At 54.1% G+C, this 57671-nt stretch carries 50 protein-coding genes (1 of these 50 running past the window's edge); 25 read left to right on the forward strand and 25 right to left on the reverse strand.

What is annotated here, in order from left to right; translation table 11 throughout:
- Window positions 1-46: 46 nt before the first annotated feature.
- Window positions 47-424: an inner membrane protein YbjM gene (gene ybjM, locus VI01_RS03525; RefSeq protein ID WP_369800374.1), complete on the reverse strand. Its 378-nt coding sequence runs from the start codon at window positions 422-424 to the stop codon at window positions 47-49.
- A gap of 249 nt (window positions 425-673) precedes the next feature.
- On the opposite strand from ybjM, the gene VI01_RS03530 reads away from it, so the two are divergent.
- The 3 genes from VI01_RS03530 to ybjG all read left to right on the forward strand — a co-directional run bounded on the left by VI01_RS03530 (window position 674) and on the right by ybjG (window position 3912).
- Window positions 674-2362, forward strand: a complete 1689-nt coding sequence (locus VI01_RS03530) for an aspartate:alanine antiporter (protein WP_038647892.1) — start codon at window positions 674-676, stop codon at window positions 2360-2362.
- A 202-nt stretch (window positions 2363-2564) separates the two neighbouring features.
- Window positions 2565-3326: a phosphatase PAP2 family protein gene (locus VI01_RS03535; RefSeq protein WP_075564069.1), complete on the forward strand. Its 762-nt coding sequence runs from the start codon at window positions 2565-2567 to the stop codon at window positions 3324-3326.
- On the forward strand, window positions 3307-3912 hold the full coding sequence (ybjG, locus tag VI01_RS03540; RefSeq protein WP_038647896.1) for an undecaprenyl-diphosphate phosphatase: 606 nt from the start codon (window positions 3307-3309) through the stop codon (window positions 3910-3912). The genes VI01_RS03535 and ybjG overlap by 20 nt, the downstream gene beginning before the upstream one ends.
- 37 nt (window positions 3913-3949) lie before the next feature.
- Here the strand turns inward: ybjG and VI01_RS03545 are convergent, their stop codons facing one another.
- Window positions 3950-5155, reverse strand: coding sequence for a serine hydrolase (locus VI01_RS03545; RefSeq protein ID WP_082082026.1), 1206 nt, complete (start codon window positions 5153-5155; stop codon window positions 3950-3952).
- Window positions 5156-5431: 276 nt separating this feature from the next.
- Here VI01_RS03545 and VI01_RS03550 point away from each other — a divergent pair, with 276 nt between their 5' ends.
- Window positions 5432-6088: an HAD family phosphatase gene (locus VI01_RS03550; RefSeq protein WP_045814002.1), complete on the forward strand. Its 657-nt coding sequence runs from the start codon at window positions 5432-5434 to the stop codon at window positions 6086-6088.
- A gap of 1 nt (window position 6089) precedes the next feature.
- Here VI01_RS03550 and VI01_RS03555 read toward each other — a convergent pair whose 3' ends face one another.
- From VI01_RS03555 to VI01_RS03565, 3 genes are all read right to left on the reverse strand, one after another.
- A complete protein-coding gene (locus VI01_RS03555) occupies window positions 6090-7223 on the reverse strand; it encodes a PQQ-dependent sugar dehydrogenase (protein ID WP_045814003.1) in 1134 nt (377 codons plus the stop codon).
- A 105-nt stretch (window positions 7224-7328) separates the two neighbouring features.
- On the reverse strand, window positions 7329-7985 hold the full coding sequence (locus tag VI01_RS03560; RefSeq protein WP_045814004.1) for a DUF3313 domain-containing protein: 657 nt from the start codon (window positions 7983-7985) through the stop codon (window positions 7329-7331).
- A 118-nt stretch (window positions 7986-8103) separates the two neighbouring features.
- Window positions 8104-8739: a carbonic anhydrase gene (locus VI01_RS03565; protein ID WP_045814005.1), complete on the reverse strand. Its 636-nt coding sequence runs from the start codon at window positions 8737-8739 to the stop codon at window positions 8104-8106.
- Between the two features lie 330 nt (window positions 8740-9069).
- Here VI01_RS03565 and rimO point away from each other — a divergent pair, with 330 nt between their 5' ends.
- Window positions 9070-10395, forward strand: a complete 1326-nt coding sequence (gene rimO / locus VI01_RS03570; RefSeq protein ID WP_038647904.1) for a 30S ribosomal protein S12 methylthiotransferase RimO — start codon at window positions 9070-9072, stop codon at window positions 10393-10395.
- Here rimO and VI01_RS03575 read toward each other — a convergent pair.
- Window positions 10392-10841, reverse strand: a complete 450-nt coding sequence (locus VI01_RS03575) for a DUF4385 domain-containing protein (protein ID WP_045814006.1) — start codon at window positions 10839-10841, stop codon at window positions 10392-10394. The genes rimO and VI01_RS03575 overlap by 4 nt on opposite strands.
- Before the next feature lie 114 nt (window positions 10842-10955).
- Here VI01_RS03575 and VI01_RS03580 point away from each other — a divergent pair, with 114 nt between their 5' ends.
- A complete protein-coding gene (locus tag VI01_RS03580; protein WP_045814007.1) occupies window positions 10956-12623 on the forward strand; it encodes a methyl-accepting chemotaxis protein in 1668 nt (555 codons plus the stop codon).
- Window positions 12624-12921: 298 nt separating this feature from the next.
- Here the strand turns inward: VI01_RS03580 and gsiD are convergent, their stop codons facing one another.
- The 5 genes from gsiD to VI01_RS03605 form a co-directional block, all read right to left on the reverse strand.
- Window positions 12922-13827 (reverse strand): glutathione ABC transporter permease GsiD, encoded by a 906-nt coding sequence (gene gsiD, locus VI01_RS03585; protein WP_045814008.1) that lies wholly within the window; start codon window positions 13825-13827, stop codon window positions 12922-12924.
- Window positions 13828-13837: 10 nt separating this feature from the next.
- A complete protein-coding gene (gene gsiC / locus VI01_RS03590) occupies window positions 13838-14758 on the reverse strand; it encodes a glutathione ABC transporter permease GsiC (RefSeq protein ID WP_034820789.1) in 921 nt (306 codons plus the stop codon).
- A gap of 49 nt (window positions 14759-14807) precedes the next feature.
- On the reverse strand, window positions 14808-16343 hold the full coding sequence (gsiB, locus tag VI01_RS03595; RefSeq protein WP_045814009.1) for a glutathione ABC transporter substrate-binding protein GsiB: 1536 nt from the start codon (window positions 16341-16343) through the stop codon (window positions 14808-14810).
- 64 nt (window positions 16344-16407) lie between these two features.
- Window positions 16408-18264: a glutathione ABC transporter ATP-binding protein GsiA gene (gene gsiA / locus VI01_RS03600; RefSeq protein WP_045814010.1), complete on the reverse strand. Its 1857-nt coding sequence runs from the start codon at window positions 18262-18264 to the stop codon at window positions 16408-16410.
- A 9-nt stretch (window positions 18265-18273) separates the two neighbouring features.
- On the reverse strand, window positions 18274-19239 hold the full coding sequence (locus VI01_RS03605) for an isoaspartyl peptidase/L-asparaginase family protein (protein ID WP_045814011.1): 966 nt from the start codon (window positions 19237-19239) through the stop codon (window positions 18274-18276).
- A gap of 228 nt (window positions 19240-19467) precedes the next feature.
- Here VI01_RS03605 and moeA point away from each other — a divergent pair, with 228 nt between their 5' ends.
- Window positions 19468-20703, forward strand: a complete 1236-nt coding sequence (gene moeA / locus VI01_RS03610) for a molybdopterin molybdotransferase MoeA (RefSeq protein ID WP_045814012.1) — start codon at window positions 19468-19470, stop codon at window positions 20701-20703.
- The gene (gene moeB / locus VI01_RS03615) at window positions 20703-21458 is read left to right on the forward strand and encodes a molybdopterin-synthase adenylyltransferase MoeB (RefSeq protein WP_045814013.1); all 756 of its coding nucleotides are present in this window, start codon (window positions 20703-20705) and stop codon (window positions 21456-21458) included. The genes moeA and moeB overlap by 1 nt, the downstream gene beginning before the upstream one ends.
- Before the next feature lie 32 nt (window positions 21459-21490).
- On the opposite strand, the gene VI01_RS03620 is transcribed toward moeB, so the two are convergent.
- Both VI01_RS03620 and VI01_RS03625 read right to left on the reverse strand, forming a co-directional pair.
- Window positions 21491-22942 carry an FAD-binding oxidoreductase gene (locus VI01_RS03620; protein WP_045814014.1) on the reverse strand — a complete coding sequence of 484 codons (1452 nt, stop codon included), beginning with the start codon at window positions 22940-22942 and terminating at the stop codon, window positions 21491-21493.
- A 30-nt stretch (window positions 22943-22972) separates the two neighbouring features.
- Entirely contained in the window at window positions 22973-23758 is a 786-nt protein-coding gene (locus VI01_RS03625) for an SDR family oxidoreductase (protein WP_156149329.1), read from the reverse strand.
- 391 nt (window positions 23759-24149) lie between these two features.
- Here VI01_RS03625 and VI01_RS03630 point away from each other — a divergent pair, with 391 nt between their 5' ends.
- Entirely contained in the window at window positions 24150-25427 is a 1278-nt protein-coding gene (locus VI01_RS03630) for a nitrate/nitrite transporter (protein WP_045814016.1), read from the forward strand.
- A gap of 1 nt (window position 25428) precedes the next feature.
- Window positions 25429-26874, forward strand: coding sequence for an FGGY-family carbohydrate kinase (locus tag VI01_RS03635; protein WP_045814017.1), 1446 nt, complete (start codon window positions 25429-25431; stop codon window positions 26872-26874).
- On the opposite strand, the gene VI01_RS03640 is transcribed toward VI01_RS03635, so the two are convergent.
- Together VI01_RS03640 and VI01_RS03645 are read right to left on the reverse strand one after the other, a co-directional pair.
- On the reverse strand, window positions 26871-27443 hold the full coding sequence (locus VI01_RS03640; protein WP_045814037.1) for a glycerol-3-phosphate responsive antiterminator: 573 nt from the start codon (window positions 27441-27443) through the stop codon (window positions 26871-26873). The genes VI01_RS03635 and VI01_RS03640 overlap by 4 nt on opposite strands.
- 18 nt (window positions 27444-27461) lie before the next feature.
- Entirely contained in the window at window positions 27462-28379 is a 918-nt protein-coding gene (locus VI01_RS03645; protein ID WP_045814018.1) for a LysR substrate-binding domain-containing protein, read from the reverse strand.
- Between the two features lie 221 nt (window positions 28380-28600).
- Here VI01_RS03645 and VI01_RS03650 point away from each other — a divergent pair, with 221 nt between their 5' ends.
- The 4 genes from VI01_RS03650 to VI01_RS03665 are packed head-to-tail and all read left to right on the forward strand — an operon-like array spanning window position 28601 to window position 32977.
- Window positions 28601-29965: an MFS transporter gene (locus VI01_RS03650; protein ID WP_045814019.1), complete on the forward strand. Its 1365-nt coding sequence runs from the start codon at window positions 28601-28603 to the stop codon at window positions 29963-29965.
- A gap of 12 nt (window positions 29966-29977) precedes the next feature.
- Window positions 29978-30478 (forward strand): formaldehyde-activating enzyme, encoded by a 501-nt coding sequence (gene fae, locus VI01_RS03655; RefSeq protein ID WP_045814020.1) that lies wholly within the window; start codon window positions 29978-29980, stop codon window positions 30476-30478.
- Between the two features lie 13 nt (window positions 30479-30491).
- Window positions 30492-31541 (forward strand): aldo/keto reductase, encoded by a 1050-nt coding sequence (locus tag VI01_RS03660; RefSeq protein WP_045814021.1) that lies wholly within the window; start codon window positions 30492-30494, stop codon window positions 31539-31541.
- Entirely contained in the window at window positions 31538-32977 is a 1440-nt protein-coding gene (locus VI01_RS03665; RefSeq protein ID WP_045814022.1) for an NAD-dependent succinate-semialdehyde dehydrogenase, read from the forward strand. The genes VI01_RS03660 and VI01_RS03665 overlap by 4 nt, the downstream gene beginning before the upstream one ends.
- Before the next feature lie 531 nt (window positions 32978-33508).
- Here VI01_RS03665 and VI01_RS03670 read toward each other — a convergent pair.
- The 8 genes from VI01_RS03670 to mntR all read right to left on the reverse strand — a co-directional run bounded on the left by VI01_RS03670 (window position 33509) and on the right by mntR (window position 43860).
- A complete protein-coding gene (locus VI01_RS03670; RefSeq protein ID WP_045814023.1) occupies window positions 33509-35101 on the reverse strand; it encodes an ABC-F family ATPase in 1593 nt (530 codons plus the stop codon).
- A 185-nt stretch (window positions 35102-35286) separates the two neighbouring features.
- On the reverse strand, window positions 35287-35688 hold the full coding sequence (locus tag VI01_RS03675; protein ID WP_034820857.1) for an H-NS family nucleoid-associated regulatory protein: 402 nt from the start codon (window positions 35686-35688) through the stop codon (window positions 35287-35289).
- A gap of 431 nt (window positions 35689-36119) precedes the next feature.
- Window positions 36120-37601 (reverse strand): sugar porter family MFS transporter, encoded by a 1482-nt coding sequence (locus VI01_RS03680; protein ID WP_045814024.1) that lies wholly within the window; start codon window positions 37599-37601, stop codon window positions 36120-36122.
- A 267-nt stretch (window positions 37602-37868) separates the two neighbouring features.
- Window positions 37869-39386 carry an efflux transporter outer membrane subunit gene (locus VI01_RS03685; RefSeq protein ID WP_369801857.1) on the reverse strand — a complete coding sequence of 506 codons (1518 nt, stop codon included), beginning with the start codon at window positions 39384-39386 and terminating at the stop codon, window positions 37869-37871.
- Between the two features lies 1 nt (window position 39387).
- The gene (locus VI01_RS03690; protein ID WP_045814025.1) at window positions 39388-40956 is read right to left on the reverse strand and encodes a DHA2 family efflux MFS transporter permease subunit; all 1569 of its coding nucleotides are present in this window, start codon (window positions 40954-40956) and stop codon (window positions 39388-39390) included.
- Window positions 40953-42083, reverse strand: a complete 1131-nt coding sequence (locus VI01_RS03695) for an HlyD family secretion protein (protein WP_045814026.1) — start codon at window positions 42081-42083, stop codon at window positions 40953-40955. Before VI01_RS03695 ends, VI01_RS03690 begins: the two co-directional genes overlap by 4 nt.
- A gap of 187 nt (window positions 42084-42270) precedes the next feature.
- Window positions 42271-43380 (reverse strand): SLC13 family permease, encoded by a 1110-nt coding sequence (locus VI01_RS03700; protein WP_045814027.1) that lies wholly within the window; start codon window positions 43378-43380, stop codon window positions 42271-42273.
- 21 nt (window positions 43381-43401) lie between these two features.
- Window positions 43402-43860 (reverse strand): manganese-binding transcriptional regulator MntR, encoded by a 459-nt coding sequence (mntR, locus tag VI01_RS03705; protein ID WP_045814028.1) that lies wholly within the window; start codon window positions 43858-43860, stop codon window positions 43402-43404.
- A gap of 265 nt (window positions 43861-44125) precedes the next feature.
- Between mntR and VI01_RS03710 the strand changes: the two genes are divergently transcribed.
- From VI01_RS03710 to VI01_RS03725, 4 genes are all read left to right on the forward strand, one after another.
- Complete coding sequence (locus tag VI01_RS03710; RefSeq protein WP_045814029.1) at window positions 44126-44320, forward strand: hypothetical protein; 195 nt, start codon at window positions 44126-44128, stop codon at window positions 44318-44320.
- A gap of 306 nt (window positions 44321-44626) precedes the next feature.
- A complete protein-coding gene (locus VI01_RS03715; RefSeq protein ID WP_045814030.1) occupies window positions 44627-45355 on the forward strand; it encodes a gluconate 2-dehydrogenase subunit 3 family protein in 729 nt (242 codons plus the stop codon).
- Entirely contained in the window at window positions 45355-47133 is a 1779-nt protein-coding gene (locus VI01_RS03720) for a GMC family oxidoreductase (RefSeq protein ID WP_045814031.1), read from the forward strand. The genes VI01_RS03715 and VI01_RS03720 overlap by 1 nt, the downstream gene beginning before the upstream one ends.
- Window positions 47134-47144: 11 nt before the next feature.
- Entirely contained in the window at window positions 47145-48413 is a 1269-nt protein-coding gene (locus VI01_RS03725; RefSeq protein ID WP_052696962.1) for a cytochrome c, read from the forward strand.
- A 59-nt stretch (window positions 48414-48472) separates the two neighbouring features.
- On the opposite strand, the gene ompX is transcribed toward VI01_RS03725, so the two are convergent.
- Window positions 48473-48985, reverse strand: a complete 513-nt coding sequence (gene ompX / locus VI01_RS03730) for an outer membrane protein OmpX (RefSeq protein WP_034820897.1) — start codon at window positions 48983-48985, stop codon at window positions 48473-48475.
- A 379-nt stretch (window positions 48986-49364) separates the two neighbouring features.
- Between ompX and rhtA the strand changes: the two genes are divergently transcribed.
- The 6 genes from rhtA (at window position 49365) to ybiO (ending at window position 56001) form a co-directional block, all read left to right on the forward strand.
- The gene (gene rhtA / locus VI01_RS03735; protein WP_045814032.1) at window positions 49365-50273 is read left to right on the forward strand and encodes a threonine/homoserine exporter RhtA; all 909 of its coding nucleotides are present in this window, start codon (window positions 49365-49367) and stop codon (window positions 50271-50273) included.
- Between the two features lie 295 nt (window positions 50274-50568).
- Window positions 50569-51072: a DNA starvation/stationary phase protection protein Dps gene (gene dps / locus VI01_RS03740; RefSeq protein ID WP_038647945.1), complete on the forward strand. Its 504-nt coding sequence runs from the start codon at window positions 50569-50571 to the stop codon at window positions 51070-51072.
- 320 nt (window positions 51073-51392) lie between these two features.
- On the forward strand, window positions 51393-52139 hold the full coding sequence (glnH, locus tag VI01_RS03745) for a glutamine ABC transporter substrate-binding protein GlnH (RefSeq protein ID WP_034820906.1): 747 nt from the start codon (window positions 51393-51395) through the stop codon (window positions 52137-52139).
- 86 nt (window positions 52140-52225) lie between these two features.
- Window positions 52226-52885, forward strand: a complete 660-nt coding sequence (gene glnP / locus VI01_RS03750; RefSeq protein ID WP_038647949.1) for a glutamine ABC transporter permease GlnP — start codon at window positions 52226-52228, stop codon at window positions 52883-52885.
- Window positions 52882-53604: a glutamine ABC transporter ATP-binding protein GlnQ gene (gene glnQ, locus VI01_RS03755; protein WP_038647952.1), complete on the forward strand. Its 723-nt coding sequence runs from the start codon at window positions 52882-52884 to the stop codon at window positions 53602-53604. Before glnP ends, glnQ begins: the two co-directional genes overlap by 4 nt.
- A 162-nt stretch (window positions 53605-53766) precedes the next feature.
- Window positions 53767-56001 carry a mechanosensitive channel protein gene (ybiO, locus tag VI01_RS03760; protein WP_231638457.1) on the forward strand — a complete coding sequence of 745 codons (2235 nt, stop codon included), beginning with the start codon at window positions 53767-53769 and terminating at the stop codon, window positions 55999-56001.
- 257 nt (window positions 56002-56258) lie between these two features.
- On the opposite strand, the gene rlmF is transcribed toward ybiO, so the two are convergent.
- Window positions 56259-57185, reverse strand: coding sequence for a 23S rRNA (adenine(1618)-N(6))-methyltransferase RlmF (gene rlmF, locus VI01_RS03765; RefSeq protein ID WP_045814034.1), 927 nt, complete (start codon window positions 57183-57185; stop codon window positions 56259-56261).
- Between the two features lie 228 nt (window positions 57186-57413).
- Between rlmF and VI01_RS03770 the strand changes: the two genes are divergently transcribed.
- A protein-coding gene (locus VI01_RS03770; RefSeq protein WP_045814035.1) for a flavin reductase family protein crosses the window boundary here: on the forward strand, window positions 57414-57671 show its 5' portion. Its footprint extends 372 nt past the window's final position; 258 of the gene's 630 nt are visible here — the first part of the coding sequence; its start codon is at window positions 57414-57416; its stop codon lies off the right edge, out of view.

The raw sequence follows: 57671 nt of genomic DNA on the forward strand, positions 1-57671 counted from the left end.
TCCTTAACTGATCGGCATTAGGCCTGCGGGCCCGTTTTTGATCGTGCTATTCGGCACGCATCGCCAGCATAATTCGCATCAGGCGGATCAGTAACGCCCCGCATCCAGCCCAAAACAGCGCACTTAAACTCCATGCAACAATCAGCAGCCAACTGTGCATCTGCGTGACGGTGAGCCACATCCAGGCCATCCCCAATAGCGTGCCCACCACGGCGACCCACAGTGTACTGACCAGGGGGCTATCTGGCTGCAACACCGCCATTAACATGCCCGGCAATAAAAACAGCAATAATTCAGGCTGTCCGCGCATAGTTTGTTCCGCGGCAAGAGCCCAAAAATGGTGTGCAAAAATAAACACCAGCGTATAAAGCATCATACCCAGAACTGATGCTGGCCAGCGATTATTGCGCTGCAACATAACCATCCTCAACTTTGTTGTTAACAATATTGAAACGTTTACTGCCCTGATGCGCACAAGTGGAAATAAAAAGAAACAGCCACTGGCAGAAGGATTAAAAACTGCAGATAGCTGAGGAAGTTATTTATGATTAGAATGACGCCGTTTTAAATAATGGTCTGCACCTTGCTGGCGGCAAGGACGCTAACGGCTGCCACAAGATAGCGAAAAAAGGCCTTCTCATCAACTTGTTACAGGTAAAGAAGAAGTTAAACCGTGAACATTAACGTCGCAGAATTGTTAAGCGGAAATGACGTTCTGTTATTATTTGTCGTCTTAGCCCTGGGGCTGTGCTTAGGTAAATTACGCCTGGGCTCGGTACAGCTAGGAAATTCCATTGGTGTCCTCGTTGTTTCATTGATTTTAGGCCAGCAGCATTTTGCGATAAATACCGACGCACTCAGCCTCGGCTTTATGTTGTTTATTTTTTGTGTCGGTGTTGAAGCCGGACCTAACTTTTTTTCGATCTTTTTCCGCGACGGTAAAAATTACTTCTTCCTCGCCATTGTGATGGTGGTCAGTGCGCTGCTCATTGCTCTTGGGCTGGGTAAAGTGTTCGGCTGGGATATCGGCCTGACGGCGGGCATGCTGGCCGGTTCCATGACTTCCACGCCGGTGCTGGTGGGCGCGGGTGACACGCTGCGGCAAAGCATCAGTGACAGCCATCAGCTCAACATGATGCAGGATAACCTCAGCCTCGGTTACGCCCTCACCTATTTAATCGGTCTGGTCAGCCTGATCTTTGGTGCTCGCTATCTGCCCCGTCTGCAACATCAGGACTTACCGACCTGCGCGCAGCAGATTGCGCGAGAGCGCGGACTGGATGCCGACAGCCAGCGTAAAGTGTTCTTACCGGTCATCCGCGCCTATCGCGTTGGCCCGGAACTGGTGGAATGGAGCGGCGGCAAAAACCTGCGCGAGTTAGGCATTCATCGTCAGACCGGCTGCTACATTGAACGTCTGCGCCGTAACGGTATTCTCGCCAGCCCGGATGGGGATGCGATGCTGCAACTCGGTGATGAAATTTCGCTGGTGGGCTACCCCGATGCACACGCACGCCTTGATGCCAGCTTCCGTAACGGCAAAGAAGTGTTCGACCGCGATTTACTCGACATGCGTATCGTCACCGAAGAGATTGTGGTGAAAAACCACAATGCGGTGAACAAACGTTTGAGCCATCTGAAACTCACCGATCATGGATGCTTCCTCAATCGGGTGATTCGCAGCCAGATTGAGATGCCAATTGATGACAGCATCATGCTCAACAAGGGCGATGTGTTGCAGGTCAGTGGTGAAGCGCGCCGAGTGAAAAGCCTGGCAGATCGCATCGGCTTTATTGCCATTCACAGTCAAATGACCGATCTGCTGGCCTTCTGCGCCTTCTTTATCATTGGGTTGATGATCGGCATGATCACCTTCCAGTTCAGCAACTTTAGCTTCGGCATCGGTAACGCCGCCGGTTTGCTGTTCGCGGGTATCATGCTCGGTTTCCTGCGCGCGAACCATCCGACCTTCGGCTACATTCCGCAGGGTGCGCTGACCATGGTGAAGGAGTTCGGTTTGATGGTGTTTATGGCAGGTGTCGGTTTGAGCGCCGGTAGCGGCCTGCAACATGGCCTGGGCAGCGCAGGCGCTTTGATGTTGCTCAGCGGCCTGCTGGTGAGTTTGATTCCAGTGGTGATTTGCTATCTGTTTGGTGCCTACGTGTTACGCATGAACCGCGCGCTGCTGTTTGGCGCCATCATGGGCGCACGCACCTGCGCCCCGGCGATGGAGATCATCAGCGATACCGCGCGCAGTAGCATTCCGGCACTGGGCTATGCAGGAACTTATGCGATTGCTAACGTTTTGCTGACGCTGGCCGGCACGCTTATTGTGATAATTTGGCCGCTTTTGCCTTTTTAAAAATATTTTTACCGCGTTCAGAACTTTCTATTTGGGGCGCAGTCTGAATAAGTGCCACTGCTTTTCTTTGAAATCCCCAAATTGTGGAGCCCGCCGGTCACTGACTTGCGGGTTTTTTTATGCCTGCAATTCCTGCCGCTTAAGGTTCTCCTAAGCGTAAATTGCGACCCTGCCACTCTGGTTTCGCTATTTTTAAATATTCATGCAACTTTCATCAAAGTTAAACACTCCAACAACCCACGATAAGATTAAGAGCCCGACTATTTATTGTTTGTCTGGTCGCTTTTACGCTATCAACTTTATTTTACTGGCAATTTCGGCACTGGTGTTTATGTGGTGGTCGCGCCACGAAAGCCTGGATATCGCCATCAGTCAGCTGTGGTTTGACCCACAGACGCAGACGTTTCCGTGGCAACACAACCGCTGGCTGGACCTGATCAATCATCGCTTGTTCAAGGATGTGATCATCGCCGGTGCGGTATTGATGTTGTTACGAGGGGTGCAGAAGCGTGATGGTCGCCGCGTGCTGGTGGCCCTGCTGTTTGGCATGGGGCCGCTAGTGGTGGGCATCCTGAAGGCGCACAGCGCGCACTCCTGTCCATGGGATTTGGCGATGTTTGGCGGTAAAGCGGCCAGTTTTGTGCTGCTGGACCCTACTCCGGCCAACAGCGGTCCCGGGCAATGCTTCCCAGGCGGTCACGCTTCCAGCGGCTTTGCCCTGATGGCGCTGTTCTTTCTGTGGTGGCCAGAACATCCGCGCCGCGCCGTGCTGGCGCTGTTGTTCGGTATCACCGTGGGCTTACTGATGGGATACGGACAGGTGATGCGCGGTGCCCACTTCTTCTCTCACAACTTGTGGGCAGGCTGGTGGGTGTGGCTGAGCCAGGTGCTGATTTTTGCTGGTGTTTCTTTTTGGGTAGACAAGATGAGGAAAAGCAAACGTGATGGAAGCGCTCAACCATAGCCTGTTTCTATGGATCAACGCCACGACGGATTCACCGCCATGGTTGATTAACCTGGCGACCTTTATCGCCAAAGATGTGATTGCCATTGTCCCGCTGCTGATTGTGGCCTTATGGTTTTGGGGGCCGCGCGATCAAGTGCAATCTCAACGCGCGCTGGTACTGAAAACCGGTATGGCGCTGATTTATGCATTGAGCATTTCATGGTGCGTGGGCCAACTGTTGCCGCATCCGCGTCCATTTGCCATTGGCTTAGGGCACCAATTCCTCGCTCACGCCGCCGATGACTCCTACCCCAGCGATCATGGCACCACCATCTTCACTTTTGCACTGGCGTTCATCTTCTGGCATCGCCTGTGGTCTGGCGTCATTCTGCTGGCCGTGGGCAGTGCGATTGCCTGGTCACGCGTTTATCTTGGCGTACATTGGCCTATGGATATGCTGGGCGGATTTTTGGTGGGCTTACTGGCGTGTCTGGCCTCGCATATGGCGTGGCAGTTGTACGGCGAACGCATGCTGACATTCACCCACCAGCTGTATCGCGCTCTGTTCGCTATGCCGATCAAAAAAGGGTGGGTACGCGGATAAGGTAAAGGGCGGCTCACTCGGGCCGCCCAATAGGGGACTAGCTAAACCACTTCCCAAACAAGCCGTTAAATTTCATCATGATGAAATCCCAGATACGACCCATAAACCCGCCCTCCGGCACCGCTTCCATCACCACCAGCGGGCGCTGATCCACGGTTTTGCCATCCAGTTGGAAATCAATGGTCCCCACCACCTGGTTCTTCTCCAGCGGCGCCTCCAGCTGCGGTGAATTCAGGGTGAAACTCGCCTTAAGGTTTTTCATCTGACCTTTCGGGACGGTGATCGCCGCATCTTTCGCCACGCCGAGATTGACCTGGCTCTGTTCACCAAACCACACACGCTGCTGGGCAAAAGGCTTGTCGCTTTTTATCGGCGTCACGGTTTCGTAGAAACGGAAACCCCAGGTGAGCAACTTCTCACTTTCACGGAAGCGAATCGCATCACTTTGGGTACCCAGCACCACCGAAATTAAACGCATATCCCCGTCGACCGCAGACGCGACCAGGTTATTACCCGCGCCCGAGGTATGTCCGGTTTTAATCCCATCCACTTTCAGGTTACTGCTCCACAACAGGCGGTTACGGTTCATTTGCTTGATATGATTAAAAGTGAACTCTTTCTCGCTGTTTAACGCGTACTCTTCAGGCACATCGCTAATCAGACGCTGCCCGATGATCGCCATATCGCGCGCGGTGCTGTATTGCCCATCGGCATCCAGCCCGTGCACCGTCATAAAGTGGGTATTTTGTAGTCCAAACGCTTTAACGTAGTTGTTCATCAGGCCGATAAACGAGTCCTGGCTACCGGCGACATAATCTGCCAGTGCGATACAGGCATCATTGCCTGACTGAATCACCACGCCTTTATTGAGCTCAGAAACCGGAATGCGGTCACCGGGTTTGAGGAACATTAGCGAGGAGCCGCGCAGTTTTGGATTGCCGGTTGCCCATGCATCCTGACCGATAGTCACCAGGTCATCGTTATGGATCTTACCGGCTTTCAGCGCCTGGCCGACCACATAGCTGGTCATCATTTTGGTCAGGCTGGCGGGATCCAACCGCTGGTCGGCATTGGACTCAGCCAGTACCTTGCCGCTGTTGTAGTCCATCAGAATCCAGGCTTTAGCCTCAATTTGAGGGGCTGCAGGCGCCTGTTCAGCCTGAGTGGTGACGGGAAGGAAAAGCACTAATAATGAAGTGGCAGCCAGTGGCCACAAAGCAGAAATGACGGAGTTTTTTCTCATGAGCGTGACCAGATTGTCCTTGTTAAATCATGGTTTTCTAGCAGGTAAGACATGTCTTAATAAAAGCTACACGCTTACCACCTGCGAACAAAACCGTCCAACCGTAAAGTTTTATAGAGTTTATTAGAGTAACCCTGGCATCAACCCTGCTGCGCTGCCACTTTTACGCTTCGGCCGCAGTGGAAAAAGTGAGAGAAATTCCGATTTTTCGCAGAACGGTTAAGCCAGTCACAAAATTCCGCTAACCTGATGCCAATCAGCCCGAGGAGAACCACGATGGACTTAGCCGTTTTCGATCTGGACGAAACCCTGATTTGTGAAGACAGTACCAGCCTGTGGCTGCGCTGGCTGGTCTCACAGGGATTTGCCCCCGAAGCACTCATCTCTCAGGAACAAGCCTTGATGGAGAAATACCATGCCGGCACCCTGTCAATTGAAGAGTACATGAGCACGACGCTTTCCCCGCTCGCCGGTATGGCGACCCTGACGGTTGAGGGTTGGGTGCGGCGTTTCATCCATCGCGATATCCTGCCACGCGTGTTCCCCGCTGCGCGGGAACGCATTAACTGGCATCAGCAGCGCGGCGATACCGTGATGATCATCACCGCCAGCGGCGATCATCTGGCGGTACCGATTGCGCAACGTCTGGGCGTGCATGGCGCGCTGGCGATTGGCGTGGAAGTGGTGGACGAGCGCTACAGCGGCCAGATTTACGGCACCGCCACCTATCGAGAAGGGAAAGTCACCCGTCTGAGTGACTGGAAGGCTTTGCAGCAGGATCAGCGCTTTGAAAAAACCTGGGCTTACAGCGACTCCATGAACGATTTACCCCTGCTCAATCACGCCGATCACGCCTGGGTGGTCAATCCTAATGCGCTGCTGCTGGAGCAAGCACAGCAGCGCGGTTGGGAAGTCTGTAACTGGGTGCGTTAAGTTATCCGCGCGCGGCGCTGGCGGGCTCCGCCAGCCCGACTTTTAGCAGCTTGCCGTTGGCTTCATCGGTGAGCACATAGAGATAACCATCCGGTCCCTGGCGCACATCGCGAATACGTTCGCCGCGATCCCCCAGCAATCGCTGCTCTTCCACCACTTTCTCACCGTTCACCCGTAAGCGAATCAGGCTTTTTTCCTTCAGTGCGCCGATGAACAGCGAATTTTTCCACTGCGGGAAACGTGCGCTGTTGTAAAACGCCATCCCGCTGATGGCCGGTGATACTTTCCACCAGAACTGCGGTTGTTCTGTTCCCGCGACATGCGTGCCCTGCGCTTCCGGTACTTTCTGCCCGCTATAATCAATACCGTAAGTGGCCAACGGCCAGCCGTAATTTTTGCCTTTCTGCGGGATATTCACTTCATCGCCGCCGCGCGGGCCGTGTTCACTCTCCCACATCTGCTGGGTCCACGGATTGAAGGCTAATCCCTGTGGATTGCGCATGCCGTAAGACCAGATTTCTGCACGCGCGTCTTTGCGCTGCACAAAAGGATTGTCTGACGGGATATCGCCGTTCTGCGTCAGGCGCACGATTTTACCTGAGAGCTTGTCGAGCTGTTGCGCGCTCAGGCTGGAAAAGTTGTCGCCAAACGCGATAAAAAGAAAGCCCTGCTCATCAAACGCCAGCCGGGTTCCCATATTCGCGCCGCTGGAGAGTTTCGGTGTCTGTTCCAGCACCACCTTAAAGTCACTCAACTGACGATTATCTTCACTGAGACGGCCATAGCCGACGACCCCACCCGCTCGCCCCTGCGCATCAGCCGTGGTGTAACTGAGCCACACGCGGCGACTCTGGGCGAAATCCGGTGCCAATACCACATCCAGTAAGCCGCCCTGGCGGTTTGCCCACACGTTTGGCACACCGCTGATGGGCTGCGACAATCCCTTCCCCGGCTGCCAACTGCGCAGTTGCCCGGCGCGTTCGGTGATCAGCAGCGTTTGATTGTCGGGCAGGAAAGCCACCGACCACGGATGGTCGAGTTTATCCTGCAATACCTGAACCTGGACATCAGCAGCCAGAGTCGAGTGGGCATAGCTCAATGCGCCAAGCATCAGCGCGACAGGCAGTAAACGCATGGGATTCTCCTTTATCACGGTCTGCCGTTAAGGGTAGTCAGCCCGTAAGAAAGGATGTGCAGGATTTACAAAACATTAAGCCCGACATAGCGCCGGGCGACGGGATTAAGGCGCGGAGAAGGCCACAACATCACGAATCATTTCGTCGATGCCCGGACGAAGATCGTTGAGCGTAATTGGCGTACTGTTGTTCGGCAGAGATTTACCAAAGGCTTTGCGCACGACTTTGATCATTGGCTTGCCGGTCTGGGCATCGACCGCTTCCACTTCGAGGAACAGCGCACTGTTTTGCGTACGGTGGCCGGTGGCCGCCATGGTGCTTGCTACAACTGCCGCAATCGGCACCACTTCGTAGAACTGCACTCCTTCGTTTTCTGCCGTTACGGCGGTGATGGCGCTTTTCACCCTAAGCGTATGTGCACCAGGCTTGCCCACCACCGGTTTACGTTCTGCGACCGCGCGTTTTAACTGGCTATCGGTGTATTGACGGATTTGATCCAACGTCTGCTGGCTGATGCGTTCAGTGGGACGTGCTGCAGGGTAGTAAACCACCGGCTCAAACACCACGTTGGTGTAATTGGCGCTGTGGTAATCCGGAGATATCCAGCGCAGGGTAGGTTTTCCGCTGGGAGATTGCTCAGATTTCAGCTGGCTGTAATCGCCGAGAAATCCAGAAAACTGCTGTTTATCCGCAACATGAGAGGTACAACCCACGGCCAGAAATGCCAGCGTTAAAGCAGGAATATAAAGACGAAATCGCATGAGAAAGCCCTTATAAGAGGTAAATCGCTTCTCAAGTGTAGAGCGCACGCTGCGCTTTAGCGGGAAATTTTCACAGATTGAGAGAAGAAACCACCTGCATTGCAGGTGGTTAGAGGAATTACTCGAAGCAGGTTTCTGGATTCTCTGACAACGAAATGAAACTTTCGCCACCTTTGGTCAGGGCAATAATACCGCCGCTCTCAATATCATAAACCCACCCATGCAGGCGGACTTTGCCTTTACGCAGCGCAACGGCTACCGAAGGATGTGTTTTGATATTGTTCAGTTGGGCAATAACGTTCTCTTTGACCATTTCATTGAGACGGATTTCCACCGCTTCATAGTTACGCTCTTCCACCACAGCTTTCGCTGCATTGGCGTAGTGCAACCAGTGATCAACTGCGGGCATGCTTTCCAAATCCGCATTGGATGCGATGGCGTTCATGGCGCCACAGTTGGAGTGACCGCAAATGATGATTTCAGTCACGCCCAGCGCGACAACGGCGTATTCGATCGTCGCAGATACACCACCCGGTTCGGGACCAAACGGTGGCACAATATTACCGGCGTTACGAATCACGAACAGTTGGCCTGGCTCAGATTGGGTGACCAGTTCAGGCACCAGACGGCTGTCTGAGCAGGAGATAAACAGGGCTTTGGGATTCTGGTTTGACGCCAGACTTTTGAAAAGATCCTTCCTTTCAGGGAACACATTCTGTTGGAAATTCAGAAAACCTTTAACGATCTCTTGCATTTGTCTGCTCTCACTTTATCCGCATCTGCGCTGGCGATACGATCGGCACCGTCAGCACGCGTTCAAATTCTTCAGTGCGGTGAATAACTTACAATCACCAACCGAACATTTAAGCAAAACAGGCGGGTTTACACAACTCGGATCACCGTTAACGGTTCGCAGCCACCGGCCTTATCGGCGATGATTTGAACGGATAACGGCTCCATTAAGCATAGCGGGAAACGCCCATTACGCTGTTAAGGAGATTCTTACATCACCTATACATTTTCCCTCGCAACCTCTGTACAATCCCCCGCCTATCCACACTAATTATGATGAATTATTATCCTTATGAGCCATGTCAAAAATCCGCCGCGCGTAGGCTTCGTCTCACTCGGCTGCCCAAAAAACCTCGTCGACTCAGAACGCATCCTGACGGAACTGCGTACTGAAGGCTACGATGTGGTGCCACGCTACGATGATGCGGAGATCGTCATCGTTAACACCTGTGGATTTATTGATAGCGCCGTACAGGAATCACTGGAAGCCATCGGTGAAGCGCTGAACGAGAATGGCAAAGTGATCGTCACCGGTTGCCTGGGTGCCAAAGTGGATCAGATCCGCGAAGTGCATCCTAAGGTACTGGAAATCACCGGCCCGCACAGCTACGAGCAAGTGCTGTCGCACGTTCACACCTATGTGCCAAAGCCGGAACACAACCCGTTCCTGAGCTTAGTGCCAGAGCAAGGCGTGAAGCTGACGCCGCGCCACTACGCTTACCTGAAAATTTCCGAAGGCTGTAACCACCGCTGCACTTTCTGCATCATCCCTTCTATGCGTGGCGATCTCGACAGCCGCCCGATTGGTTCGGTGCTCGACGAAGCCAAGCGTCTGGTGGAAGCCGGCGTCAAAGAGCTGCTGGTGATCTCACAGGATACCTCGGCTTACGGCGTCGACGTGAAACACCGCACCGGTTTCTGGAACGGATCCCCGGTGAAAACCAGCATGGTGAGCCTGTGCGAACAGCTGGCGAAACTCGGCGTGTGGGTGCGTCTGCACTATGTCTACCCTTACCCGCATGTGGATGACGTGATTCCGTTAATGGCCGAAGGGAAAATTCTGCCTTATCTTGATATTCCGCTGCAGCACGCCAGCCCACGCATCCTGAAGTTGATGAAGCGTCCAGGCGCGGTTGAACGCACGCTGGAGCGCATCAAACGCTGGCGCGAAATTTGCCCGGAACTGACGCTGCGTTCGACCTTTATCGTCGGCTTCCCCGGCGAAACCGAAGAAGATTTCCAGATGCTGCTCGACTTCCTGAAAGAAGCGCGTCTGGATCGCGTTGGCTGCTTCCAGTACAGCCCGGTTGAAGGCGCGACGGCCAACCAGCTGCCGGATCAGGTGCCAGACGACGTGAAGCAGGAACGTTTCGATCGCTTCATGCAACTGCAGCAGAAAATCTCCAGCGAGCGTTTGCAGGAGAAAATCGGCCGTGAAGTGTTGGTGATCATCGATGAAGTGGATGAAGAAGGCGCGGTGGGTCGCAGCATGGCCGATGCACCTGAGATCGACGGCGCGGTGTATCTGAATGGCGATCGTCAGGTGAAAGTCGGTGATGTGGTGCGTGTCAAAGTTGAACACGCCGATGAGTACGATTTATGGGGTACGCGCGTTTAACCGTGCTTCTGCTGGTGCGCGCGTTTGCGCGCCAGATAATCGGTGTCCGCTCTCAGCCGATCCCAGCATAATTTGAAGATGGCCGCTGCTGCGGCCTTTTCTTTTTCTGTGGTGCGCGGCAACTCATTGCCATCCGCATCATATTTGCGTCCGCCTTTGTGATTGCTATATCGGCGCGCGCGGGTATAGCCCATCTGAATAAATTTTCGCGCCATATCCATGCCGACAAAGTCGTCCTGTGCACGATACTCCTCAAACAACTGCATGATCTGAACGGAAGACTCCTGAGCCAGTTCCACGGTCCGGAAGCGCCAGAATGGCAAAATTTCGCTCTTGTAAGGCTCCACCATTAACACCCCCTGCTCACCGCGCCCAACCTGATAAAGGTCTGGCCGCTGTCGGAAATCGATATTCTTAAAGTCTTGTTCGTAATTAAAGGGTTTCACTGCATTTCTCCTGCACGACATTATCACTTATTGCAATTATTTTTTTGCGGCTCTTAAGCAATATGCTTTTACACCGATAACTTCTCTACTAGCCTACTTTGCTCAGGGAAAATCATGTTAACGAAAATGAAAATTGTGACTGCCATCATATTGATGCTGTTGGTATTCACCGCTATGCAGGCCATCTCCGGCTCGCTGTTTTTATCTTCCCTGATCGCTGGCCAGCATAATTTCACCGCCAGTAACCAGCTATCGCATCAACAACGTGAGTTCTCCGATAGCTGGCAAACGCTAGTGAAAACGCGCGTTATCATCAACCGCGTGGCGATTCGCATCCTGAAGAATCAGACCGATGATGCTTCACGCGCTGCCATTAACAAGCTGCTGGTTTCCGCGGGCGCATCGCTTGATGAAGCTAAGCAGCACTTTGACCGCTACAAAAGTGTCCCACGGATTGCGGGGCAAAGTGCAGAGTCCGCCCAGCTCATTGAGAGCAAGTTCACGGCTTATTATCAGCTTTTAAACCAATCTGCCGCATTCCTGAAAGCCAACAACTACGCCGCCTATGGCGAGTTGGATGCACAACAGGCGCAGGACGATTTGGAAGCGGCCTACAAGCAATGGCGTGGCGACAACGTGCAGTTGATCAATGCGCGCACTGCGGATAACGATAGCACTTATCAGCATATGCTGGTGATGGTCGCCGTGATGGCAGTGATTGTGGTGCTGTTGTTGCTGGTGGTTTGGCTGCTGGTTCGCCGCATCCTGTTAGCGCCGATGAAGCAAGTGCAGCAGCAGATGGAGCGCTTCGCCGAGGGCGATCTTTCCGCCAGTTTGACGATTGAAGGACACAGTGAAATGGCCGCCATTGCCGCGAGCCTCAACCATATGCAGCAAGCACTGTTGGGCACGATCAACAATGTCCGCGACAGTGCCGATGCCATTTTCGGCAGTGCCAGCGCGATCGCCAACGGTAACAACGATCTCTCCTCCCGCACTGAACAACAGGCCGCCTCGCTGGAAGAGACCGCCGCCAGCATGGAAGAGTTGACCGCCACCGTTAAACAGAATGCCGATAACGCACGTCAGGCGACGCAGTTGGCGAAAACCGCATCGGAAACGGCTGACCGAGGCGGCAACGTGGTGGATGGCGTCGTAAAAACCATGCGTGACATCGCCGACAGCTCGAAAAAAATCGCCGACATTACCAGCGTGATCGACGGCATTGCTTTCCAGACCAATATTCTGGCGCTGAATGCTGCCGTTGAGGCAGCGCGCGCAGGTGAACAGGGGCGTGGCTTTGCGGTGGTAGCGGGTGAAGTCCGTAGCCTGGCGCAGCGCAGTGCACAGGCAGCGAAAGAGATTAAGCTGCTGATTGAGGGCTCCGTGCAGCGCGTCAATTTAGGCTCACAACAGGTAAGCAGCGCCGGCGATACCATGCAGGAGATCGTCAGTGCGGTCACGCGCGTGACTGACATCATGGGCGAAATTGCATCAGCTTCAGACGAGCAGAGTCGCGGTATCGACCAGATTGGTGTGGCGGTGAACGAGATGGATCGCGTGACGCAACAGAATGCCACGCTGGTGCAGGAATCGGCTAACGCCTCGGCTTCGCTGGAGCAACAGGCCAGCAGCTTGTCCTCGGCGGTGGCGCGCTTTAAAACCGGGACACGGGCTGTGATTGCACCGATAACAAAAACCGTGAAAGCCCCTGTCGCAGCCACACCACGCGCTTTGCCCGCTGATGGTGCACACAGCAACGACAACTGGGAAACCTTCTGAGGTAACTGAAAACCAGGGGAGCCAAAGTGGCGACCTGCTCGTCTGTTTAGCAATGGATGATAACGCAGTGCTCATTGTTAAAAAGGGCACCATAGTGGAGGCCAGAGGCCTCTGCTGCTGCAAGGGCTATCCGCAGCGCTGAGGCTTTTATGTTGGGCCAGGAGCCAGCAGCAGAGGTGCGCTGGCCCGCACCTCTGCTTCTCAGCCAAACGAAAAAAGCTGCCACTTTTAACCGTGACAGCCTTTGCGAAAATGACCTCAGCTGACGAACTCTGCACCCTAAGGCGTGCAAACGGGATCAGGTCTTTAACTTCGGATCCAACGCATCTCGCAGTCCATCCCCCAACAGATTAAACGCCAACACCGTCAGGAAAATCGCCAGACTGGGGAAGATCGCCACATGCGGCGCAATCACCATATCGGCCCGCGCTTCATTCAGCATCGCGCCCCACTCCGGCGTGGGCGGCTGTGCGCCCAGTCCGAGGAACGACAAACTCGCCGCCGTGATGATCGACGTGCCGATACGCATGGTGAAATAGACCACAATTGACGACACGGTACCGGGCAGAATGTGACGCGTAATAATCGTCCAGTCTGATGCGCCGATGCTGCGGGCTGATTCAATAAAAGTTTGGTGTTTCAGCACCAGCGTATTGCCACGCACCAGACGAGCAAAGGCTGGAATACTGAAAATCGCCACCGCCACAATCACATTGCTCATGCCGCTGCCCATGATCGCCACCACCGCAATCGCCAGCAGAATGCCAGGGAAAGCAAACAGCACGTCACAGATACGCATGGTAATGCGATCCCACCAGCCCTCGTAATAACCGGCCAGCAAGCCCAGTAACGTACCTATCAGCGCACCGATCGCCACCGAGAAAAAACCGGCAATCAGTGAAATACGCGTACCGACCAGTACGCGGCTAAATATGTCACGCCCCAGCGAATCCACACCAAACCAGTGCATCATCGATGGCCCATCATTCAGCCGGTCGTAGTCAAAATAGTTTTCTGCATCAAACGGGGCAATAAACGGGGCGATAAACGCCACCACAATCAACAGCAGCACAAATAAGCCCGCCACCATCGCCACATGTTGATGACGAAAGCGGCGCCAGAATTCACGCCACGGCGTACGTACCCGGGTTTCCGTCATCATCGGCATGGTTTTCAATGCCGCTGCGCGTCGCCAGTTTTTCAAGTGCGACTCCTTACCTGTAACGGATGGCCGGGTTGATCGCCGCATACAGCATATCGACAATCAAATTGATCAAAATGAACTCCAGCGAGAACAGCAGCACCTCGGCTTGAATGACCGGGTAATCGCGCATCTCAACAGAATCCACCAACAGGCGGCCTAAACCTGGCCAGTTAAACACCACCTCCACCACAATCGAGCCACCCAGCAGGAAACCAAACTGCAGGCCCATCATGGTCACCACCGGGATCATCGCATTGCGCAGACCGTGTTTGACCACCACCAGCGACTCACGTACCCCTTTGGCGCGCGCGGTACGCATGTAATCTTCCTGCATCACCTCGACAAACGAGGCGCGGGTAAAGCGTGCCATCACCGCCGCCACGGCTGCACCCAGGGTTATCGAAGGCAGAATGTAGTGTTTCCAGCTGTCGGCACCGACCGTTGGCAGCCAACCCAGCTCAACAGAGAACACCTGCATCAGCAGCATGCCTAAGGCGAAAGCGGGAAAAGAGATACCAGACACAGCCAGCGTCATACCGATGCGATCGGGCCAGCGGTTGCGCCAGACGGCCGATGTAATGCCGATGGTCATACCGAAAATCACCGCCCATACCATGCTGGTCAGCGTCAGCCACAGCGTCGGGAAGAAGCGTGCAGCAATCTCTTCCGAGACCGGACGTTTGGATACCATCGACTGGCCGAAATCCCCCTGCAAGGCATTGAGAATAAAGTGCCAGAACTGCTGGATCAGCGGTTGGTCGAGGCCCAGTTCCTGGCGCACCAGTGCCACCACTGAGGCATCCGCTTCCGGACCCGCGATCAGGCGCGCCGGATCGCCCGGCAGCAGGTGGACAAACAAGAACACCAGCACCGCAACAATCAGCAGCGTGGGGATCAACCCCAGTAGTCGTTTGAGAAAATAGTTGAGCATGCAAAATCCTGCGCAGCAACGGCCAGCCTCGCAAGGCTGGCCTTGCCAGTTACTTCAGATCCGCCTCATCAAAATTGAATGAGGTATCGGGCATGACATAAAAACCGGTGAGGTTTTTATTGTTCGCGGAGAGCAACTGCTCAACCACCAGCGGAATCCACGGATGGTCGTTCCAGATACGATCCTGAGCGTCTTTGTACAGTTTGACTTTCTGATCACGATCGGTGGTTTTCAATGCATCACTCAGATCTTTATCTACCTGCGGATTGCTGTAGAACGCCGTGTTAAAGATGGCTGGCGGCCAGGAGGTGGTGGCAAACAGCGGCGTCAGTGCCCAATCTGCTTCACCGGTCGAAGCTGACCAGCCCGTGTAGAACATGCGGACACCGCTCTCCTTCTGCCCTTTACTCTCGACTTCTGCGGCACGTTGGCCAGCATCCATCGCGGTGACTTTAACCTTCACGCCGACCTGCGCCAGCTGCTGCTGAGTGAACTGCAACACTTTCTGCGCCGTGCTGTGGTTGTGAGAGGACCACAGTGTGGTCTCGAAACCGTTCGGGAAACCGGCTTCCTTCAACAGTTCACGCGCTTTGGCCGGATCATATTTGATTGCCGGATAGGTCTGCGCAAAATCAATCGCCGGCGGCACGATGCCGGTAGCCGGTGTGGCATAACCCGCAAACGCGACTTTGACCAGCGCCTCACGGTTAATGGCGTACTCCAGCGCTTCACGCACTTTCGGGTTATCAAACGGCTTCTGCGTCACGTTGAGGCTGATGTAACGCTGCATAATCGATGGCGTGGTGACGACGTCGAGTTTGCTGTTGCCCTGCAGCAATTTCGCCTGCTCAAACGGTACCGGGAATGCAAAGGTCGCTTCGCCGGTCTGCAGCATCGCCGCACGGGTATTGTTGTCTACCACCGGGCGGAAAGTGATGCTGTCCAGCTTCGGATAGCCTTTCTTCCAGTAGCCATCCCACTTCTTCACTTTGACGAAGTCGGTCTGATTCCAGGTGACGAACTCATACGGACCGGTCCCCACCGGATGGAAGCCAATGTCCTTACCGTATTTCTTCAGGGCGGTGGGTGAAATCATCACTGCCGCCGGGTGTGCCAGATTGTTGATGAAGGCCGAGAACGGCTGCTTCAGCGTAATCTTCACCGTGGTCGGATCCACCGCCTCGGTGCTGGCGACATACTTAAACAGGTTATAACGCTTGAGATGATTATCCGGGTTGCTGGCACGGTCGATGTTGGCCTTCACCGCTTCGGCATTGAAATCGGTGCCATCCTGAAACTTCACGCCCGAGCGCAGTTTGATGGTGTAAGTTAAGCCATCGCTGCTCACCTGATAGCTTTCCGCCAGCACGTTTTGCAGCTTCATGTCCTTATCAAAGCCGAACAGTCCCTGATAGAACGCCTTGGCCACCGACTGCGACAATGTGTCATTGGCGTCGTACGGATCCATCGTGGTAAAGGTTGACGCCACAGCAATCACCGCGTCCTTCGCTGCCCACGCTGGCATTGCCAACGCTGAACTCAACAACCCGGCAGTGATAACCCCTTTTCGCATAATGTGGTGCATTGTTATCGTTCTCCTGTAATCCCTGTCATGCGCGGCATCCGTGGATGACGCGGTTGCTTGCTGCTCAGGCGCCGCTAATGGCGTGGCGGGCAACAAAATGCCCCGGTGTCACTTCCAGTAACGGTGCCACTTCTGGCTCATCACCCAAGGGGCGAATCGGGCTGGGGATCTCATCCACCATTAATGCCCGCTCACGATGACGGTGCGCCGGATCGGCGACCGGCACCGCGGCCATCAGTTTTTTGGTATAGGGATGGCGCGGCTGCTCAAACACCGCCTGGCGCGGCCCCATTTCCACAATCTGTCCGAGATACATGACGGCCACGCGATGGCTGATGCGTTCTACCACCGCCATATCGTGAGAAATAAATAAGAAGGCGATACCAAACTCGCGCTGCAAGTCGAGCATCAGGTTAATGATTTGCGCCTGAATTGAGACGTCCAGCGCCGAGACTGACTCATCGGCAATCACCACTTTAGGATTCAGCGCCAGCGCACGGGCGATGCAGATACGCTGACGCTGACCGCCTGAAAACTCGTGTGGATAGCGCTGCGCATGCTCCGGCAGCAAGCCAACGCGCTCCAGCAGCCAGGCTACGCGCTTCTCCGCCAGTCGCCGATCCATGGTTTTGTGCACCAGCAGCGGTTCCATAATCGAGAAACCCACCGTCAGGCGCGGATCGAGCGAGGCGTAAGGATCCTGAAAAATGAACTGAATATCGCGACGCAGCGAAGCCAGCGCGTTGCCCTGCAGCGCATCAATGCGCTGACCATTGAAAGTAATCGTGCCACCCTGGCTGGCGACTAAGCGCAGCAGCGATCGACCGGTAGTGGATTTTCCGCAGCCGGATTCGCCGACCAGCGCCAGCGTCTCGCCAGCATGCAGATCAAAGCTGACCTTCTCCACCGCATGCACACGGCGCTTAACGCGATTCAGTAAACCACCACGAATATCAAAACGCGTCACCAGGTCGCGCACCTGCAAAATCGGTGGTTCATCGCTGCGCACCGTATCCTGCGGTGTCGCCACCTCTTCACGACCATTAGTGTGCAGCAACGGGAATTTGGCCGGCAGCGGCTGGCCGCTCATCGCCCCCAACTTCGGTACTGCCGCCAGCAAGGCGCGGGTGTAAGGCTGTTGCGGCGCATCAAACAGCTGCTGCACCGGCGCACGCTCAACCACATCGCCGCGATACATCACCTGCACGCGATCGGCCATCTCCGCCACCACACCCATGTCGTGAGTGATGAAAATCACCCCCATCTGCATCTCTTTTTGCAGCACGCGAATCAGCTGCAGAATTTGCGCCTGGATGGTCACGTCCAGCGCGGTGGTGGGTTCATCGGCAATCAGCAGCGCCGGTTTGCACGACAGTGCCATGGCAATCATCACGCGTTGACGCATGCCGCCAGAGAGTTGATGCGGAAAACGCGATAACACATTATGGGCTTCAGGTATGCGCACCAGATCCAGCATACGCCGCGCTTCGGCTTGCGCTTGCTGGTGGCTTTTGCCCTGATGTAAACGGATGGATTCGGCGATCTGCTCACCCACGGTGAAAACCGGGTTGAGTGAGGTCATCGGCTCCTGGAAAATCATCGCCATATCGGCACCGCGCACTTTGCGCATCTGGCTGGCGGTGGCGTGCATCACATCCAGCACCTCGCCGTTACGTCGACGCAGGCGGATATCGCCACTGACATCGCCGCCCGCCTGCTGAATCAAGCGCATCAGCGCCAGCGACGTGACCGATTTGCCCGAACCGGATTCGCCAACCAGTGCCAGCGTTTCCCCACGATGCAAATCCAGCGACAGGTGACGAACCGCTTCGGTGATTCGCCCTTCATGCTCAAACCGTACGTTGAGGTCACGCACCGCCAAAACCTGCTCGGGTGCAAACTGCTGATGCTGCTGCGTCATGCCTGCTCCTTAGCTATCGCGGTAAATCGCTACCTCGACTTCGCCACCGACATAGGCGAATCCCCGATACATCCCTTCACTGTTGAAGGGCAACGCCACATTGCCGTGGCTGTCGACGGCAATCAGCCCGCCGCTGCCTTCCAGCTCCTGCACTTTGTCATGAATCACGTTGGCGGTGGCTTGCTGCAGGCTACGGCCACCGTACTCCATCTGTGCAGAAACGTCATACGCTGCCAGAGTACGAATAAACACTTCACCGGTGCCGGTACAAGAGACCGCCACCGTTTCATTATTAGCGTAGCAGCCCGCACCGACGAGCGGGGAATCACCCACGCGCCCGACCTGCTTGTTGGTCATACCGCCGGTTGAGGTCGCCGCGGCCAGATTACCCTGAAGATCGAGCGCCACGGCACCCACGGTGCCGAATTTGCGATCGGGGTCGAGTGGATCGTCGCTGTGACTTTGCGCGGCGCCATCATGATCGAGCACCATCTGCTGGCTGCTGAGCGCACGCTGTAATTGCTCCCAGCGTTCAGGCGTGGAGAAGAAATCCGGCGCAACCTGTTCCAGCCCCTGTTCTACGGCAAAGGCTTCGGCCCCCGCACCGATAAACAGCACGTGAGGGCTGTTTTCCATCACTTTACGCGCCGCCAGAATCGGGTTACGAATGTGATTCACCCCCGCCACCGCACCGACATCAAGGGTACGACCATCCATAATGCTGGCATCGAGTTCGTGGGTGCCCTGATGGGTAAACACCGCGCCTTTGCCTGCGTTGAACAGTGGGCACTCCTCCAGCAACCTTACCGCCTCGGTCACCGCATCCAGCGCACTGCCGCCTGCAGCCAAAATCTGCTGGCCTGCGGTAACGATTGCGTTCAGTTGCTGACGATAGTGCTGCTCTTTTTCGGCGCTCATGGCGGCACGCGTGATTGCGCCCGCACCGCCGTGAATTGCGATAACTGCTTTAGCCATAACCGGTACCCTGTCAGGAAATCAGAGCCAAAAACACTGATTTAGAATGGTTTTCATCTTTTTTTGGCAATTTTCGACTATAGAAAGGCACTCCCGGCTTGTAAAGCAGAAAGTGTATCTCCGGTCATAACCTTTTAATGTGGATTATGCTTTTTTAGTCGCATGTGACTCGGCAGACAAATGCCACCATAATAGGCAGCATCAGAAATTCATCACGCAGAGACAGACATGGAACCTTTCACCGCAGGATTAATCTCCCTCGAAGACGCGCAGCAAAAAATGCTGCAACAGCTTACCCCCATCAGCGATTGCCTCAGCGTCTCGCTGTTTGAAGCGGCAGGACGCATCACGGCAAAACCGGTCACTTCTCCGCTGAATGTGCCACCGTTCGATAATTCCGCAATGGACGGTTATGCCCTACGTCTCAGCGATATCTCGCCAGAACATGTGTTTCCCGTGGCGGGCAAAGCCTTTGCCGGTGCACCGTTCAACGGCGAATGGCCCGCTGGCAGCGTGATACGTATTATGACCGGTGCGCCGATTCCGGCAGGTTGCGATGCGGTGGTGATGCAGGAGCAAACCGAACAGCGTGCGGGTGGCATCGCCCTCACCGCCGCCGTGACACTCGGGCAAAATATCCGCCGTATTGGTGAAGACATTCAGGCTGGCAAACAGGTGCTGGAGGCGGGGGTTCGCCTCGGTGCTGCCGAGTTGCCGCTGCTGGCTTCACTGGGGATTGCCGAAGTGAGCGTGCTGCGCAAACTGCGCGTGGCGATTTTCTCCACCGGCGATGAATTGCAGGCGGTGGGCCAACCTTTGGCTGACGGGCAAATCTACGACACCAACCGCTTTACCGTATCGTTGATGCTCAACAAACTGGGCTGCGAAGTGATCGATTTGGGCGTGATTGCGGACGATCCCGAGGCGCTGCGCCAGGCGTTCAGCGAGGCCGATCGTCAGGCAGATGTGGTGATCAGTACCGGCGGCGTGTCCGTCGGCGAGGCGGATTTCACCAAAGCGATGCTGGAAGAGTTAGGCGTGATTACCTTCTGGAAACTGGCGATGAAGCCGGGCAAACCGTTCGCTTTTGGCCGTTTAGCGAACAGCTGGTTCTGCGGCCTGCCTGGCAATCCCGTTTCAGCCGCCGTGACCTTCTATCAGCTGGTGCAACCGCTTCTGGCGACCCTCACCGGCCAGACCACGCGCATTATGCCGCTGCGCCAACGCGCTCGCGCCATTCAGCGTTTGAAAAAATCGCCTGGCCGCCTCGATTTTCAGCGCGGCATTCTCAGTCGTGGTGAAGACGGCGTGCTGGAAGTCCGCAGCACCGGCGCCCAGGGTTCACACGTGTTTAGCTCTTTCGCCCTGGCCGACTGCTTTATTGTGCTAGACCGCGATCGTGCGGATGTGGAGCCCGGCGAATGGGTTGAGGTAGAAGTTTTCAATAGCCTGCTGGAGGGCTAATGAGCGTCGAACTGAGCCATGAGGAGATGCTACGTTACAACCGTCAGATCATACTGCGGGATTTTGATTTTGACGGTCAGGAGAAGCTTAAAGCCTCGCGCGTTTTGCTCGTCGGACTCGGCGGACTCGGCTGTGCTGCTGCACCCTATCTTGCTTCGGCTGGCGTGGGCCATCTTACCTTGCTGGATTTCGACACCGTTAGCCTCAGTAACCTGCAGCGCCAGATTCTGCACAGTGATGCCACCCTCGGTCAGCCCAAGGTGGAGTCTGCGCGTCAGCAACTGTCGGCGATGAATCCTTATTGCCAGCTTGAAGCGATTGATGCACAGCTGGATGATGCCCAACTCAGCGCCCTGATCGCGCGCCATGATGCGGTGCTGGACTGTACTGATAACGTCAGTGCGCGTGAACAGATCAATCGTCTGTGTTTCCAGCACAAGGTGCCGCTGATTTCCGGTGCGGCCATTCGTATGGAAGGTCAACTCAGCGTGTTTACCTGGCAGCAGGACGAGCCGTGTTATCGCTGCATTAGCCGCTTGTTTGGCGATCAGACATTAAGCTGCGTGGAAGCCGGCGTGCTGGCGCCGTTGGTCGGTGTCATTGGTGCGATGCAAGCTTTAGAGGCCATAAAAGTGCTGACCGCGCTAGGGCAACCTGCCCGTTCACGCTTGTTGATCTATGACGCGATGAGTGCAGAATTCCGTAGCATGAAGGTGATGCAGGACAGGCACTGCGAGGTGTGCGGCCAGAAATAATCAAGGTGCGCATGGCTGCGCACCTTGTGGTTTTACTCCTGCGGGAAGATGGTGCCTTTATTCATGATCCCGTTCGGGTCAAACGCGGTTTTCAACGCCTGCAAGATGGGCCATGCGCTACCGTGTTCTTGCTTCGCCCACTGCACACGATGCTTACCGATACCGTGGTGATGCACCATAGAACCGCCAAGCTTCAACGTCTCCTCCACGATCATGCCATTCAGCGGTACGTGATATTTCGCCATCTCCTCTTCAGGACGGCAATCCACCACGTTGTAATCGTAAACGAAGTACATATTGGTGCCGTTGATGTAGCTGTGCGAGGAGTGACCGCCCAGCATGGTGATGTCTTTGGCATGTGGGAATTCAGTGCGAATACGCTTCAGGACATTTTCATAGATAGCGTTAATCGTTGACCAGTCACCGGACACTTCCGTGGTAAAGCCCATGTTGCCGGTACGCTGGATGAAATCACGCTCCGCCTGCACTTTCTCCGGTCCCCAGTTGAGGTGCTCAAACCAGGTCTGGATCAGCTGGCTGTCCACCTGCTGGCACTCGCGGTGTTTGGCTACGATCGCTGCAATGCCTTTACCAGTAGCTTCGCTGATGCCCGCCGAGCCTTCTGCCATAAAGATCAGCACACACTTGTCTTTCGAGAAATGGCTGAAGTGCTGCTTCGCATCTTCCGGATCGTAAAGACGAGCAATTGAAGGACGATAGCCGTCCACCATCACTTCCCGCAGGATGGCGAAACCGGTCTGCATTGAGTCCAACAGATAGCCGTAGAAGCGATTATTTTCCGGCTGATATTTGAATATTTTTACCGTGACTTCCGTGATGTAACACAGCGCACCTTCATTGCCGATAATCACATGGCGAATATCCGGCCCCGCTGCACGACGCGGCACGTTTTTGATGCGAGTGATGTCGCCGTTCGGAAATACGGCTTCCAGCCCCACCACCATATCTTCAATCGCGCCATACAGCGTCGAGAATTGACCAATACTGCGCGTCGCCACCAGACCGCCCATTTGCGCCAGCGGTTTCGACTGCGGCGAGTGACCGGTAGTGTAACCCTGTGCCCGCAGTTGGTTTTCCAGCACTTCCAGCGTGACGCCGCACTGTGCAGTGACCTGCATGTTTTCGATATCGATCTTAATGACCTGATTCATACTGGATCCATCCAGCACCACCGAGTTTGGCGCGGCGGTTTCCAGCCCCCCTTCCGTAGCCGATGCACCGGTTCGTGGTACGCCATTAATGTGGTGGCGATTCATAAAAGCTAAGACATCCGAAACCTGTTGTGTACTTTGCAGTTTTACCACCGCAGCCGGGATCGGCAAGGTGTAAACACCGTGAATATCGGCATATTTACGAAAACGGTCATGACTGCTGCGCTTTAATTCAGCTTCGTCGGTCACGACCTGTTGTGGGCCAACGATCTCTTTTAACTGCTCGACAATGGCTTCACGTGAAAGCGTCATAATATTCTTCCTCTCAACAAATATGATTAATTAACGAACCCGATATCCACCATCGACAACCAATAAATGGCCGTTGACGTAATTCGAAGCACGGCTGGCTAAATACACCATCGCACCCATTAAATCTTGCGTATCTCCCCAACGATTCGCCGGAATATGATCCAGCACTCGTTGATTGGTTTCGGGATTACTGCGAGTCGCAGCCGTAATGGCCGTCGCGTAATAGCCAGGCGCGATACCGTTGACCTGAATATTGTATTGTCCCAGCTCATCACAATAAGATTTGGTTAAACCAGCCAGTGCATGTTTGGTGGCGGAATAAGCCGGTGACCATTGACCGCCCAGCCAGGAAAAGAGCGAACAAATATTAATAATTTTACCGCTCTGCTGCGGCACCATGATTTTTGCCGCCTGATGACTCATCTCAAAGGCAGCGGTGAGATTCACCGAGATCATGGGATCCCAATCTTCGCGACCGAAATCCAGCACCTTGTTGAGCTTACAGATGCCGGCATTGTTGACCAAAATATCCAGTCGACCAAAGCGCTCCAGACACTCCGCGACAATGCGCGCCGGTTCGCCGGCCTGGGTGATATCCGCTTGCATAAACTCTGCACGAACACCCTGTTTTTCAATCAGTTGCTTTGTCTCTGGATTGGCAGGCGCCAGGTCGGGAATAAAGACATTGGCACCCGCTTTCGCCAGCGCGACGGCAAAGGCCTGGCCCAAACCCGTGTTACCGCCGGTGACAATGGCGCACTGCCCTCGCAGCGAAAAGAAATCGAGTGAAAATGTATCCAGCGATTCCGTCATGATTCCATCTCCTGGTCTGAATAACGGGCAAAAAAAAGGAGAAAAGCAAGCTCCTTCGCAGTAAAGCGAAGAAGTTACTTTTCTCCAGATCTCGAGTAACTGGGTATTACGCTAGCATGGGTATTTCGAAATAAAAAGCGATCGCAATCACAAAAAAATCCGTTCGCACTAAGGTGCTGGAATAAGCAGCAGATTAAATATCCAGGCGAAAAATATATCAGAATAAACCGAGTCAGTTTAATAACGCCATTCTGTGACTTCCTTCACAACGTTATGACAAGTTGTCATGCTAAAAATGCTCCCCGTTACTGTCTGAGACCAAGAGAAAAGTAACTTTCTGCAATTGCGGAAAGGACGCTTTTCTCTTTTTTTTGTTTCTAATTTGGGGGCGAAGATGCAAACCAAAAACTCAATCCGTTGGTTAACATTAGCGGTTATTAGCATCAGCGGTGGCATTAGTTTTGATTTGGCGTATTTACGTTATATCTATCAAATCCCGATGGCGAAATTCATGGGATTTTCGAATACCGAAATCGGCGTTATTATGAGCACCTTTGGTATTACCGCTATTTTACTTTATGCCCCCGGCGGCTTAATTTCCGACAAATTCTCCCATCGTAAAGTGATGTCCGGTGCCATGATTGCCACCGGTATTTTGGGTGCCATTATGGCCACCTACCCGCCGTTGTGGGCGATGCTGCTGATTCAGGTCGCCTTCGCCATCACCACCATTCTGCTGCTGTGGGCGGTGTCGATCAAAGCGGCTTCACTGCTCGGCACACGTGAAGAGCAAGGCAAAATAATGGGGTGGATGGAAGGTTTGCGTGGCGTCGGCGTGATGGGGTTGGCGCTGTTTACCGTCTGGGTATTTGCTCAATTCCATCCTGACGATCCTAATAGCCTGAAAGCGGTGATCCTGATTTACAGTGGTACCTATGTGGCGCTCGGCATTGCCTGCTGGTTTTTGGTGAGCGACGGTTTTGCCCAGCAGGATGAGGAGCAATCATCAGCCTTTAGTCTGCAGCATGCGCTTCGCGTGCTGAAAATGCCCACCACCTGGTACTGCAGCATGATCATTTTTGGCGTTTACACCATTTACGCCATTCTCAGCTACTCCACCAACTATCTGTCCGAAATCTATGGCATGTCATTAGTGGCTGCCAGCTACATGGGCATCATCATCAACAAAGTGTTCCGCGCCATCTGCGGTCCACTGGGCGGCATGGTCACCAGTTACAGCCGCTGGCGTTCGCCAACGCGTGTGATCCAGTTCCTGTCTGGACTCTGCCTGTGCGTGATTGCCTTGCTGTATGTCGTCACACAATCCCCGCTCAGCCTGGCACTGGCGATTGGCCTGATCTTATTGATGGGATTCACCTGTTATGCCTCACGCGGCCTCTATTTTGCCTGCATCGGCGAAGTGAATACCCCGAAGCAGATCCTCGGCACCACCATTGGTATTTGCTCAGTCATTGGCTTCTTACCCGATGTATTCGTCTATCCATTGGTGGGTTACTGGCAGGATACGCTGCCGTCTGCGCTTGCCTATCGCAACATGTGGATCATGGGGGGCTGCGCCAGCCTGCTGGTGCTGCTGTTTACCGCGTTACTGATTAGCCAGATCAAGCGGGGCTCACCTGCTGGTCACGCCGCGCCATTAAAAGGAGTCTGATATGTCTGCGCGTTATTTGATGGGAATTGATGTCGGCACACAGAGTGCCAAAGTGGTGATTTTCCGCACCGACGGAGAGGTGATGTGCAGTGCACAGCAGCCGCTACGTGCGCTGGAGATCCCTCAGCCAAATCGTGCTGAACATCCTGATGATGATCTTTGGCACTCGGTCCAACAAGCCTGCCGTGCGGCGATGACGCGTTTCCATCAGTTCGGTGGTCAGGACCATCAGCTGCTGGCTGCCGGACTGTGCGTGATCCGCTGCTGCCGGGTGCTGATGCGTCAGGATGGTGAACTAGCCTGGCCGGTGATCAACTGGATGGATGTACGGCTCAATCAGCCTTATCAACCCGAGCCAGAATACGGTGAAGTGCGCTGGGTCACCACCACGTCAGGCTATATCACCCATCGCCTGACAGGCCAGGCGCGCGATACCAGCGCCAACTACATTGGCTGCTGGCCGATGAATGATGCACGCCAGACGTGGGACGACAACAAAATGGCGAGCTGCCATGTGCGCCGGGAGCAGCTATTTGATGTGGTGCGCCCCGGCGAAATGCTGGGCGAGGTCACCTCAACCGCCGCGCGGGCGAGCGGTTTACCACTGGGCTTACCGATTATCGCTACCGCCCATGACAAGGCGGTGGAAGCCTTAGGTGCTGGCGCGCTGGCTCAGGGCGAAGCGCTGATTTCACTGGGCACCTACATTGGGGCGATGGTGCATGGTGACGCGCAACCGCACGCCAGCGAACACTTCTGGCCGTTCCAGGCAGCGCTGCCGGGCCATTTTCTCTACGAGTGCATGGGCGTTCGGCGAGGGATGTGGACGGTGAGTTGGTTCCGCGATCAGTTTGGCGCGGCGGCACTGCAGGATGCACAGGACACCGGTGTGGATATTGAAACCCTGCTCGGCGCTGAAGCCAGTTTAGTTCCGGCCGGCAGCGATGGACTCATCACGCTGCACGATTGGGCCGCACCGGCCGAAGCACCGTGGCGCAAAGGGGCGATCATCGGTTTTGATGGTCGCCACACCCGCGCGCACCTGTTCCGCTCTCTGCTGGAAGGCATCGTGTTCACCATGAAAAACCATCTGGACCCGATGATGCAGGCGCTGGATCGCCCGCTGACACAGTTAGTGATTTCCGGCGGCGGTGCCAACAGCGATCTGTTTATGCAACTGTTCGCCGATATCTTTGGTGTGCCTGCCCGCCGCAATGCGATGCGCAGCTCCGCCGCTATTGGCTGTGCCCTCAATGCGGGCATGGCATTGGGTGTATGGCAAAGTTATCAGGAAGGCGTGGCCGCGCTGGTGAAAACCGGCGAAACATTCCTGCCGAATGCTCGCCATCATGCGCTGTATCAGCAACTGAATCAGCAGGTTTACCAGCAACTTCATCGCGCGCTCGATCCCCTGCTTAAGCGCCTTAGCCCACTCGTGGAGGCTTAGCGTCGCTGCGCCAATGGCCAGACGCCGGCGTTGGTGGTGGAGACGGCCAGCGCACCCGCCGCTAATGCCCGCTGTGCATCCTCTTCGTCGCATACCAGTCCGCCGGCAATGATCGGTTGACTGATGCGCTCGGTGATCCAGCCCAGCACCTTCGGCATACAGCCTGGCAGGATCTCCACAATGTCGGGCTGCGACTGCGCCACTTGTTTATCAATGTTGTTGAAGGAGATGGAATCCAGCACGAACAGGCGATGGATTGCCCAGAAACCATGCTGGCGCGCGGCTTTCAGCATCGCGGGTTTGGTACTGATGATGCCATCGGCCTGCGTCACGATTTTCAGGAACTGGATCACCACTTCCTGGCGTGAACTGCCTTCCAGCAAATCGACGTGTACAAAGGCAATTTTCCCGGCCTGTTTTATCTGTCCGACAATGCGCCCGATATTGCATATGTTGCCATACAACACCGACACCACCTGGCAAGGTGAGTCAATCGCCTGTTGCAGGCTTTGGGCATCTTTGACAGCGGCAACCACCGGCGAGCTCTTTAACAATTCAACTAAATCCACCACATACCCACCTTTTCACTAAAGGATAACGCTGGCTGCAGGCGTGGCAGCGTTGAAACGTTGCATCTCCGCCAGCAGCCAATCCCGAAATACCGCCACGCGCGGCAACATCTGTTTGCCGAATGGCACCTCCAGCCAGTAGCCATTGGCGCTGGAAAGCAACTGCGGCGAGATTTGAACCAACACGCCGCTGTTCAGTTCGTTACGCACCATGGCACGATCCAGCACGGCAAAACCTGCGCCAGTGACACAGGCATTAATCACCTGATCCTGCGTACTGAACGCCAATCCGTTATCTTCCGGCGGTGCAGTTTCACCGCAGGCCTGATACCAGCGCGACCAATTATCCAGCCGACTGTCGCCATTCAACACGTGCAATTGCGGCATCAGGCTGATATCTGGCCAGATGCCATCCAGCATCAGCAGCGGACTGCCCACCAGCACCAGCGTTTCATGACACAGCCATTCTCCTTCCGCGCCTGCCTCTTGCGCATCCTGCTGCGAGCCAAAACGAATCGCGCAATCGAAGTCGCTGTATTTCTGCCGCGCTTCACTGATCAGCATGATTTGCAGCTGACGATGCTGTTGACGCAATGACACCAGACGCGGCGCTAACCAGCGCGTGGCAAACGTAGGGGCGACCTGTAAACGCAGGTGTTGACGGGGGTTGTGTTGCTGCACGCTGCGTACGCCCTCTTCCAGCAGATCCAGCGACTGACGAACCACTGGCAAAAGCTGGATGGCTTCCGGCGTCAGCATCAATCCGCTGTGGCTACGAACGAACAGATCTTTCCCAAGGAAGGTTTCCAGCTGGCGCATCTGGCGGCTGGCGGCGCTCTGCGTCATGAACAAGGCATCGGCGGCTTTACTGAAGCTCAGCGTACGACAGGTCTCTTCGAACAGCCGTAACATACTGAGTGAAGGCAACTTTCTCATTCTGACTCCAGCAGCCAGGCGGTAAAACATCGCGCCAATCTAACCACAACCCAGACGGTAACGGAGAACGTAAACCTAAATTTTTGAGTGCAATCACAGGAAATTGTGGAATAGGGGTATGACTTTTTCGCACTGGCCTGCCCCTGGCTCCAATGTCACAGTAATTTCTCATCCAGATAACAATAAAATAACAACCATCTCTCCCCGAAGGAGGAAGGAACATGACGCAAACGACTCTGATGGATGATGTACCCTTAAATCGCTTTCACCTCAAAATCACCGGGCTCACCTTCGGTGCGCATCTCACCGATGGCTACATTCTCGGTTCCGTTGGCTTTGCGCTGACACAGATGACGCCGCAAATGTCACTCACGCCTTTCTGGCAAGGCATGATTGGCAGCTCGGCGTTGATCGGGTTATTTCTCGGTAGCCTGATTCTCGGTTGGATCGCCGACAGCGTCGGCCGCCAAAAGATTTTCTGCTTTAGCTTTATCCTGATTACCCTCGCATCCGGCATGCAGTTTTTTGCCCAGTCAGCAGAGCAACTGTTCCTGCTGCGCGTGCTGATTGGCTTCGGCTTAGGCGGTGACTTCTCGGTCGGTCATACCATTCTGGCGGAGTTTGCCCCGCGCAAACATCGCGGCGTACTGTTGGGAGCCTTCAGCGTGCTGTGGACTGTCGGCTATGTCGCCGCCAGCTTTGTTGGACATCTGGCACTGCAGGCACACGTTGATGGCTGGCGCTGGTTACTCGCGTCCTCTGCTCTACCGGCTTTGGCGATCTTGCTGTTGCGTATAGGTACGCCGGAATCCCCGCGCTGGCTATTACGTCGTGGCCGTCGAGAGGAAGCCATGGCCATCGTTCATCGTTTGTTTGGCTCACACGTCACATTACAGGAAGAGAAACAGCAGGAGCAGGATGGCAGCCTGAGCGCACTTTTCCGCCCGCGCTATCGTCGCCGTACCGCCTTTAACTGCCTGTTCTTTGTCTGTCTGGTGATCCCTTATTTCGCCATATACACCTTCCTGCCCGCCATCCTGCGCGAGATGGGTCTTGATCAAGGCTTTGCCACCGACCTGCTGCTAAGCGGTCTGCTGCTGGTAGGTGCCGTGCTGGGCATTGTGCTCACGGCGATGTGCTCGCGCCGAGGCTTCCTGATCGGTTCCTTTATTTTCCTTGCGGCCTGTTTGCTGCTGCTGAGCCTGCTGCACACCAGTCCCGGTATCTGGCTGATTCTGCTGTTTGCCGCTTTCACGCTGATTATGTCGGCAGTGAGCAATCTGGTGGGCGTGTTCCCGGCGGAGAGCTTCCCTACCGATGTGCGATCTCGCGGCGTAGGTTTCGCCACCTCGATGAGCCGACTGGGCTCGGCGGTGGGTACGCTGCTGCTGCCACTCGCCATCGTCAATTACGGCATCGCCGGCACCATGGGTTTGCTGGCGGCTATTCTGGTGCTCGGCGCGCTGGTGTCCATCGCCTGGGCACCCGAAACCAAAGGTCTGACGCTCACTGACGCTTCTCAAGAGACCCCGGCGGTAGATAAAGCGCTCAGCCCTAACGCTTCAACTTCAACACAACATCTGTAACTGGAGGCAATGATGGAAATGTATATCGGTGAAGGCTTTGCAGGCGACGGCGTTAACGCTTCGCATATCAATATCATGATTGGACCGCGCAGCGGCGTGGTAGGTCAGGCCTTCTCCACCAGCCTGGCGACGCCTTCCCAAGGCCACTGCCCATTTATGGTGGTGATCAAGCCTAACGTGCCAGCCAAGCCGATGACGCTGTATGTCAACAAAGCCGCTATCAGTAGCGATCTGCACGGCAACGCCACCTGGGGTGCTTCACAGGCAGCGATTGCCAAAGCCGTAACCGAGGCGCAGTTGCAAGGCACGTTGCCACCGGAAGCCGAAGATGAGTGGTGCATTGTCACCGCTAACTGGGTGAATCCGGGCTGTACCGATCTCGATGAAGTGTTTGCTAATAACTATCGCGCCTGCAAGGTGGCGATAGAAGCGGCCATGGAGAAGCTGCCAGGACGTCAGCAGTTAATCAATGCCCTGCCCGAGTTGGGCAATCCCTTTTATTCCCCGAAGTAGCAGGAGTTGCAGCATGGAATACATCAAACTGGGCCACAGTGGTTTACAGGTGTCGCGTCTTTGCCTCGGCACCATGAATATGGGCAGCAAGAGCTGGAAACCGTGGATTTTTGACGAGGCACAAAGCGAGCCGATTATTCGTCACGCGCTGGAGAGCGGCATCAACTTTATCGATCTGGCCGATTTCTATTCCAGCGGTGCCGGTGAAGAAGTGGTAGGCCGCGTTTTAAAACGTATCGCCCAGCGTGATGAACTGGTGCTGACCACCAAAGTCGGTTATCCCCTTGGCGGAGGTCAGAACAATCAGGGCCACTCGCGTAAGCACATTCTCGACAGTATTGATGGCAGTCTGCGCCGCCTTGGCACCGACTATGTTGATATCTACATGCTGCACTACTTCGACGTGAACACGCCAATCGAAGAGACGTGGGAAGCGATGAACAGCATCGTGCGTAGCGGCAAAGCACGCTACGTCGGCGTTTCCACCATGTATTGCTGGCAACTGGCGAAGATTTTGTGGTGTTGCGAACGCAACGGGTTTGTGAAACCGATCAATATGCAACTGCAGCTGAACTGCGCCTACCGCGAGGAGGAACGCGAAATGATGCCGTTCTGCCGTGATCAGGGGCTGGGCGTTTCCGTGTTTAGCCCACTGGCGCGCGGGCTGTTGAGTGGCGATGCGCAATCCATCCGCAATCAAACCGATTTTTTCACGCGTGAAATGTATGCCGATGAAGCCTCGATCCAGATTGCGGAATCCGTTGGCCGTGTTGCCGCCGCGCGCGGGTTGACCAGTGCGCAGATTGCTCAGGCCTGGGTGTTGTCCCATCCCGGTGTGGATTCGATGCTGGTAGGCGCAGACAGCGTTGCCCAACTGGATAGCGCGATTGCTGCACTGCATACCCCGCTGGATAGCGAAGAGCGCTTCGAACTGGAACGCAACTATACGCCGTGCGACGTGATCAACGATTACACCGCGGGTAAACGTATCGCCCGTCATAGCCGTGCTGCGCGCACGGTGTTTACGGATAACTCACTTCAATCTGCAAGGAATATCGCATGACATCTTCACTGCTGCGTACCGGCTGGTATTGCAATGGACAATGGCTGGAAAGCGATCGCACTTATGATGTGACCAATCCCGCTGACAACAGCGTGGTGGCGCAGGTGGCCAACGTTGGCGCGGCGGAAACCACCCGCGCGATTGATGCCGCTGCCGCCGCCCTGCCCGCCTGGCGTGGCTTAACCGCCAAAGCGCGTGCAGCGATCTTACAACGCTGGTATCAATTGATTCTCGAGAATCAGGAAGCGCTGGCGCAGTTGGTGGTACAGGAACAAGGAAAAGTGCTGGCAGAAGCGCGTGGCGAAGTGCTTTACGCCGCCAGTTTTATTGAATGGTTTGCCGAGGAAGGCAAGCGTGCCAACGGCAAGACGATCCCTTCAACCAAGGCCGGAAATCTGATCCTGACGCTGAAACAGCCCGTGGGCGTGGTCGCCGCGATAACGCCATGGAATTTCCCGCTGGCGATGTTGACGCGCAAGCTGGGACCGGCGCTGGCCGCCGGTTGTACCGCAATTGTGAAGCCGGCGAATGAGACACCGCTGTCAGCCTTTGCCCTGTTGGTACTGGCGGAACAGGCTGGCGTTCCGGCTGGCGTGCTGAATGCGGTGAGCGGGGAAACGGTGGAGATTGGCCACACGCTGACGCACCACGATACGGTACGGAAAATTTCCTTCACCGGCTCTACAGCCGTTGGCCAGTTGCTGATGCGTGACGCCGCGAGTTCAGTGAAGAAGTTGTCGCTGGAGCTGGGCGGTAATGCACCGTTTATCGTGTTCGATGATGCCGATATTGATGCCGCAATCGAAAGCGCCATGGCCGCCAAATTCCGCAACAGCGGACAGACCTGTATCTGCGTGAACCGCTTTTACGTGCAAGATGGCGTGTATGATCAATTCGTCACCAAACTGGCTGCGGCGGCTAACGCGTTGAAAGTCGCACCGGGCCTGACACCAGGCGCACAGCAGGGGCCACTGATTCATCAGCGAGCTATGGAGAAGGTCGAAGCGCATGTGCAGGATGCCTTGCAGCACGGTGCGCGTTTGGTTTGCGGCGGGGAGCGTCATGCGTTGGGTGGCAGCTTTTATCAGCCCACGGTGCTGGCCGATGCCAATGAAAAGATGCGTCTGGCGCACGAAGAAACTTTCGGCCCTGTTGCCGCCTGCTTCCGATTCCGTACGGAACAGGAAGTGATTGAGCGCGCCAATAATACGCCATATGGCCTGGCCGCCTATCTGTTTACCCGTGATCTGGCGCGGGCGCTGCGCGTCACTCCGCAACTGGAGAGCGGCATGGTCGGCGTTAACGAAGGGATTATCTCCACAGAAGTGGCGCCGTTTGGTGGCGTGAAAGCCTCAGGATTAGGGCGCGAGGGCGCGGATGTTGGGCTGGAGGAGTATCTGGAAACCCAGTATGTGAATATTGGGCAGATTGGCTAATTTGGCTGGTTTCACTGGTTTCGCTGAAGGTTGGGTGCAGGGTCAGATAAGGTTAGCCCGATTGCAAAGTTACCAAGGACTTAGCAGCCGCGTTTGCATGGATGATGGTGGATTTGGCTGTTTTCGCTGAAGGTTAGGCGCAGGGTCAGATAAGGTCCGCCCGATCGCAAAGGAAACCGGCATCCATGCCGATCGGCTGGGCCATCCGTGGCCCAGACGCTTTGCTCTTCGGGCGAACCTTATCTTCCCTTTAAACTTTGGTGTGGCTGTTTAAATCCAATCGTTGTTCGCGCAGGCTAAATTAACCAACAGAAAGCACAAATATTGATAAAGGCAGGAATGGTGGGTCCGGAGTAAAGCGTTCGCCGCAGGGATGCGGCGGTCGAGGCTACAGGGATGTATTCACGCCGTCTTTACGGAGCGGCCCACCATTTATGCCTGACGGTGCAGAACTTTCCGGCGAACTGGCGAACCAAAGTAAAGCGCCCGCCGCAGGGATGCGGCGGACGAGGCTACAGGGGTGTAACGATCTTAAACGATACCCTGACTGCGCAGATAATCTTCGTAGTTGCCGGTGAAGTCGATAATGCGATCGCCCTTCATCTCCATCACGCGGGTTGCCAGTGAACTGACAAACTCACGGTCATGTGAAACGAAAATCAGAGTGCCTTCGTAACCTTCAAGTGCCAGGTTAAGCGATTCAATCGATTCCATATCGAGGTGGTTGGTCGGTTCATCCATGATCAAGATGTTCGGCTTTTGCATCATAAGCTTGCCAAACAGCATACGGCCTTTCTCACCACCGGACAGCACTTTAGCAGGCTTCTTGATTTCATCATGACCAAACAGCAGACGGCCCAGAATACTGCGCACCGCTTGCTCGTCATCACCTTCCTGCTTCCACTGGCTCATCCAGTCGAACACGCTCAGGTCATCGGCGAAATCTTCGGCATGATCCTGCGCGTAATAACCAATGAGCGCATTCTCGGACCATTTCACGGTGCCGTTGTCAGGCGTTAGCTCGCCGACCAATGTTTTCAGCAACGTGGTTTTACCGATACCGTTGGCGCCCAAAATAGCCACTTTCTCACCAACTTCAACCATCAGATTAAGCTTGCTGAACAGCGGACCGTTATCGAATCCTTTCGTCAGTGCCTCAACTTCCAGCGCATTACGGAACAGCTTCTTATCCTGGTCAAAACGGATATAAGGGTTCTGACGGCTGGACGCTTTCACTTCATCCAGTTTAATTTTATCAATCTGCTTGGCACGCGAAGTAGCCTGACGCGATTTAGAGGCGTTGGCACTAAAACGGCTAACGAACGATTGCAGGTCAGCAATTTGCGCTTTCTTCTTCGCGTTATCAGAAATTAAACGTTCACGCGCTTGCGTCGCCGCGGTCATATATTCGTCATAATTTCCTGGATACACGCGCAGCTCGCCGTAATCCAGATCCGCCATGTGCGTACACACCATATTCAGGAAGTGACGGTCATGCGAAATGATAATCATGGTACTGTTACGTTCGTTTAGCACCTGCTCCAGCCAACGAATGGTATCAATATCCAGGTTGTTCGTCGGTTCGTCGAGCAGCAAAATATCCGGGTTTGAGAATAATGCCTGCGCCAACAGCACACGCAGTTTCCAACCTGGTGCGATTTCGCTCATCGGACCGTAATGCTGTTCTACCGGAATACCCACGCCCAGTAATAATTCACCGGCACGAGATTCCGCGCTGTAACCATCCATTTCACCGTATTCGACTTCCAGGTCGGCAACTTTATAGCCTTCCTCTTCGCTCATTTCTGGCAAAGCATAAATACGGTCGCGCTCTTCCTTCACCGCCCATAATTCGGCGTGACCCATAATCACCGTATCCAGCACGCTAAATTGCTCAAAAGCAAATTGGTCCTGGCGTAACTTACCGATACGCTCGTTAGGGTCGAGTGAAACATTACCGTTGGTCGGTACCAGGTCGCCGCCCAGTATTTTCATGAAGGTCGATTTACCGCTGCCGTTCGCACCGATTAAACCGTAACGATTACCGCCGCCAAACTTAACGGAGATATTCTCAAACAGCGGCTTACTGCCGAACTGCATAGTAATATTGCTGGAAACTAACACGGCATTGACCTTTGTTACGCAGTGGAGGAAAAAACAGCGGGCATTATGCCAGAAAGCAGCACCGGGACGCCACCTCTGCGCCTGCGGGCAGCGAGCGAAGGCGTTGAACGCGTTGTTGCAAATAGAGAAATAAAAAAGCCGAAGACAACGTGGTCTTCGGCTCCCGCTTACAAGGATTGTGTAGATTATTTGATCAGGAAGCTGTCCAGGCTTTTACCAGAGTCCAGCGCTTTCTTAATCGCTGCTGGGGTACGGCCCTGGCCGGTCCATGATTTCTCTTCACCGTTCTCATCGGTGTAAGAATATTTAGCTGGACGCGGTGCACGCTTCGCGCGTTTTTTACCGGTTTCCAGCGCACCCAGCAATTCGTTCGGGTCAATACCGTCAGCCAGCAGCATTTCGCGGTATTTAGACAGCTTTTCTTCTTTCTCGCGATTCTGCGCTTCTTCTGCATGAACTTCGTCGCGGCGCTCAGTCACCACCACGGTTAATTTCTCCAGAATCTCTTCCAGATCGGTCAATGGCAGTTCACGAGCCTGCGCACGTAATGTGCGAATGTTGTTCAGAACTTTAAATGCGTCACTCATCACAAGGTCCTTGCTTAAGGGGGTTTAAATAAACTGTAGTGGCAAGATTACCCAATTCAAATAAAAAAATAAATTAATTTATGCGGACGGATAATTCCTAACTGATTAACGTATTCACAATTTGAGCGGTACCCCCAGCGAGAAGCTTTAATTAACGGTGAATTAACAACAGCATTTTAGTACCACCGACTGGAACTGGTACCGATTTCAGAGGTTATTCCCGGCTGATAAACAAGCATTTAGCGGCCAATGCCTTGTCTGGCTGAAGTGTGTTAGCAGATTAATGAAGATTAATGTTATGGACGAAAATCTATTTTCACAGGTGATTATTATATTTTTACAGTTGAGAGCACAATCGCATTTTTATCCCCCTTTACGATAAAAAGCCAGCGCATGCACCGGCTTTTACCCTCATAAAACGTCACCTCAGGTTACGAGCTTTTCTTCACAGCGTGCGTCAACTGCGGTTGCGGTTCTTCATTTGACAGCCAGTCGTGCAAATAATGCTCGATCTGTTCCAGCGAACGATTTCGTGTTTCCGGTACATAGCGAACCACAAAAATGGCTCCTACTATTCCGACTAGCGCAAAAATAAAGAACGCTCCCGATAAGCCCACCGATGCCAGCAGGATCGGGAACATCAGCGAGATAAGGAAATTAGCGATCCACATAGCAAACACGGCGCCGCCCATAAATATCCCACGCAGACGTGTAGGGAAAATTTCAGACAATAGCAACCAGGTCACGGGTGAGAGTGCTCCTTGCTGGAAACTCAAAAACATCAGCATTCCCAGCAGCACCATATAACTGCGCAGTACATCAGGTTGACCATTTACCGTCTCCGGCATGAAATAACTGACGGCACCAATAAACACCAGACAGGCGGTACAGCCAAACTGCCCCAACATCGTCATGGTACGGCGCCCAATGCGCCCCAGCAGCCAGATACCAACGAAAGTCATTAATACCGAAATAACGCCATTGGCAATGGTGGCAATTAAGGCTGCGTTATCGCTCATGCCCACGGCTTTTAACATGGTCGGAGCGTAATACATGATGGTATTCACCCCGGTTAACTGCTGTATGACCGCAATCCCCACGCCAATCAAAAATAATTTAAACAGCCAGGGTTGGCGAAGTTCACGCAGGCGTGGGCGCGTTTCATGTTGCTCTTCAGCTAAGGTCTCTTCTATTTCCGTGAGTTCCCACTCAACATCTTGTTTAGCTCGCGTGCGTTCCAGCACCTGACGCGCTTCCGCCAACCGCCCTTTCATCGCATACCAACGCGGTGAGTCGGGCATAAACAGCATGCCAAACCACAGCAGCACGGCAGGCACCGTCGCGACCGCCAGCATCCAGCGCCAGGTAGCATCACCGCCCCATACCGCGTTAAATCCGGCGTTGGAGATGTAAGCCAACATCTGCCCGGAGACGATCATCAGTTCTTGCATGGTCACTAACTGGCCACGTTTGTTGGCGGGCGCCATCTCCGCGATGTACACCGGAACCGTCGCTGACGCTCCCCCCACCGCCACACCCAATACCAGGCGGAAGAAAATCATCCATTCAACGTCAGGTGCTAACGCGGTGCCGATTGCGCCAATGGCGAAAATCACCGCCAGCACCAGAATGATTTTTCTCCGCCCGGCCGCGGCGGCAAAGTGGCCTGACGCCAGGGCACCAAAAGCCGCGCCAAACAGCAGGCTGCTGGTGACCAACCCCGTGGTAAAGGGTGTCAGATGGAGATCGTTACCCATAAATAACAGTGCGCCAGAAATCACACCGGTGTCATAGCCGAACAGCAACCCCCCTAAGGTGGCAATCATTGCTATTACCTTCACAAAGGGTTCAGTGCGCGTGCTGCTGTTCGGCCCTGATGCTTTGTTGGGGGTAAGGTAGTTTTCCCGCGGCATAATCCAATCCTTAACAGTGAGAGAAGATTTAAAAATAGTTTATTTCAACCAACAGGAATAATTATGAAATTTAAATTTTGCGTGACGGATCATAAACACCGTATTTACATGCGGAGCAGATCACAAAAATGGGCTTTACTGCGGGTAAATTGGTGAAGAGTGATCAGAGAGGAATTTGCATTTAATCCAAAATGAAAATTTTCGTTCCAAAATGGGCGGAGTGTGATGCCTGATGCTGGGGCAGCCCGCAGACTGCCCCATTTACGATTAAGGCACCGTGGTGGCAGGGCCAAACACGGAATATTCAGGCAGATTAACGTTCTGATAAGGTTCCCAGCCGCCGCCCAGCGCTTTGTACAACGCGACTAAATCCAGTGCACTCTGCATGCGTGCCTGTGTCGATTGTGCTTCTGCCTGCGCTAACTGGCGCTGTGCGTCCAACACATCCAGGAAGGTGGAAATCCCCTGCTTGTAGCTATCACTGGCGAGATCAAATGCTCTCTGCAATGCGCCAGTGGTTTCATCCAGAGCTGTCACCTGCTGCTGATCGGCGCGATAGCTGACCAGGGCATTCTCGACATCCTGCAAGGCGGTCAGCACCGTCTGGCGATATTCCAGCGCCGCATTGGCCTGCTGCGCGCGCGCCAGTTTCACACTGGAGACCAAACGCCCGCCCTGGAAAATCGGAATGGAGAGCGAGGGTCCAATGCTGTAGAAATGGCTGCTCCAGTCATCCAGATAGCTGGCATCGGTGTTGCGAACCCCGAGTTGACCCGTCAGTGACAGGCTGGGGAACAGATCCGCCACCGACACGCCGATGTTGGCGGTCTGCGCATGCAGATTGGCTTCCGCTTGCCGAATATCCGGACGTCGCCGCGCCAGCGTGGATGGGATCCCCACCGCCACCATTTTCGGCAGCGCGGGTAACGCTTTACTGCTCATCAACTCGTTATCCAGTGCGCCCGGCGTTTTGCCCAGCAAAACCGCTAAGCCATTCATGGCCTGCCGCTCCTGCGATTGATAACCTGGCAATTGCGCATTCAACGAGGCCAGCTGTGCACGCGCGTTTTCCACATCGGTGAGCGGTGCCATGCCGTTACGCTGCTGGCTTTGCGTCAGTTCCCAGGTTTGCTGCGCCACATCGATTTGCTGCTGCAGCTTGTTGAGCACCGCTTGCGCGCCGCGCAGTTGCAGATAGGCGCGCGCTACTTCCGCTTCGAGCGACACGAGCGCATCATTGCGCTGTTCGATGGCGGCCTGCTGCTGCGCATCTGCGGCTTCCATCTGACGCCGCACTTTGCCCCACAGATCCAGCTCCCAGCTGGCGTCAAAGCTGCCCTGATACAACGTGACCGAGTGATCGAGGCCATTCAGCTGGCTGGCAACGTCACTGTCCACCTGATCGTAAACCCCGTTGGACTTAAGTAAGCCTTTTAAACCCAACTGCTGACGGGTTACTTTGGCTGAACCATTGAGTGACGGAAAAAGCCCTCCGCGCGCCTGTGCCAGTTGCTCACGCGCACCGGCAATGCGCAGCACCGATTGCTGCAAGGTTAAGTTACCTGCGATGGCGCGTTCGATTAGGCTATCCAGCTGTGGGTCATTAAAGCTTTTCCACCATAGCGGGTTGGTGGCCGCCGATTGCGGCTTTGAGGCTTCCTGCGACGGTAAATCGCGATAGCTGCCCGGTGTCTGTGCATGGGGAGGCTGATAATCAGGACCCACAGCGCAACCCGCCAGAAGCAGAGAGAGCGCCAGCAAACTCAAGCGCGAAGAGGTGATCATTTTAATGTGCTCCTGCACTGCCTTCGCTCTTGATCGGCGAAAGCAACCAACAAAATGGAATCAACAGCAAGGCCACAATACTCAGACCCATAAAGACGTCGATATACGCAAGGATACGCGCCTGCGCAATCATCTCTTTGTACAGCTGACCGGTCGCCAGCGTCAGTGGATCACCGACGGCGCTGGTAAAGTCGCGAATCGCCTGCGCCCAATGCTGCAAAGTCAGGTTGAACGGCTCGTTAAGCGGCGTCATGTTATGCACCATATTCGCTGAGCGCGTCTGCATACGTTCGGTAATCCCTGCCGTTGCCAGTGAAATCCCGATCGATCCCGCCACATTACGGAACATGGTAAACAATGCCGATGCATCCGCATTGAGCCGTTGCGGCACCGTAATAAAAGCAATGGTAGTCAGCGGCACAAACAGAAAACCCAGCCCAATGGACTGTGCACTGCGCATCAATACCAGGGTGGTGAAATCAACATTCGGCGTTAAGGTCGTGGAATAAAAGAAGGCGCTGGCGAGACAGGTAAAGCCGAAGGCAATGATGTAGCGTGTTTGCACAATCGGCATCAGCTTCAGCACCAGCGGAATAGTCAGAACGATCAATATCGCACCAGGCGAGAGTACCAGCCCCGACCAGGTCGCGGTATAGCCCAGATCCTGCTGTGCCAGCTGTGGAAGTACCACCGAACTGCCATACAGAATCATCGCCATGCCTGCCATCAGCAAACCGGCCACCCAAAAGTTACGATCTTTCATGACCGTGATATCCACCACTGGTTTACGTGCATACAGCAACCAGTAGACGGCGCCGACAATGCCGATCACCGCCAGCATGCAAAACAGGCGTATAAAGTGCGAGGCAAACCAGTCTTCATCTTCGCCACGGTCGAGGAACACCTGCAAACAGCCGAGTCCAAGGGTGATCAAGCTGATGCCGATGTAATCGACTTTCAGCTTGCCCTTCGCCCATTTACGCTCCCACGGCGGATCTTCCAGCAGCTGATAGATCGCCAGCACCGTTAAAATGCCGACTGGGATGTTAATGAAGAACACCCAGCGCCAGCTGTAGTTATCGGTGATCCAGCCGCCGAGTGTGGGGCCGATCACTGGCGCAACGATAATCGCAATCGACGAGAGACCAAAAGCTTTGCCACGATCTTCCGCTTTAAAGTAATCGAGGAGCACCGATTGCTGAACCGGCTGCAAACCGCCGCCGAAAAAGCCCTGCAACACGCGGAACAGAATGATTTGCCATAGCTCGGTGGCGATACCGCACAGGAACGAGCAGATGGTGAACATGACAATACAGATCAGGAAGAACTGTTTACGCCCAAACAAGCGGCTAAAGAAGGCGGAAATGGGCAACACAATGCCGTTGGCTACCAAATAGGAAGTCAGCACCCAAGTGGATTCGTCGTAACTGGAAGAGAGTGAGCCGGCAATGTGCGGCAGCGCCACGTTAACGATGGTGGTGTCGAGGATCTCCATAAACACCGCCAGCGTTACCGTGATGGCGACCAGCCAGGGATTGCTGGCCGGACGCCAGCTTTCGTTCGCACTCATTCGACGGTGACCTTCGGCTCAACCGACAGGCCCAGTGGCAGCGGATGATTCGGATCCAACCCTTTATCGATAACGATTTTCACCGGCACGCGCTGCACAATCTTCACATAGTTACCGGTGGCATTTTCGGCCGGGAAGGTGGAGAAGCGCGAGCCGGAGCCCATCTGCACGCTGTCAACGTGCCCTTCCAGCTTCATATCAGGCCAGGCATCGATACTGATATCCACTTTGTCACCGGGATTCATCCGAGCCAGCTGTGACTCTTTGAAATTGGCATTGATCCAGATATCCGGCGACACCAGTGAAAACAGCGCCGTGCCGGCCTGTACCAGTGTGCCGACCTGCACGTTACGCTTGGTGACAAAGCCATCGTAGGGGGCGCGCACTTGGGTATAAGAGAGATTCAGTTCGGCGGTGTTGAGCTGTGCCTGCGCCTGCTCAACCTGCTGCTGGCGCGCCTCCACATTGGTTTCCTGCTGACGAATCTGCAATTGCACCTGTGAAGCCACTTCGACCTGCGCTTTAGCACTTTGCATTTGTGCTTCAGCGGAGCGCAACTGCGCGGCCGCAGTATCGATGTTACGTTGGGAAGTCGCGCGAGGATCTACGCCGCGCTGACGACGATAATCCGCCTGCGCATTCAAAAGATTGGCCTGAGCTTTTGCTTGATCGGCTAACGCCTGATCGCGCTGCGCAGGATACTGCACGCGAGACAGCGCTAATTGCGCCTGTGCCTGATGCAGTTGCGCCTTCGCCAGACCGAGTTGGGCTCTGGCCTGATCGCGTTGGGCACTGGTATCGCGCGGGTCGATCTCCACCAGCAAATCGCCCTGCTTCACCCGCTGGTTGTCTCTCACCAGCAGCTTCACCACATAACCCGCCGCTTTCGGCGCGATGGTCACCGCATCGCCTTCGGTAAAGGCATCATCCGTGCTTTCAATATTGCGCGTGGTAAACCAGAACCACAGTCCCACCAGCAGCATGATCACGACCACGATGGCAAGAATGATCAGGGGCTTTTTGCCGGGGCGTTTACGTTGCGGTTCATTGTTTTCTTGACTGGAGTCTGAAGCGTGCTGCGCATCCTGCTGCTCGCGAGCGGGCGGCTGATTGTGGTTATCACTCATAGGTTATCATCGCTGGCTGTGATCCCGATCCACGGGCAAAAACGGTCAACTTAACCTTAGATCGAAAATTGACAAATGCCAGTACAACTTTACACAACCCAACAATCAACGCATTTTCTGCCACTGAGGGCGATAACGCGCTGAATAACCAGCGCGTCAGCTTCACCTGCAGGACAAATTGGCTACCTTAATGTAGCCAGTGCAACAGAAACCAACCGCACAGCATCGACCACGCCAGCATGGGCAGAGAAAACAGGTGAAAGCGCCACCAGACTTTGCTGTCCTGCGCCATACGCAGCGCAATCAGGTTAGCCAGTGAACCCGGCAACAAGCCGAATCCGCCAATGTTGACGGCCCAGGCGAGCACCTCAGAAGGCGGCACTTTTTGCAGCAACAGAATGGTTGCCGGCACATTACTGATGACCTGTGAAAGACCGATCGCCAGCAAATACATTCCCCCTTCGCTTAAATGACCTATCGCGGCAAAATACGGTTGCAGCAGGGGAAGATGCATTAGTAAAAACACATCGATGAACATCGCGACAAATACCAGTAACAAGCTCCAGTCAATACTGATCAATACGCTGCGCGCCATCATCAGGAAGCAGCCTGCCACCAATAACAGTGCCCATCCGGTCATTTTCAGCTCTAAAGCGACAATAAACACCAGATAGAGCAGCACGCTGATGATAAACAACGGTTTTTGCCATTGATGCGCTTCGCTTTGCGCATGCTTCTGAATGGTTCGTTTGGGAAAACTCCACCAGGTGAGCGCCATCAGGCTGATCATTAATACCGCAGCCAGCGGTGACATCTGCAGGATAAATCCCGGCACGCTGAGTGTGCCGTGGCTCCATAACAGAATATTTTGCGGATTGCCCACCGGCGTCAACAGCGATCCGGCATTCACCGCCAGCGCTTCAAAAATGATCAGTCGGGAAATCGGCAGACGTGAGAATTTGCGCAACGTCAGCGTCAGCGGCACCAGAATAAACAGCGCCACATCGTTGGTGAGAAAGGTGGAAAGTAGCGCTGCGGCACAGACCATAAACAGCGCCAGCGTGCGCTCATGTTGAAAGCGCTGTACCAGACGTGCGCCGAGCACATCGAAATAGCCGCTGTTTTCCAGTCCTTTGGTCAGCATCAATAGCCCGGTGAGCGTCATGATGGTGTGCCAGTCAACGGCGGCAGGCAATTGCGGCCAACGATACTCCGCCAGCGGCAATAAAATCACACCCAAAAGCAACAACAAATGTAAAATACGATCACGCATTAAGGAACGCAGTACGATGGGCATGATGGCGGAAGGCCTTGTAGGTTAGCGGCTCTCGTAAAACTTCTGGAAGACGGCGAGGGTTTCATCACTGACGTGATGTTCCAGACCTTCAGAATCCCGGCGGGCAGTTTCCGGGCTAATACCTAAAGCCAGCAAGAAGGTTTCCACAATGTGGTGACGCACACGGCTCGCTTCAGCCAGCTTTTCACCTTCAGCCGTCAGAAACACGCCGCGATAGGGAACCTGTTCCACCAGACCCGTGGTGCCTAAACGCTTCAACATCTTTGCCACGGTGGGTTGTGAAACGCCGAGGCGCGCGGCCATATCGACCTGACGGGCTTCACCAAATTCACGAATCAAATCAGAGATTAACTCTACGTAGTCATCAATAAGTTCACGTCGATGCGCTTCGCGCACCTGGCGAAATCCTTCGACATGCTCCTCTATATCTTTAAGCGGCCCCTGGGGCGTATTGGTGGCGCTCTTTGCACGACGACTCATTCAGCTTCCTCTTTATTATCTGCCGCACTTTACCTGCGGTGCGGGCCTGGCTGCGCTCATTGTAAACCAGGCACAAATAAGCACAAATTTTTCCTAAATAGTGTTGGCTAAAGAGTATAGCCAGTGCTATCTTTGTTCGTAATGTAAGCGAATAGCTTATTTAGGAGGCAATGATGAGCGCACCCTATCTGCTGCTACTCCTTTTCCTGCTGTTTATCGCAGGTTTATGCTTACTGTTACGTCGTTATTCATTCGGGAGGTGAACATGACCACCATGAAAAACTGCCTCGACTGTGGCAAATGCTTCCAGGTTGAGCAGAGCAAACCGGCTTTTGAGCTGAAATCGCTGCTGTGCCTGTTTAAACGCTCGCCCTTTGCCCTGCGTCTGATGCTGATTGAAAAGCTGACCGGCAAACAGCTGACCGAGCGCCCCTGCCCCAATCTCATCTGGCGCGGCTGATTCATCCATAAATTCCTTCTCAGGATCCGTTTCTCTGACGGATCCTTTGCACGATCTCACATTTTGTTACCTTTTTCGTCCCACTCTTTCTAATGTTATTGAACAAATTCCAAATCCCTGCGCTTACTGTGGCTGAATCGCTTCAGGCATTGACATAACTTTACCTTCAACTTCGCTTAAACGATTAGGCTGCTAACATTTAGCTTGCAACCTTTTGTGACGTCTGATTAATCTCCTCATAACAAAAAATTACATACTTATAACAAAATCAACCCAGGGTGGGTTTTTTCGTAAGGAAGATTAGCAATGTCACTTAAAAAGCCTGAAGAGCAACCGTCGGGCCGGAGACGATTTTTACAAAAATCGCTCTCGCTCATTCCCCTCGCCGCCGCAGCCAGTACCGGTGTGGTTTCTCTCTCCTCCCCCGCAGCCGACAAGCCACAAGGCGTGTTATCTGATTATGTTCCGGCCTACTTCAACGATAAAGAGTGGAAATTTCTGCTCGCGGCACTGGATCGCCTGATTCCCGCCGACGCCAACGGTCCTGGTGCCGTCAGTGAAGGTGTACAGGTGTTTATCGATAAGCAGATGGAATTGCCTTACGGCTATGGTCGCCTGTGGTACATGCAAGGCCCGTTCGCCGATTCGATTCCGGAAATGGGTTATCAATCCCATCTGGTACCGCGCGATACCTACCGATTGGGCATCGCTTTAGCTGATCGGCACTGTCAGCAGCATTATCAAAAAGACTTTTACCAACTGGAGACGGCGCAGCAGGAAGAGGTTCTGCATGCGCTTGAAGCCGACAAATTGCGTAATGATGCTATTCACGGCAAGCAGTTTTTCGAGCAGCTACTGGAAAACGCCAAAGAGGGTTATCTCGCCGATCCGATTCACGGCGGCAACCAAACGCTGGCCTCGTGGAAAATGATTGGTTTTCCCGGTGCACGTGCGGATTTCGTCGATACCGTACAGCAGCCTAATAAACCCTACCCCCTTGGCCCAGTCAGCATTTCCAGTAAAAGGAGCGTGTAATGGCGGCAGTAAAAAAAGCGCCCGTCGATGTGGTCATCGTCGGGTTCGGCTGGACCGGTTCGCTCATGGCGATGGAACTGGCCAGTTCTGGTTTGAATATAGTGGCACTGGAGCGCGGCGAAAATCGCGATACCTACCCCGACTTCTCCTATCCGCGTATTGCCGATGAACTGACTTACGGTATTCGCTTAAAACTGTTCCAAAACGCCTCGAAAGAGACCGTGACGGTTCGCCATACCACGCAGGAAACCGCGCTGCCATATCGTCGCTTCGGTTCCTTCCTGCCCGGTGATGGCGTGGGCGGTGCCGGTACACACTGGAACGGTCAGCTGTGGCGTCCGCTGGAAGCTGACTTGAAAATGCGCAGCACGGTCATCGAAAAATACGGGGCTGATTTCATCCCGAAAGACATGACGGTGCAGGATTACCCATTCTCTTATGACGAGATGGAACCCTACTTCGATAAGTTTGAGAAAATTTGCGGTGCGGCGGGTCAGGTCGGTAATCTCAACGGTGAAAAAGTCGAAGGGGGTAACCCGTTCGAATCCCCACGTAAAAATGGCTATCCCACTAAGCCGCTCGAGACGTTGTATGCTGGCGAACTGTTCTCCAAAGCAGCGAAACAACTCGGCTATCATCCGTTCGAATGTCCCGCCGCTAACTGTACCGAAGCCTGGACAAACCCTTACAACGTTCAGCTTGGCGTGTGTAACTACTGTGGTTACTGCGAACGCTTCGGTTGCTTCAATTATTCCAAAGGTTCACCGCAAAGCTGTGTTATCCCTGCTCTGAAACCGTTTAGTAACTTTGAGTTACGCACTCAGGCGCACGTGATTCGCGTTAATACCGACAGCAGCGGCAAAAAAGCCACCGGCGTAACCTATATCGATGCGCAAGGTAACGAAGTCGAGCAACCGGCTGACCTGGTGATCCTCAGCGCCTTCCAGCTGCACAATGTGCGCTTACTGCTGCTGTCAAAAATCGGTAAGCCATATGATCCACAAACCGGTGACGGCGTAGTGGGCAGGAACTATGCCTACCAGATGACCGGCGGCATCAAGCTGTTTTATGACAACGACAACTGGTTCAATCCGTTTGCGGCAACCGGTGCAACCTCAACCGTTATCGATGATTTCAATGCAGAAAACTTCGATCACAGCAAAGTCGGTTTTGTCGGCGGTGCCACCATTTCGGCAGCCTTCTCCGGCGGACGTCCCATCCAGCAGATGGGCATCCCTAAAGATGCGCCGCGCTGGGGCTCCGGCTGGAAACAGGCCATCAAAGATAATTATCTGCACAACATGAACGTCGGCTCGTCCGGTTCAGTGATGCCGTATAAGCAGTGCTATCTCGACCTTGATCCCACGTACCGTGATATCTACGGCCAACCACTGCTGCGTATGACGTTCGACTGGCAACAGAACGAGCTGAAGATGACCAACTTCATCAAAGATAAGGCCGAGGAGATCGTCAAGGTGATGAATCCTAAGCACTATGAAGTGGGCTTCAAAACGCTCAACAGCCATTACGATGTCCGCCCTTACCAATCAACGCACACCACAGGTGGTGCCGTGATGGGCGACGATCCGCGTACCAGCGTGGTGAACAAGTTCCTGCAAAGCTGGGATGTACCGAACGTGTTTGTGACGGGCGCATGCTGCTTCCCGCAAAACCTGGCGTACAACCCCACCGGGATTGTCTGTGCCACCGCATTATTCGCGGCGGATGCGATTCGCAACCGCTATCTTGCTAACCCTGGTCCGCTGGTTCAGGCCTGATAAGGAGCGTTATAGTGAAATTTTCCGCACTCTTTTTCGCTCTCAGCGGCGCGCTGATCAGCCACGCCGCATCAGCCGCGACCGATGCCTCGGTTAAGCAAGGCGAGTATCTGGCCAAAGCGGGCGATTGCGCCGCATGCCATACCGCAGCAGGTGGACAACCTTTTGCCGGTGGGCTCAAAATGAGCACGCCGATCGGCGCCATTTACTCCACCAACATTACGCCAGATAAAACACACGGTATTAGCGACTACAGCTACGATGACTTCGTCAAAGCGGTACGCGGGGGTGTCGCTAAAGATGGCAGTTCGCTCTATCCGGCTATGCCATACCCGTCATATGCCAAAATCAGCGACAGTGATATGCACGCGTTGTATGACTACTTTATGCAGGGTGTGAAGCCGGTAAGCCAGGAGAATCACAAAAGTGATATCCCGTGGCCGCTCAGCATGCGTTGGCCGCTGGCGTTCTGGCGCTGGACCTTTGCCGATGACAGCACTTACGCTCCGGTTGCCGGTCAATCAGCACAGTGGCAACGCGGTGCTTATCTGGTGCAGGGGCTCGGTCACTGTGGCTCATGCCACACTCCTCGTGGCATTGGCTTCCAGGAGAAAGCCATGGGTCAGAACAGCAAAGGCTATCTGACCGGCGGCACATTGGAAGGCTGGCATGCGCCAGACCTGACCGCCAGCCCGGCAGCGGGTTTAGGCAGCTGGTCCGAACAAGATATTGCCCTCTTCCTGAAAACCGGCGCGAATAAGCAAGGCGCTGCCTTTGGTTCGATGACGGATGTGATTGCACACAGTACTCAGTACCTCAGTGATGAAGATCTGAATGCGATTGCCGTCTATCTGAAGTCTTTACCGGCTGCGGATAACACCGCTGCACCACAGGCCAGCGATGCGACGTCGCAAGCGCTGTTCAAAGGGGATGTCAGCCAATCAGGCGCGCAGGTTTACGTGGATAACTGCGCTGCCTGCCATCGTACGGACGGTAAAGGCTATGCCAGTACCTTCCCGGCGCTGGCGCATAATCCGGCCTTGCTGAGTGAAGACCCGTCATCAGTGATCAGTGTCATTTTGAAAGGCGGTCAGCGTGCGATTACGCAACAGGCACCGACCGGTTTCACCATGCCAGATTTCGCCTGGCGCCTGGATGATCAGCAGGTCGCTGATGTCGCTAACTTTATTCGCAATGGATGGGGTAATAAAGCGGCACCGGTAACGGCCGATCAGGTGAAAAAGATCCGCGCGACCCTTCCTCCTGCCCCGCAAAAATAGGCATAAAAAAACGGCCCATAATGGGCCGTTTCATGTGCAACTCTGGTCTAAGCAAAAACTTAGAAGCTGTAGCCTACGCCAGCAATCCAGGTGCCAACGTCTACGCTACGGATACGGCTCTGCTCGTAACCCACGTCAACAGCAACGTTCTGGATTGGGTTGAACTGCATGCCTGCGCCGTAGGAGAAACCGTAATCGCTGGTGTCAGATTTAGACTGTGCAGCTGCGTCATTCGCCTGGTACTTACCGTAACCGATACCGACCACGCCGTAGATGCTTGCCCAGTCGTTCAGACGGTAAGCAGGACCACCGGTGATGCCGTAGTACTGGCCTTTGTTGTAAACGCCAGCGTCAGTGCGGTCTTTTTCGGTGTAGGTGAAAGAACCGATCCAACCCAGTGGGTTAGTACCATCTTCGTAACGGTATTTCAGGTTGAAGCCGTTTGCTTTGTTAGCAACGCCCTGATAATCGCTCTGCGCGTAACCAGCAGAAACGGTGCTCTGCGCCATGGCTGAACCTGCTGAAACTGCCAGTACACAAGCCAGTGCTGAAAGACATGCAATTTTTTTCATAAACCACCTCAAATGTGAATATACTTCTCTCCTGACAACGCTGAAAATATAACAAAAATTAGCAAGAAACTCTGCCCGCTATTTGTTGTCTAAGAGATTGTTTGGTGTAACAGAAAGTTAATGAAGTTTCCTATGTCATTCATTTTACTTATAAAAAGCGTCATCTTCCTGCAATAATATTTCGTGCTATAAAAAATGCCTTTAAGGATATTCCTAAACTAACCTGACATTTCTTTACTTAAATGGCCCGGAAAACGGTTATTTCCCAGGCTGTCGCAGCATTTATTTTCCCTCTTACACACCTCCTTATTTCCTTAAGATTCCTTTACACTGGCGTTTTGTTGCTGTGTTGTTAATCACTACGGGATTGAATTACAGGATGTCTACGCCTCAGACGAACGCCAAAATGGCCCCGGTTTTGTTTCCGATTGCCGTGCTACTGATTGCCATGCTCTCGCTTCAGGGCGGTGCTTCCCTGGCAAAATCACTGTTTCCTACCGTAGGGGCTCCGGGCATCACCGCATTGCGTCTCGGACTGGGCACCCTGATTTTGTGCGTCATCTTTAAGCCGTGGCGTTTACGTTTTACCCGCGCCCAGCGTAAACCGCTCTTGATGTACGGTCTGGCGCTCGGTTGTATGAACTATCTCTTCTATCTATCGATCCGCACCGTGCCGCTGGGCGTGGCGGTTGGCCTGGAATTTCTGGGTCCTTTAACCCTGGCGCTGGCCGGTGCGCGACGTCCCCTCGATTTCCTGTGGGTAGTGCTGGCGGTCACCGGTTTGTGGTTTCTACTGCCGATTGGTGATGGCATCAGCCATATCGATCCGCTGGGTGCGCTGTTAGCCGTGGGAGCAGGTGCCTGTTGGGCGGTCTATATTCTGGCGGGGCAACGCGCCGGTGCGGAACATGGTCCAGCGACGGTTGCCATGGGATCATTGATCGCCTCAGTGATCTTCGTCCCCCTCGGGTTAACTTTTGCTGCGCCCGGCATCTGGCACTGGGAAATACTGCCACTGGCGCTGATTATCGCCCTGCTCTCCAGTGCCATTCCTTATTCACTGGAGATGATGGCCTTAACCCGCTTGCCGGCTCGCATCTTTGGCACGCTGATGAGTCTGGAACCCGCGATGGCCGCACTTTCAGGGATGTTGTTCCTCGGTGAGCTGCTAACGCTGAAGCAGTGGATCGCGCTGCTGGCGATTATCGCCGCGTCGGCGGGTTCGACACTCACCATGAAACAGAAGAGTGCCAAAATAAGCGAAGTGGATATTAATAATCCGCAATAAATAATGCCAAATTCAGCCTGTTAAGCTGCAGGCTGAATATATAAGCATTCTCATTATCTTTTTTCTCATCACCATCTTCGGTTTTGTTATTATTTTGCAACATCATTGATAAGCAATTAACACGCAGTGTAAATCATTGTTATGAATGCAAAATATATAAAACGCTCAAATCCCGCACAACATGAAGGTTTATCTATTCCTGTCATCGGTTTAAACAATCCTGCACAGCCAAAAACTGCTGCTATACTTATTCCCGTGCTTGATTAGGACAACCATCAATTAGAGGATATTAATGATGAGTACCGCAAAACTGGTTAAAACTAAATCGTCTGATCTCATTTACACCCGTAATGATGTTGCTGATAGCGATAAGAAAGCGACCATCGAGGTGCTCAACCGTCTGGTAGTGGAGTTTATTGATCTGTCACTGATCACCAAGCAGGCGCATTGGAACATGCGTGGTGCCAACTTTATCGGTGTGCACGAAATGCTGGATGGCTTCCGTACTGCCATCACCGATCATCAGGACACCATTGCAGAGCGTGTTGTACAGCTCGGCGGCGTGGCGCTGGGTACCACTCAGATCGTCAACGACAAGACGCCATTGAAAAGCTATCCGCTCAACATCCACACCGTTCAGGATCATCTGAAAGCGCTGGCCGATCGTTACGCGATTGTTGCGAACGATACGCGTAAGGCCATCAGTGAAGTAAGCGATGAAGACACTGCAGACATTTTCACGGCGGCATCGCGTGATTTGGATAAATTCCTGTGGTTCATCGAATCCAACATCGAATAATGTCAGTTACAGCGAAGGCGGGTTATCCCGCCTTTTTTTATGTCTGTAACATTTTGGTGCTTTTTTTGACGTCGTTAACAAATTCTTAATCCTACCTTTCCCTTGCTAAGCCCTTGGTGCACACTGTGCCTGCACCACAACAGCACGATGCACTATTTTGGTGAGCCATATTAGTGCAGACTTTTCGACTACAGCAAAATCGCTTCAGCCAGGCCCTGCATCCTGCTGATTTCGACCAAAATGAAAAGTTGGCATAATTTTTTCATATGAATAGCCGTACATCAGGCCATCAGGTCTGAAGGGTAATAAGGAAAATAATGATGAAGTCTTTGATTAAAGTCTCCGTGGCCGCGCTGGCGCTGGCCTTCTCGCTTTCTTCCACTGCAGCAGATAAGAAACTGGTCGTTGCGACCGACACCGCATTCGTGCCTTTTGAATTCAAACAGGGCAACGACTATGTTGGTTTCGATATCGACCTGTGGGCCGCTATCGCCAAAGAACTGAAGCTGGATTACACCCTGAAGCCAATGGATTTCAGCGGTATTATCCCAGCACTGCAAACCAAAAACGTTGACGTGGCACTGGCCGGTATCACCATCACCGACGAGCGCAAAAAAGCCATCGACTTCTCTGACGGCTATTACAAAAGTGGTCTGTTAGTGATGGTGCGTGAGAACGAAAACAACATCAAAGGCATCGACGATCTGAACGGCAAAGTGGTTGCGGTGAAGAGCGGTACCGGTTCTGTTGATTACGCAAAAGCGCACATCAAGTCTAAAGATCTGCGTCAGTTCCCGAACATCGACAACGCTTACATGGAGTTGGGCACCAACCGTGCTGACGCCGTGCTGCACGACACGCCAAACATCCTGTACTTCATCCACACCGCCGGTAAAGGTCGCTTCAAAGCGGTTGGCGAGTCTATCGAAGCTCAGCAGTATGGCATCGCCTTGCCAAAAGGCAGTGATGAGCTGCGTAATCAGATTAATGGCGCGCTGAAAACCCTGCGCGACAACGGCACTTACAACACAATTTATAAAAAATGGTTCGGCAGCGAGCCAAAATAATTCCGGCCTAAGCCGATTTGTTCCAGCAGGGAGCTTCGTCTCCCTGCTTTTTACATTTCCATTGCAACAGATTTTGGAGTTACACCATGGAGTTTGACTGGAGCGTCATTTGGCCAGCCCTGCCGATTTTGATCGAAGGCGCCAAAATGACCCTGATAATTTCCGTACTCGGCTTAATTGGCGGGTTAATCATTGGTTTAGTCGCCGGCTTCGCACGCGCGTACGGTGGATGGATCGCCAATAACATCGCGCTGGTGTTCATCGAGCTGATCCGCGGTACGCCAATCGTGGTGCAGGTAATGTTTATTTACTTCGCCTTGCCGATGGCCTTCCCGGACCTGCGTATCGATCCGTTTACCGCTGCCGTGGTCACCATCATGATTAACTCCGGTGCCTATATCGCGGAAATCACGCGTGGTGCCGTGCTGTCGATCAACAAAGGCTTCCGTGAAGCAGGCCTGGCGCTGGGTCTTTCCCGTCGTGAAACCCTGCGTTACGTCATCATGCCGTTGGCACTGCGTCGTATGCTGCCACCGCTCGGTAACCAGTGGATCGTGAGTATCAAAGATACCTCGCTGTTTATCGTGATCGGCGTGGCGGAATTGACCCGTCAGGGTCAGGAAATCATCGCCGGAAACTTCCGCGCGCTGGAGATCTGGAGTGCCGTTGCGATTATCTATCTGGTTATTACGTTGGTGTTGAGCTTTGTACTGCGCCGTATTGAGAAGAAGGTGAAAATCCTGTGATTGAATTTAAAAACGTCTCTAAAAACTTCGGCCAGACCAAAGTCCTGCACGACATTAACCTGAAGATCAATCAGGGTGAAGTGGTGGTGATTATCGGGCCATCTGGCTCAGGTAAATCGACCCTGCTGCGCTGCATCAACAAGCTTGAAGAGATCACTACCGGTGACCTGATTGTTGATGGCATGAAAGTTAACGATCCTAAAGTCGATGAGCGTCTGATTCGCCAGGAAGCCGGTATGGTGTTCCAGCAGTTCCATCTGTTCCCACAGATGAGTGCGCTGGACAACGTGGCTTTCGGCCCAATTCGTGTGCGCGGTGCGAAGAAGGACGACGCACAGAAACTGGCACGTGAACTGTTAGGTAAAGTCGGCCTCGCCGAGCGTGCGCACCACTTCCCAGCCGAACTGTCTGGTGGTCAGCAGCAGCGTGTCGCCATCGCCCGTGCACTGGCGGTGAAGCCGAAAATGATGCTGTTTGATGAGCCAACCTCTGCACTCGATCCAGAACTGCGCCATGAAGTGCTCAAGGTGATGCAGGATCTGGCTGAAGAAGGCATGACGATGGTGATTGTGACGCACGAAGTGGGCTTCGCTCAGAAAGTGGCTTCGCGTCTGATCTTCATTGATAAAGGCACTATCGCTGAAGATGGCAATCCGGATGAGTTGATCACCAACCCACCGAGCGATCGTCTGCGTGAGTTCCTGCAGCACGTATCATAAATGACGAGGCGGCTGTAAAGCCGCCTCTTCTTCCGTAAAGAATTTTCCTTTCAGAATCTTCACCTTCCATCACTGACTATACTTTTTCTCTTGTGCCGTTGCGCGTTGCTCAAGGAGAAGGTCATGTCGTTTGCCCGCCCATCATGGTGCCTTACCATATGGATGCTGCTCTGTCTGTTCCTCGTTCCCACCGCAAACGCGGTCAATCTGCCGCAGGCCGCCGTCGCCGCTCAACAAACGTCAACGCCCGCTGCCAACACCACCGCTGAAGCAGAGCCAACGCTGGAAGATAAAAAAGCCGCTTATGCCGCGCTGGCGAATATTCTGGAGAATAACGATTCGCGTCAGGAATTGATCGATCAGCTGCGTCAGGCCGCCACCAGTAAAGCCAACAATGAACAACCCGTCCTGGCACCACCGCAGGCTGAGCAGGAAGATCCCACGGTACTGGAGAGCGTCACCAACGTCACACGCGAATACGGGGGTGCCGTTGCCTCGCAGTTTGTCCGTTTGCACGACAACATCGTTAACGCGCCGCACAAATCCTTTAATCAGCAAACCTTCTTCAATGCACTGAAGTATTTCGCCGGGCTCGCCGCTGCCGTTTTTGCTTTTTACTGGTTCACGCGGCTGTTGATGTATCCCGTGTGGCAGCGCATGGGCCGCTGGGGGCGCAATCATAATCTGGAGCGCACCAAGTGGCTGCATCTTCCTGCCACCATCGTCGTCGCCTTTCTGCTCGACTTAGTGCTGCTGGCGCTGACGCTGTTTGTGGGTCAAATCATCAGTGATAACTACCACAACAACAACCGCACCATTGCCTATCAGCAGGGGCTGTTCCTCAATGCCTTTGCGTTGATTGAGTTTTTCAAAGCGGTGTTGCGATTGATATTCTGCCCACGCTTCCCCACCCTGCGCTTCTTTCATCTTTCCGATGCACGTGCCGCATACTGGAACACGCGTCTCAGCTGGCTCAGCGGCACCATTGGTTATGGCTTACTTGTGGTGGTGCCGATCGTCGGCAATCAGGTCAATATGCAAATCGCTGCATTGGTGAATGTACTGATCATGTGCATTATGACCGGCTGGGCGCTGTGGCTGATTTTTCGCAATCGACGTAACATCCACGACGAACTATCGCGTTTGGCCGATCGCAGTATGAGTTTCTTTGCCTTGTTTATTCGCGCCTTTGCGATGGTGTGGCATTGGCTGGCGAGCGCCTACTTTATCGCGCTGTTCCTGTTCTCGATCTTCAATCCGGGTGACAGCCTGAAGTTTATGATGTCCGCCACGGTGCGCAGCATGGCGATTATTGTTATCGCCGCGCTGATTTCCGGCATGCTGACGCGCTGGATTGGCAAAACGCTGACGCTTTCGCCGGATCTGCGTCGCAACTATCCTGAGCTGCAGAAACGCGTCAATGACTGGGTGAAAGCACTGCTGAAACTGGCGCGGGTGATCACCGTGTTCGCCACGCTATTGCTGCTGCTTAATGCCTGGAATCTGTTTGATCTCTGGCACTGGCTCACGCTGGGAGCCGGGCAGAAAATGGTGGATGTGCTGATTCGTATCGTGATGATTTTACTGCTTTCTGCCATCGGCTGGACACTGCTGGCTAGCCTGATCGAAAGCCGTCTGGCTTCGGATTCACACGGAAGGCCGATGCCCAGCGCACGTACGCGCACCTTACTGACGCTATTCCGTAACGCGCTGGCGGTGGTGATCAGCACCATCACCATTATGATTCTGCTGTCAGAAGTGGGCGTTAACATCGCGCCGCTGCTAGCGGGTGCCGGTGCGCTGGGGCTGGCAGTGTCATTCGGTTCGCAAACGCTGGTGAAGGATATTATCACCGGTATCTTTATTCAGTTTGAGAATGGCATGAATACCGGCGATCTGGTGACCATTGGCCCGATTACCGGCACGGTGGAGCGCATGTCGATTCGTTCCGTCGGCGTGCGACAGGATACCGGTGCCTATCACATCATTCCCTGGTCTTCGATTACCACTTTCGCCAACTTTGTGCGCGGTATTGGCTCGTTTGTCGCCAACTATGATGTAGACCGCAGTGAAGACACCGAGCGCGTGAATGCGACCTTGCAGGCGGCGGTGAAAGCGTTGCTGGAGAATCCGGATATTCGCGGCATGGTGATTGGCGAACCGAGTTTTTCCGGGCTGGTAGGCTTGACCAATCAATCCTTTACCGTGCGCGTCTCATTCACCACCCAACCGCTGAAGCAGTGGACAGTGCGTTTTGCGCTGGATGATAAGGTGAAGAAGCATTTTGATGCCGCAGGAATTAGAACGCCGCATCAGACGGTGGAAGTGATGCAGACGGGTAACGATGTGGCTTCGGCGGCTACGCTGGCAGCACTGCCGCCGCCCAATCCATCGTAGCATCACACAGGGACGGCACCTGGTTGTCAGATTCCGCGCCTGCATGACGGGGCCGGAACTCGCACCTGCCGTCTAACCGGTGCCGATGGCGATCGCTAAATTCAGCGCGAGAACTGAAGTGGGACATTGCCAGGGCTCATTTCAATGTGGACTGCAAACACAAGGCGGTACGGCTTAGCGCAAGTGATCAAATGGGCGGGCCAGAGCCCGCCTCCATATTTTACACCCAGAGAAACACGGCCTCCGCGCCCGTTGAATCAGCGCACGAGGCGTTTAGTGCGCGCAACGGGCGGCAGGAAAGTCCAGGCGATAAAGCGGCTCTGTTTCTGCCCCTGTGCCATCTCAATGATTCGCACTTCCTCAACATCGAGATCGCGCAACTGATCGCGCAGCGCAGGCAGGTTCTCTTTGCGCGAAACCAGTGAGGTAAACCAGACAATACGATCCGCGTAAGCCACACTCTCGTCGATCATCTTACCCACGAACTGACGTTCTCCGCCCTCGCACCACAGTTCCTTGTGCTGACCACCAAAGTTGAGTGGTGCATTTTTACCTAAGCCCAGATTGCGCGTTTTACGCTGACCCACCATCGCCGCTTCCTGTGCCGATGCATGGAACGGTGGGTTACACAGCACCGCATGGTAGCGCTCATTTTTGTGCACCACACCGGCGAAAATGGCGGAATCGTCTTTCTGACGACGCAGGCGCACACCGCGTTGTAAGCCGGGATTGCTGGCGACAATCTGGTTAGCAGCGGTAATCGCTTCAGCCGTGATATCCGTACCGGTGAAACGCCAACCGTATTCCGCGTGTCCGATTAGCGGATAGATGAGGTTGGCACCGCAACCGATATCCATAATATCGACATCGCGTGGCACTTTGCCGCCGTTGTCGCTGGCCAGCAAATCAGCCAGTGCATGCACATAGTCAGCACGACCTGGTACGGGTGGTGTCAGGTAGCCTTCCGGTAGCTGCCAGTTCAGGTTATAAAATAGTTTGATCAGCGCCTGATTGAGCAGCATCACCGCTTCAGGATCGGCAAAATCTACCGACAGCTCGCCGTAGCCATTTGGACGCACTTTCACCGCCAGCGGCGGATGGGCGGCGGTCAGAGCAGCAAAATCATAACGGCCCTGATGGCGATTACGGGGATGGAATGGCGAGGTGGCGGTTGGCTTGTTCATAGATTCTCCGGAAAGTAGCGCGGGCGTAAGATACGCTGGATGGCGGCATCGCACAATCCGCTTACACGATTATCTGTATTGCATTTAAACCTAATATCCCCAAATTGAGTCCCAAATAATTCGTGCTACAACAGACGGGCATTAAGGTCATCCCTTTCCCGATAACCGAGATTGGGATGCCATGACACCGTTGTGGTGCGAAGTTTATCAGACAAGCCAGGAGCGCTAATGCGACAACGTTATACTTATCAGCCACGAAGCGGGCATGGTTTACCACACGATCCGCTGAACGCTATTGTTGGTCCCCGCCCCATCGGCTGGGTGAGTTCGCTGAGCGCCAGTGGCCAGCGCAACCTGGCACCCTACAGTTTCTTCAACTGTTTTAACTATCATCCCCCCATCATCGGTTTCGCCAGCAGCGGCTGGAAAGACAGCGTACGCAATATCAGTGAGAGCAAAGAGTTTGTCTGGAATCTGGCCACTCGT

It is taken from the genome of Pantoea sp. SM3 (assembly GCF_000963995.1).
GTDB lineage: Bacteria > Pseudomonadota > Gammaproteobacteria > Enterobacterales > Enterobacteriaceae > Pantoea > Pantoea rwandensis_B.

Coding starts and splice junctions, on each gene's coding strand:
- ybjM (WP_369800374.1), bottom strand. CDS start 424: ATGGTTATGTTGCAGCGCAATAATCGCTGGCCAGCATCAGTTCTGGGT.
- VI01_RS03535 (WP_075564069.1), top strand. CDS start 2,565: ATGCAACTTTCATCAAAGTTAAACACTCCAACAACCCACGATAAGATT.
- ybjG (WP_038647896.1), top strand. CDS start 3,307: ATGGAAGCGCTCAACCATAGCCTGTTTCTATGGATCAACGCCACGACG.
- VI01_RS03545 (WP_082082026.1), bottom strand. CDS start 5,155: ATGAGAAAAAACTCCGTCATTTCTGCTTTGTGGCCACTGGCTGCCACT.
- VI01_RS03550 (WP_045814002.1), top strand. CDS start 5,432: ATGGACTTAGCCGTTTTCGATCTGGACGAAACCCTGATTTGTGAAGAC.
- VI01_RS03555 (WP_045814003.1), bottom strand. CDS start 7,223: ATGCGTTTACTGCCTGTCGCGCTGATGCTTGGCGCATTGAGCTATGCC.
- VI01_RS03560 (WP_045814004.1), bottom strand. CDS start 7,985: ATGCGATTTCGTCTTTATATTCCTGCTTTAACGCTGGCATTTCTGGCC.
- VI01_RS03565 (WP_045814005.1), bottom strand. CDS start 8,739: ATGCAAGAGATCGTTAAAGGTTTTCTGAATTTCCAACAGAATGTGTTC.
- rimO (WP_038647904.1), top strand. CDS start 9,070: ATGAGCCATGTCAAAAATCCGCCGCGCGTAGGCTTCGTCTCACTCGGC.
- VI01_RS03580 (WP_045814007.1), top strand. CDS start 10,956: ATGTTAACGAAAATGAAAATTGTGACTGCCATCATATTGATGCTGTTG.
- gsiC (WP_034820789.1), bottom strand. CDS start 14,758: ATGCTCAACTATTTTCTCAAACGACTACTGGGGTTGATCCCCACGCTG.
- gsiB (WP_045814009.1), bottom strand. CDS start 16,343: ATGCACCACATTATGCGAAAAGGGGTTATCACTGCCGGGTTGTTGAGT.
- gsiA (WP_045814010.1), bottom strand. CDS start 18,264: ATGACGCAGCAGCATCAGCAGTTTGCACCCGAGCAGGTTTTGGCGGTG.
- VI01_RS03605 (WP_045814011.1), bottom strand. CDS start 19,239: ATGGCTAAAGCAGTTATCGCAATTCACGGCGGTGCGGGCGCAATCACG.
- moeA (WP_045814012.1), top strand. CDS start 19,468: ATGGAACCTTTCACCGCAGGATTAATCTCCCTCGAAGACGCGCAGCAA.
- moeB (WP_045814013.1), top strand. CDS start 20,703: ATGAGCGTCGAACTGAGCCATGAGGAGATGCTACGTTACAACCGTCAG.
- VI01_RS03620 (WP_045814014.1), bottom strand. CDS start 22,942: ATGACGCTTTCACGTGAAGCCATTGTCGAGCAGTTAAAAGAGATCGTT.
- VI01_RS03630 (WP_045814016.1), top strand. CDS start 24,150: ATGCAAACCAAAAACTCAATCCGTTGGTTAACATTAGCGGTTATTAGC.
- VI01_RS03635 (WP_045814017.1), top strand. CDS start 25,429: ATGTCTGCGCGTTATTTGATGGGAATTGATGTCGGCACACAGAGTGCC.
- VI01_RS03645 (WP_045814018.1), bottom strand. CDS start 28,379: ATGAGAAAGTTGCCTTCACTCAGTATGTTACGGCTGTTCGAAGAGACC.
- VI01_RS03650 (WP_045814019.1), top strand. CDS start 28,601: ATGACGCAAACGACTCTGATGGATGATGTACCCTTAAATCGCTTTCAC.
- fae (WP_045814020.1), top strand. CDS start 29,978: ATGGAAATGTATATCGGTGAAGGCTTTGCAGGCGACGGCGTTAACGCT.
- VI01_RS03660 (WP_045814021.1), top strand. CDS start 30,492: ATGGAATACATCAAACTGGGCCACAGTGGTTTACAGGTGTCGCGTCTT.
- VI01_RS03665 (WP_045814022.1), top strand. CDS start 31,538: ATGACATCTTCACTGCTGCGTACCGGCTGGTATTGCAATGGACAATGG.
- VI01_RS03675 (WP_034820857.1), bottom strand. CDS start 35,688: ATGAGTGACGCATTTAAAGTTCTGAACAACATTCGCACATTACGTGCG.
- VI01_RS03680 (WP_045814024.1), bottom strand. CDS start 37,601: ATGCCGCGGGAAAACTACCTTACCCCCAACAAAGCATCAGGGCCGAAC.
- VI01_RS03685 (WP_369801857.1), bottom strand. CDS start 39,386: ATGATCACCTCTTCGCGCTTGAGTTTGCTGGCGCTCTCTCTGCTTCTG.
- VI01_RS03690 (WP_045814025.1), bottom strand. CDS start 40,956: ATGAGTGCGAACGAAAGCTGGCGTCCGGCCAGCAATCCCTGGCTGGTC.
- VI01_RS03695 (WP_045814026.1), bottom strand. CDS start 42,083: ATGAGTGATAACCACAATCAGCCGCCCGCTCGCGAGCAGCAGGATGCG.
- VI01_RS03700 (WP_045814027.1), bottom strand. CDS start 43,380: ATGCCCATCGTACTGCGTTCCTTAATGCGTGATCGTATTTTACATTTG.
- mntR (WP_045814028.1), bottom strand. CDS start 43,860: ATGAGTCGTCGTGCAAAGAGCGCCACCAATACGCCCCAGGGGCCGCTT.
- VI01_RS03710 (WP_045814029.1), top strand. CDS start 44,126: ATGACCACCATGAAAAACTGCCTCGACTGTGGCAAATGCTTCCAGGTT.
- VI01_RS03715 (WP_045814030.1), top strand. CDS start 44,627: ATGTCACTTAAAAAGCCTGAAGAGCAACCGTCGGGCCGGAGACGATTT.
- VI01_RS03720 (WP_045814031.1), top strand. CDS start 45,355: ATGGCGGCAGTAAAAAAAGCGCCCGTCGATGTGGTCATCGTCGGGTTC.
- ompX (WP_034820897.1), bottom strand. CDS start 48,985: ATGAAAAAAATTGCATGTCTTTCAGCACTGGCTTGTGTACTGGCAGTT.
- rhtA (WP_045814032.1), top strand. CDS start 49,365: ATGTCTACGCCTCAGACGAACGCCAAAATGGCCCCGGTTTTGTTTCCG.
- dps (WP_038647945.1), top strand. CDS start 50,569: ATGAGTACCGCAAAACTGGTTAAAACTAAATCGTCTGATCTCATTTAC.
- glnH (WP_034820906.1), top strand. CDS start 51,393: ATGAAGTCTTTGATTAAAGTCTCCGTGGCCGCGCTGGCGCTGGCCTTC.
- glnP (WP_038647949.1), top strand. CDS start 52,226: ATGGAGTTTGACTGGAGCGTCATTTGGCCAGCCCTGCCGATTTTGATC.
- ybiO (WP_231638457.1), top strand. CDS start 53,767: ATGCTGCTCTGTCTGTTCCTCGTTCCCACCGCAAACGCGGTCAATCTG.
- rlmF (WP_045814034.1), bottom strand. CDS start 57,185: ATGAACAAGCCAACCGCCACCTCGCCATTCCATCCCCGTAATCGCCAT.